This is a genomic window from methane-oxidizing endosymbiont of Gigantopelta aegis, from assembly GCF_016097405.1.
Classification (GTDB): Bacteria; Pseudomonadota; Gammaproteobacteria; order Methylococcales; family Methylomonadaceae; genus Methylomarinum.
Genome location: NZ_JAEHGD010000001.1, coordinates 745832 through 803502 on the forward strand (window position 1 = coordinate 745832; position 57671 = coordinate 803502).

Below are 57671 nucleotides of genomic sequence, written 5' to 3' on the forward strand. Positions count from 1 at the left end.
GTTCGTTTGCAATGAACGCAAGCTGGCTGGATGAGATTCGCTGGAACGACGATGGCCTGGTTCCTGTCATTGCACAATCGGCTAAAACTGGCCGCGTCGTGATGTTTGCCTGGATGAATCGGGAGGCATTAGAGCTGACAGCGCAACACGGCTACGCGGTATATTGGTCACGTTCACGGCAGAGACTCTGGCGCAAGGGGGAAGAGTCGGGGCATCGACAAAAAGTACTCGATATCCGTATCGATTGCGATAAAGATGTTATCCTGCTTGAAATTGAACAAGAAGGTGGTATCGCCTGTCATACCGGACGGGAAAGCTGTTTTTATCACCGCCTAAAGCAGAACCGCTGGGAAGCTGTTGATCCAGTATTAAAAGACCCAGGCGTGATTTATCAAAAATAAATACCCTCCATTATGAAAACTCCTGAATTAAACCGTCTGTTATCATTAAAAAAAGGCATTAAAATCACGCATATGGCCATTTTGGCTGTATCGATTCTAGTGGCATCCTTTCTATTTACTGGTAATAAAATTGCCCTATTTGAAGAATCTATCGACTATGAATTAACCCGCGCAATCTTACAGGCCATTGAAGAGCAAAACAAAGATAAACAACTTGAGTATGCAGAATCCAAACCCATTATTAAGTCACTCAAAAAACCGTTAAGGGATTTTGAATATAATCTATATAGAAACCGCACCCGCGCCTTAGGATACCTGACCATCATAAAACAGCGCTTTAAATATTTACGCTACAAAGACCTTGATACATCCGCCGCAGAAAACATATTACGCAATGCGGCCGACCAAGCCAATCTATCCTCAAAAAACGAGTGAGATTCCCTCTGATTCATGGCTAATAACGCCCATGTACCGGCGTCTATTGCGCGCATTGCCATCCCCGTCCCATTAAACCGGCTGTTTGACTACCGCTTGCCCTCCGAACTTAACCCGGTTGAGCTCAAACCTGGTATCCGAATACGCGTTCCTTTTGGCAAAACCCATAAAATTGGCATCCTGCTCAGTGTCGAAAAAGACACTAATATCCCCGCGCATCGCCTAAAAGACATTACCGAAATACTGGATACACAGCCTATTTTCTCTGATCAACACATCCTGTTACTCAAATGGGCCAGTCGCTACTACCATCATCCCATTGGCGATGTGTTTCAAACCGCATTGCCGTTAGCACTGCGCAAAGGAAAACCGGCTCAAATCACCACCGAAAAATATTATTGTTTAACCAAAAGCGGGATTAGCACTACACCAGAAACACTTAAACGAGCCAAGCGCCAACAAGCCCTGCTGTGTTGGTTTAAGCAAAGCAACGGCGTTGCCAGCGCCCAGCAATTACGCGACTGGCATAGCAACTGGCGCCCTGTACTCAAAGGCCTGATCGACAAACAACTGGTCGAAGAAAGTACCTATCGCCCGCCCGCCTCGGATAAAAATCTCCTCAATCAAACCGCTTTAGCAGCAAATTCTAAGCAACAATACGCCATCGACCATATCTGCCAACAATTAGATGATTTTCATGCCTATTTACTTGAAGGTGTGACTGGCAGCGGTAAAACCGAAGTCTATTTACAGGTAATTGAACAGGTTCTTAAAAAACAACGGCAAGTTCTGGTGTTATTGCCTGAAATAACCCTGACCCCGCAGTTAGAGCAACGCTTCTGTCAACGCTTCAATGTGCCTATTGTGTCCAGCCATTCGCGCATGAGCGATAACGAACGCCTGAACGCCTGGCTAAAAATGCGTAGCGGCGACGCTGCCATTCTGCTGGGCACACGTTCGGCACTGTTTACACCACTTAAAAACCCCGGTCTGATCATTCTGGATGAAGAGCATGACAGCTCCTTCAAACAACAAGAAGGCTTCCGCTTTTCCACCCGCGATGTCGCCTTGGTACAGGCACGTAATCTCGGCATCCCCATCATATTAGGCTCAGCCACCCCGTCGCTAGAGAGCTTGTATAATGTGCGCCAGGGACGATTGCAATTATTGACGTTACCGGCTCGCGCAGGAAAGGCCAGCAAACCGAGCTTTCAATTGCTTGATGTGCGCAACAAAAAAATGCAGGACGGTTTGTCCGCCATGTTAGTGAACGAAATCGAACAAACCCTGGCCAAACAGGAGCAAGTACTGCTGTTTTTGAATCGTCGTGGTTTTGCACCGGTACAAATGTGCCACAGTTGCGGCTATGTCTCCCGCTGCCCGCGTTGCGACGCCAATATGGTCATTCACTTTTCCGACAACAAACTGAGCTGCCACCACTGTGGCCGGGAACAGGCGTTGAGCATGACCTGCCCGGCCTGCAAATCGACTCAGTTACAGGCCGTCGGCCGTGGCACCGAGCGGGTTGAACAAACGCTGAATCAACTCTTCCCGGACAAGACCATCATTCGTCTAGATCGTGACAGCACCCAGCGTAAAGGCACACTGGAAAAGTATTTGACCCAAATCAATCAAGGCCAGGCCGATATTATTTTAGGGACGCAAATGCTGGCAAAAGGCCACCATTTCCCCAATGTCACGCTGGTGGCGATTCTCGATGTCGATAGCGGCCTGTTCAGCATCGATTTTCATAGTGCCGAAAAAATGGCCCAGATGATTATTCAAGTTGCTGGACGCGCAGGCCGCGCCGAAAAACCCGGCAAAGTCTTGCTGCAAACGCATCACCCCGACCATCCTTTACTGGTCACCATCTTGAAACAAGGTTATCCGGCTTTTGCAACAGCTGCCCTGGCTGAACGCCAGCAAGCAGGCCTTCCACCCTACAGTTTTCAGGCGCTATTGCGGATACAAGCCGGCAACACACAAGCCCCGCAGCAATTTCTACAAGAACTTATCGAACGTATCCGCCCCGATACGCCGGCTGATGTTATGATTTTAGGCCCGGTTCCTGCACCAATGGCTAAAAAGGCCGGCCAATTTCGCTATCAGCTGTTATTACAAAGCTCACATCGAAAAGCCTTGCATAAGCTATTGGATACTCTGATCCTGACCATTGAAACCTTAAAATCTGCCCACAAAATTCGCTGGTCCTTAGATGTCGACCCGGTCGGCCTTTATTAGTCCACCCGATTCATGGATAATACGCGGTTATTTGTATTTTTCAGTTCAGGTCAGATGGCATTCGCAAATCGTTGCCACACTGACTTGCCAAACTTTATATAAAAAACCATGAAACAAACCCTGGAAGCTCTGCTTGAACAGGCACTTGATGATTTGAAATCACAGGCCGCCGTACCTCAAGATTTAACCCTGAAGCCGAGTGTTGAACGGACACGTGATCCACAGCATGGCGATTTTGCCACCAACCTGGCCATGATGCTGGCAAAACCCTGTAAAAGCAATCCGCGCCAACTGGCTGAGCAACTGATTGCGGCGCTGCCTCAAGATGCTCGTATCGAAAAAGTTGAGATCGCAGGCCCTGGCTTCATCAATTTCTACCTGAACAGCACAGCTCAGTTTGAAGTGGTGCAACAAATTCATGATGCTGGCCAGCGCTACGGCTTGAGCCAAATCGGTGCGGGTAAAAAAGTGCAGGTTGAATTTGTCTCCGCCAACCCGACAGGCCCTTTACACGTCGGCCACGGCCGTGGCGCCGCGTATGGCTCTGCCGTAGCGGATTTACTGGAAGCTGTCGGTTTCGAGGTGGAACGTGAATATTATGTCAACGACGCCGGCCGGCAAATGGATATTCTGGCGACCAGCATCTGGCTACGCTATCTGGAAGAATGTGGCGAAGTGGTTCCCTTCCCCAGCAACGGTTATCGCGGCGAATATGTGCGGGAAATTGCTGTGCAGCTGCATAACAGCGTCGGCAATGAATATCGCCGTCCGGCTGAATTGATTCTCGAAGATATCCCGGCCGATGAACCTCAGGGCGGCGACAAGGAAAAACATATCGACGCCTTGATCGAGCGCACGCAAACCTTGCTCGGCTCACAATACGATGATGTTTTTCAAGCCGGCCTGAAACAGATTCTGGAGGATATTCGCCAAGACCTGGAAGAATTTGGCGTCAGCTATCAAAACTGGTTTTCAGAGCGCTCCCTGATGGATTCCGGTGCAGTTGAAAATGCCTTGCAAAAACTCGATGAGGCCGGTTTTCTGTACGAAAAAGAAGGCGCAAAATGGTTCGCCTCCAGCAAACTTGGCGACGAAAAAGACCGCGTCGTGGTCCGTGAAAACGGCCAGACCACCTATTTCGCCTCGGATATCGCCTACCACTTGAACAAGCTGGAACGCGGTTATGATGAAATCATCAATATCTGGGGGGCGGACCACCACGGCTACATTCCACGGGTACGCGCAGCATTGAAGGCCTTAGGCGGCGATAACAGCAAGCTTAAAATCCTGCTGGTGCAATTTGCTATTTTATGGCGTGGCGAGGAGAAAGTGCCCATGTCCACCCGTGCAGGTGAATTTGTGACCTTGCGTCAGCTCCGCAACGAAGTCGGCAAAGATGCCGCGCGCTTTTTCTATGTAATGCGCAAATCTGAACAACACATGGATTTTGACCTGAAACTGGCAACCTCGAAAAGTAACGAAAATCCGGTATATTATGTGCAATATGCGCATGCGCGGGTGTGCAGTGTCTTACGGCAACTGGATGAAAAAAACCTGCCGCGCGACATACCGCTAGGCATGGAAAACCTGAATCGCTTGACTGAAGAGCACGAATCGGCACTGTTGACGACGCTGTCAAAATATCCTGAAGTTTTGGAACGGGCAGCATTGCAACATGAACCGCATCAATTGATTCATTATTTGCGTGAACTGGCCAACAATTTCCACACTTATTACAACGCCCATCAATTTCTAGTGGACGATGCGGCCTTACGCGATGCCCGGCTGAATCTGATTTGTGCAGTCAAACAAGTCCTCGCGAATGGTTTGAATCTGTTGAAAATCAATACCCCTGAGGCGATGTAATGCCGAGAGACTACAAACACCGCGCACAACCGAAAAAAAACCGCAGCAAACAGGTGGCGCCTAAGGTGGCCTGGTGGAAATGGCTGCTGGTACTGGTATTAATCGCGGCGTTTGTAGGATTTCTCAATTTTTTAAGAACATCGACACCGGCATCGAAAACCGCAACGGAAACTCAGCTCACAGCGCCGCATAACACGGCAAAAAAGCCAAAGCCCAAACCCAAAAAACCGGCCAAGAAAACGGAAAAACCACATTTTGAATTTTATACCCGGCTGCCGAAAGAAACCGTGGTCACCGATTATGAAATCAAAACCCGTGTGCGTGAAGAACGTGTCGGCAAAGCCAAAAAAGCGCAATATCTGATCCAGGCGGGTTCTTTCCAAAAGTTTTCAGATGCCGACAAACGCCGGGCGCAACTGGCCTTGATGGGCTTTGAATCGCACATCGAGAAAGCCCGTGTCGGCAACACCGTCTGGCACAGGGTCAAACTCGGGCCATTTTCCCGCCCGTCCGCCGTCACTACGATTCAGACACGACTGAAAAAAGCCGGTATTGATGTCATTATTACTGAAAAATAAATTGCACTTATGAGTTGAATCTAAGATTGATGTTACGCAGACGTAACGTGTTTAATGAATTTACAGCCAAGTTAACCTTAAACCATGTAGGGGCAATTCATGAATTGCCCCTACGGAGTCTACTTTTATACATCTCAACAACTGATGTTACGCAGCGGCTCTTCAATCTCATTCCCATAATCTTCCATTCACCCACCGTGAAAGAAAAAGTCATCTCTGGCCTCTATCTTTTATCGACACTTCAGACCACTGAGATCACAGAGAATGAAACCGTGCAACAAGGATGAACAACAAATGTTTCTACAGGGTCGTTAATAACTGAATGAATCCAGATCAGTCAATGGAATTAAACGATACAAGTTACAATCCGAGTTCACTTACGTTTAGGCGGCACCGGATCATGACCATGCCCACCCCAGGGCTGGCAGCGTAGCAACCGTTTCAGGGTCAACCAACTGCCATAAAAAGGCCCATGCTGTTTCAAAGCGTCCAACGCATATTCTGAACAGGTGGGCTGATAACGGCAACTGGGCGGAAAAAACGGCGAAATGACGAGCTGATAAAAGCGCACGACTTTAATTAAAATAAATTGCAGAGCTTTCGTGATCATCTCAGGCAATACTCTGGTATAAGGCCTGACAAACCGTATCGAGCTGATCATCGGTCATAATATAAGGTGGCATAGTGTAAAGCAGGCGACCAAAAGGCCGCAACCATACGCCTTGCTCAACCAGCCGACTTTGAATCTTGCCAACATCCAGCGCCTGTTTCATTTCCACCACGCCAATTGCGCCTAAAACACGCACATCGGCTACATTTGACAAATCCCTACAAGGCGCAAGCCCCGTCGCTAATCTGTTTTCGATACGTTGAATGGTCTGTTGCCAGTCCGATTCGAGCAACACATCCAAACTAGAACAGGCCACCCGGCAGGCCAGTGGATTAGCCATAAATGTTGGCCCATGCATGAAGCAATGCGCCTCACTCTCGGCAATTTGCTGGCTGATGGCGCGCGTTGTCAAGGTTGCCGCCAATGTCATATAGCCGCCGGTCAAGGCCTTGCCCAAACACAATAAATCCGGAGTCACCCCGGCATGTTCACAGGCCAGCAAGCGGCCACTACGCCCAAATCCGGTAGCGATTTCATCGGCAATCAACAACACCTGATATTCATCGCACAATTGTCTGATTTCACGCAAATACTGTAGATGATAAAACCACATGCCGCCTGCACCCTGCACAATCGGCTCCAGAATCACAGCAGCAATATGTTGATGATTCTGCTGTAATAGCCGTGCAAATTCGTCTATCGCCTCGGGGCGCCAGTCCTGATGGAAACGAATCTCAGGACGCGGGGCAAAATAATGCTGTGGCAACACCCCCGTAAACAAATGGTGCATGCCATTTTCCGGGTCACAAACCGACATCGCGCCAAAGGTGTCACCATGATACCCCCCCTTGAAGGCCAAAAAACGGTGTTTTGCGGCCTTGCCTTGCGCCTGCCAGTATTGAATCGCCATTTTTAACGCGACCTCCACGCTAACAGAGCCTGAATCGGCCAGAAAAACCTGATCCAATGCAGGCGGGGTGATTTGCAACAAACGCTTGACCAATTCTGCAGCCGGTTCGTGAGTCAAGCCACCAAACATGACATGCGCCATTTGCTCGATTTGCGCATGCGCGACCTGGTTTAGACGCGGATGATTATAGCCGTGAATGACCGACCACCAGGATGACATACCATCAATCAAACGGCGACCATCTGTTAATGTTAAATAGACACCCTCGGCAGATGCGACTGGATATGGCTCAGGCTGGGCCGGAATTGCCGTGTAAGGATGCCAGATATGCTGTCTATCCAGCGCTAGCAGTGCTTCAGTCTTCATACACTAATCGCCGCGGTCGCTTTGCGCAGGCGATCATTGACCGCCAGCCAGCTTTCATCATCCGGTACCGCTTCCACCAAAATCTTATCCAATCCTTGCTGATCTAGCTGCCGCAATGCGGCATACAAGTCATGGCCATAAGCAACCGGGTCGTCTGACATTTTTTGCAGGCGGACCCGGCCTTCAAATTGAGGATAATCCCGCCAACTTAAAATTCCCACACTACGCTTTTTTGACAAATACTCTGCAACCTGTTGCAGCAATTCCGACTGTGTGCATAAAGCACTAGGCGTATCTGGCGCATAATGCAAGGCCAATGTCCCTGGCGCGCGCGTTTCAATACCGTTGGACAAAGTAACCGGCTGCCCGATAACATCGGCTATTTGTTCCGGCGAAATATGTCCTGGGCGCAAAATCCGCGGTTGACACCCGGTTAAATCGACAATGGTTGACTCCAAACCAACGCGGCAATCACCACCGTCCAGAATCAATTCAATCCGATCACCAAGTTCTGACAAAACATGCGCGGCCTGCGTAGGGCTGACATGATTGAAGCGATTGGCCGATGGCGCGGCGATGCCGCTGCCAAATTGCCGTAACAAAGCAAGCGCAAGCGGATTGTCTGGAATGCGTAAGGCGACAGTCTGTTGGCCGCCGGTCACCTCGAGCGGCACATCGGGATGCTTAGGCAAAATCATGGCCAACGGCCCCGGCCAAAACTGTTCTGCCAACCGCCAGGCCACATCAGGGATAGCTTGCGCCCATTGCGCTAATTGCGAGACGTCAGCCAAATGCACAATCAAGGGATGATTGGCCGGACGCTGTTTCACCGCAAAAATTCTACGCACAGCTACCGGATTACGGGCATCCGCCCCTAAGCCATACACAGTTTCGGTTGGAAAAGCGACTAACCCGCCCCGTTTGAGAATATCTATCGCATCGTTAAGCGCATCTTCGCCTGCAATTCGAGCGTGCTCTGGTATCATGAATGTACGACTTATTAAAATAAGTAATTATAGCATTTCCCTTTATCAAAGCATGATCGTCGTAAAATCAAATCAAAGATAGGTAACCGTACGTATTTTTTTCTACAGTAATTTATTTAAAATAAATTTCAACGGAAGTTTAAAGCTGAAGATGTGCCATCACCTCATATTATCACAGGCCCTAATGTCATGACTTTTACAGTCAGTGTGCAAATGAAAGGCCAGGTGGTAGAAATCAGCGGCGCTGGGACGATGACCATTGGCAGCTTAGTTACTAACCCGTTATAACTGTTTTATATTCGCGATCATTTTAGATTGCGGGGCTCGATTTTAGGGGGCGGATTTTAGATCAACCCGTCACCTAAAGGTACCTGAAGACGGTAAGCTGTAAACTTAAGTGTTCAGGTTTTTACGTATTATTATTTAGGGGGTATTACCTATGAAAACTTTAAAAATAATTGCAGCCAGCGCATTACTTGCTGGCATGAGTGTTGCCCATGCTAATGAGCCTGTTACTTTGTCTGATGCTCAAATGGACAATGTTACAGCCGCCGGCACAGGAACTGCTGATGCATTCGCAGGTGCTTTCGGCGTCATTGGCGCCACTACCTATACATCGGTTTTCACCAGTGTCGAAGTGTTAGAAATTATTCAAATTCAAGCAGGGCAAATCACTGTCGATCAGACGATGTCAGTATCTCATTCTGAAGGCGCTGCGCTTTAATAATTCCTGGAGGATTTTATCATGAAAAACGTAATCAAAATGTTAGTCGGTGCTTCTGTTCTAGCTGTTGCAGGTTCTGCTATCGCTCAAGAACCTGTTACCTTATCAGAAGCTCAAATGGATGGGGTCACTGCCGGTGCCGTCGTTCTCTTATCCGGTGCCGGTATTGCTGATGCAGGTTCATTGGCCATTGCCAATACGCTGGGTTTGACTAATTCTTACACCGATGTCCAGGTTGACCCAACTGGCGCAATCACCGGCATCATGAGTGTCGTCTCGCAAGGTGCATCGGCGTCATTGGCAAACTCTGTTACCAATGGCGGCTCTATTGGTGGCGCACTTGCCGTAAGCTCTTCCTCTGCAGGTGCTCAATTGCTGTAAAAGATAACAGGCGTGTGTATTCACACACCACCTGTTACCTAGAGCATGACCGCCAAGTAACGCTCTGAGTTTTATACTAACTCAGAGCGTTAATTTTATCTGTGAAAAATATCACAGTATGAAAAATAATAATTTTTAACTAGGGGCTGTTGCCGTTTTGAAAATCCCCCTTGAAATTCAATAACTCCGCCACATAGATTGTTTATTTTGACTCAAAAACAAGCAAACTATGCCCCGACAAATGCTTACGGATGAACTTTGGGAGAAACTGAAGATAATTATGTTGAAAATGGGAATTTATGACAAACCTTGTCTTCGAAAAACAGTCGAAGGTATTTTTTATCGCTTGCGAGTAGGTTGTCCCTGGAGAGATTTACCCACGGCTTTTGGTAATTGGAATGCGGTATATAAACGATTCAATGACTGGTCTCGTAAAGAAAAACTGATGGGTATTTTTAACGCCTTGGTTGTTGATCCAGACCTGGAATGGGAATTTATTGATGGGAGTATTGTGAAAGCACATCAGCATAGTAGTGGTGCGGCCTGTGAACAAGAAACAGCGATAGGGAAATCTGTCGCCGGGAACACCAGTAAAATTCATATGGCCGTTGATGCCTGTGGTCTTCCTATTCATTTCTCAGTGACAGGCGGCGAAGTTCATGACTGTAAAGAAGCACCGAAATTAGTTGCAGAGCTCCCAAAAGGTGACTATATAGTTGCTGACAGAGGCTATGACAGTGAAGCATTACGTCTTCAAATTAAAGACAAAGGGGCTGTTCCTGTTATCCCAAGAAAAAGAATTCAACTCGGGGAAATGATGAAATGGATTGGTGTCTCTACAAATATCGCCATCTCGTTGAAAATGTGTTTGCAAGACTTAAGCATTTCAGAGCGATCGCCACGCGATATGACAAACTCAAACGAAATTTTGAAGGCTCTATCGCTCTGGCTTGCGCCTTTTATGGTTACCTATGTGAAATGGCAACAGCCCCTAATCGTGCAAGCAGTTTATTATTTAATTACGCAAAAAACGATTTAAAAGCTTAAATATAACGGAAATTATTCACACTAAAGACCTGGCCTCATTCACTCTTTTTTTACAAAACATCTTAAGTCACAAAGAAAAACAAAGCGTTGAGCTTAAAATAAAGCTAAAGAATGGGGCATTGACAAGCGTACTCTGTCATGGCTGCACTCATAATATTGACGACGGCAGACATGAGATTTTTTTTGACACTGCAAGATATTAGCCAACAGAAATTAGCCGAAAAAGCAATTTTCTTACTTAACAATGAACTAGAAAAAAAAGTCTATGCTCAGACTTCCGAGTTAATACAAAAAAATAAAAACTCCGAGAAAAAAATAGCTGAGATTAAGAAGTCCAAGCAATTAATTAACAATCGAGAGACAAAACTAAAATCTGTTTTTAATGCTGCTGTCGAAGGAATTTTAATCATAAAGGATGATGGCAACATTGAATCAGCTAACAAAGCTGTCAGCAATATTTTTGGTTATCCCGCCGATGAACTCATTGGCCGTAATATTAATAAACTCATCCCTTCTAGACAGCACGTACTACAAAATAATTTTTTTCATGTTTATTTAGAAAAACACCAGAAAGAAATTATAGGTAAAGTCTGGGAGCTCGAAGCTCAAAAAAAAAAAAATGGCTCATTCATACCTATTGACGTATCTGTCGCTGGCTATACATTAAATCACACACAATATTTTACATGCATAATCAGAGATATCAGCGACAGGAAAGCTAAAGAATTACTGGATAAACAACATTTAGACGAACTTGCTCATGTAACCAGACTTGGGCTAATGGGAGAAATGGCTTCAGGAATTGCGCATGAAGTAAATCAACCCTTAACGGCAATAGCCACATATTGTCATGTTTGCTTAAGGCTGATAAAACAAGGCAGCCCTGATTTAGTATCCTTGTCTGAGACATTAGAGAAAACCGAGCAACAAGCACTTAGAGCGGGCAAGATTATTGCACGTATGCGCGAATTTGTCGTATCCAACACTGCAACCGATCATACTCTGACATTAATACCCTTGTTAATCATGCACTAGAGCTAGCGAGTGATGATTGCCGAAGATTCGATATTGAACAAAAAATCGAATTAGCCAAAAATTTACCTTGTGTAAATGTTGATTCGATACAAATAGAGCAAGTTCTATTAAATCTAATTAAAAATAGTATTGATGCACTAACCAAGCTACCTAAAACAGTATCTCGGCGATTATCCATACAAACTTACCTAATCGACAGCGAAACAATAGAAGTGAGAGTTAAAGATAATGGAGCAGGTATTAGCAAAGAAGCTCAGGCCAAAATATTTACCCCCTTTTATACAACAAAAAAGACCGGTATGGGCATGGGTTTATCTATCTGCCAATCATTAATTAATTCTCATAATGGTGAAATTCGATTCAACTGCAACAAAGACAAAGGTACAACATTTTATTTCACCCTGCCTATTAATGAAGTTGGAAAAAAAATGGATAGAGAAGATATTACTATTTTTATCGTTGAGGATGAACTTCCAATCCGTGACTCCTTAACTCAATTAATCGAATCGACTGGACTAAAGGTAAAAAGCTATGACTCAGCTATCGCCTTTTTAGAGCAATATGATTCGACAAAACCAGGTTGTTTGATATTAGACGTACTTATGCCTTATAAGAGCGGCTTGGAACTACAAGATGAACTGGTTCAAAGAAATATCGATATTGCCTATAGCTTTTTTTCTTAGTGGCCATGCAACGCTACAAAATATACCTTGATCAATAACATCTATGGTTCGAAAAAAAAGCCCTCAAGATTGGAATACAGTAGAACGTTTTGAAGCCATTGTTCATTGTCATCATCTCACCGATGATCAGGCTAGCGCCTATTGTCGTGAACAAGGCATCTACTTACATCATCTAAATACCTGGAAAGCGGAATTTTTGTCAGAATCTAAATCAACAGAATCCGTATATAAACAGGCGCAAACAAAACTCAAACAAGAAAACAAGCGTTTGCATAAGGAGCTAAACCGCAAAGAGAAAGCGTTATCAGAAACAGCGGCTTTACTGGTGTTATCAAAAAAAGTGCCAAGCGATCTGGGGGAAAAGGCGGCCGATTAATCGCCTACTCAGATCGCCAACACTACAGCGCACTCATTGATGAAGCCGTTGACAATGGAGCGCGGCAGAAATTAGCCTGTGAACTGGTGGGTATATCAGCTCGAACCTATCAGCGTTGGAACCGGGGGAGAAGGACTCTCAGAAGACCTACGACTGCACAATACAGCGCCTGTGCACAATCAATTATCCGAGGCCATCAAGCAAGAAATCATCACCGTGATTAATAAACCGGAATACAGCGCTTTAACGCCGCATCAAATCGTTCCGAGGTTATTGGATTTGGGCTGCTATCTCGCATCAGAATCAACCTTTTATCGTGTCATGAAAGCCCACAACCAGCTTAAGCACAGAGCTAAAGGAGCCGCAGGTCAGCATAATAAACCGCAGTCACTCAAAGCCACACAGGCCAATCAAATCTACTCGTGGGATATTACGTATTTATTAAGCCCCGTCAAAGGGCAGTATTTTTACCTCTACATGGTGATGGACATCTATAGTCGGAAAATCGTAGGCTGGCAAGTTCATGATGCCGAATCAAGCGCACACGCTGCTGATTTGATCGAAGATATCGCTCGCCGGGAAAACATCGACAAAAGCAATTGGTGATACATTCTGACAACGGCAGTCCGATGAAAGGCGCAACATTAAGGGCCAAATTGGTCGATTTAGACATTGCCACGTCGTTCAGCAGACCTCGTGTCAGTAATGATAATCCTTATTCAGAATCGTTATTTAAAACAGTCAAATATCATCATACCTTTCCAGAAAACCCTTTTAAAACATTAAGCGAAGCCAGGAACTGGGTTGAAGCTTTCGTTTGTTAGTTCAACAATGAACATCAACACAGTGCGCTCAAGTTTGTAACACCCAACCAACGCCATAACGGCTTAGACAGCGCCGTACTCGAAAAAAAAAACGAGTCATCGAGCAAGCAAAAAGAGACAATCCAGAGCGATGGAATGGACGACAAACACGAAATTTAACGCCCATTGGCCATGTTTATCTTAGGGGCTGTTGCCATTTCACATAGGTAACCATAAAAGGCGCAAGCCAGAGCGATAGAGCCTTCAAAATTTCGTTTGAGTTTGTCATATCGCGTGGCGATCGCTCTGAAATGCTTAAGTCTTGCAAACACATTTTCAACGAGATGGCGATATTTGTAGAGACACCAATCCATTTCATCATTTCCCCGAGTTGAATTCTTTTTCTTGGGATAACAGGAACAGCCCCTTTGTCTTTAATTTGAAGACGTAATGCTTCACTGTCATAGCCTCTGTCAGCAACTATATAGTCACCTTTTGGGAGCTCTGCAACTAATTTCGGTGCTTCTTTACAGTCATGAACTTCGCCGCCTGTCACTGAGAAATGAATAGGAAGACCACAGGCATCAACGGCCATATGAATTTTACTGGTGTTCCCGGCGACAGATTTCCCTATCGCTGTTTCTTGTTCACAGGCCGCACCACTACTATGCTGATGTGCTTTCACAATACTCCCATCAATAAATTCCCATTCCAGGTCTGGATCAACAACCAAGGCGTTAAAAATACCCATCAGTTTTTTTCTTTACGAGACCAGTCATTGAATCGTTTATATACCGCATTCCAATTACCAAAAGCCGTGGGTAAATCTCTCCAGGGACAACCTACTCGCAAGCGATAAAAAATACCTTCGACTGTTTTTCGAAGACAAGGTTTGTCATAAATTCCCATTTTCAACATAATTATCTTCAGTTTCTCCCAAAGTTCATCCGTAAGCATTTGTCGGGGCATAGTTTGCTTGTTTTTGAGTCAAAATAAACAATCTATGTGGCGGAGTTATTGAATTTCAAGGGGATTTTCAAAACGGCAACAGCCCCTAATCCGGATAAGGAAAATTTCAACACAACAGAATGTCAAGCAGCTTAATAAAATTCATTTCGTAAATTATTGCAAAAATGCGACAGGTTGGTTGACATTTAGCGACCCTGAGAGAACTCTTTAAGCTGCCGTTGAGAGCGACACAGGGATGTTTGTTGTCGTTAGTCCAGTTATTAAAGCTGTCTATCCAGATTCCTCATTACAGTACATTAAGTCGCCGCCAGCAAACTCTGGAGGTTCGGCTGCCTCGTTCAAGCAGTCGAACGCCAAGACACTTAGTCGTCGATTCGACCGGCTTAAAAGTCTACGGTGAAGGCGAGTGTAACCGTTCACACCCTTATAACCGCTTGCTGCTCAGGGATAGGTAAGCGGTAAGAGACTTGGCCATCTGTCAGACCCTGAGTGCAAATCGTTCTGAGGGTTTGATACAGATTAAGCCCTAACCGTCTACAGGTCTCGATCACGGACAAGATCATCGGCCGAAACTGATCGCCGCGGTGTGATTGACTGAAAAACTGATTTTCCGCCAGATAACATAAGGGCGCAACGACCTCTCCGCGGCATTGTTGGTCAGCGGCACACCGGGATGGTCCAGAAGGTCCAGAGCCTTGGAAAATCCTTTAGCAGTTTGCGGCAGCTGTTGCCGGTTTTGGTTTTTCCATGGATGAGTGCGCTCTGTTCCAGTTGGGTTTTGAGGCGTTGACGGAGCTTTTCCAGTCGCTGTCGATAATGCTGGCTTTGATAGTCGCTTTGTTGCCAGCGTTTGGCGCATCGTACCCCTAATCGAGCCAGCCTCAGCAATTTTTGACCGTCTTTGCCTGCTTGTCCCCGGCGTTGGGCTATTTTTTCCAAGTTACGGATGATATGCGCCCAGCAATATTGGTGTTTATTGGCTGCATAGTCGTTGTAAGCACCATGGCGGTCGGTGACTAAGACGCCATTGAAGTTGCCGAGTAAAGCGTTGGCCGCGCCTTTACCGCGCGAATAGTGGGTCAGAAAGTAGGCGGCCTGGTCGGTGGATAAGGACCAGAGCCAGTAGGTGCTGCGATTCCGGTAGTGTCGGGTTTCATCGGCATAGCCGAGATTCGCGGCACGAACCGCTTCACCGATTTGTTGATAGACGGGGCCAGCCAGTCATTGAGCTTTTTCTGGCTTTGGCTGATAGCTCCTAAACTGAAGGTCAGGCCCCATTGTTCCTGGAGCAGACTTTCAATCTGTCTTAAGGTCAGGTGGTAACGGCCATTTATCAGGTTGATCCAGGCAATCAGACCCGGCCCCATTTGGCCGGCAGGAACGGCGTCGGGCAGATGGGCTTTATGGTGCTGTCCACAGCGTTGACAACAACCTGCGTAGCACTGATGTTCGGTGACTTCATAGCGCACTTCAGGTAAATCAAAAACTTGATGGCGTTGGTAACGATCTATCTGGACTGTTCCACCACAACCACAGACTGCATGCGGATAGTAGCGCTTGATGTGGTCGACCTGGTCTTCGGGCAATAACGTCCGTTCGTGCTTTTTGTGGCCCGTCTGCGCCCCTTTTTACGCCCCGTCGGGGTTTTGCGGTGGCGTTCCGCGCGTTTTTTAGGGCTGTCTTGTGAGGGCGGTGCTGAGGAATTGTCGGAACCATTATTTAATTGTTCCTCCAGTTCCTCTTTCCAGATTTGGAGTTGCCTAATCGCTTCCCACAACGTCAAAATCACCTGGTGAGACTCTTCTAATGTCTCAGGCAAAGGTGGCGGTTGGGTGAAATCCAGTGGGAGTTTGCTCATACACGAATTTTCTGATTTTTTGGGTGGTTTGGCAAGTGTTGTGAACGGTTACAGGCGAGTGGAAAGTTCGCAAACATGGTGCCAGCAAGCGCAGAACCTGGCGTAAACTCCATATCATGGTTGATGCACAAACGCAGGAAGTCGTGGCAGTTGAGATGACGGCTAATTTTGTTGGTGATTCCGAAGTCTTGCCGGATTTATTAGAGCAGCTGGATGAACACGACCAAGTTGCCAGTGTGGCGGCGGATGGCGCTTATGATACGATCCAGTGTCATGGCGATTCGTAACAAAGGCGCCGATGCATTGATACCGCCGCGGGAAGGGGCGGTGGAATGGCCGAGTGATGAAGATGGGAGAACTCATCCAAGAACAGCGATTGTTCAACGTTGCGCTGAAATCGGGAGAAAGGCATGGAAACAAGAAAGTGGTTATCATCAACGCAGCCTGGCTGAAACGGCTATGTTTCGCATCAAAACGCTCTTTAGTGGCCAATTAAAAAACCGGACCTTTGCGGCTCAGATGGTTGAGGCGTATCTCCGCGTCGGCGCAATGAATAAAATGACAGGCCTGGGTATGCCTGAAAGTTATTCTGTTTCATGAATAAAGACTGGAATTTAAGAAAAGAGTACGCTGTGGATTATTTATGCAACAAAGCCCCAAGAAATCACAAATGGCCTGATAATCCAGGGGCGAAATATCCATCTTAAGTATGCTCTGCTATTAATGCCATCATGCTTTTTTATCCAGCACTAAAACGGTGCTAGCCGCTCTAGCTCTCATATTTTGCATGATACCGTTTCAACTGATTTTGGATGGTTTTTATCAATTCATCAGGCTCAAATTTAGCCAAAAACTCATCAGCTCCGACCTTTTCCACCATTGAGGAATTAAAGACACCGCTCAAAGAGGTATGCAAAACCAAATAAACATCTTTCATCAAAGGATCATTTTTTATTTTTGTCGCCAAGGTATAACCATCCATACGCGGCATTTCGACATCAGAAATAATCATGGTGTAATGCTCTGAAATATCGATGCCTTGCTCGACCAATTCCTGTAAGTGCTCCCAAGCGTCTAAGCCATCTTTGCGCAATTCACATTCCAGCCCAACCTGTTCACACACTTTTTTAACCTGATTCCGTGCCACCAGAGAATCATCGACAACCAGCACCCGGTCTTCCGCTTGACTTAACCCGGCCTCGACCAATTCTTCTTTAGCTTGCTCTCTTGAGCCGATAACCTCCTTCATTACTTTTTTCAACATCAATGACCTCTATCAGTTCATTTTCAAATTCTGTCACCGCCGTTAAATAGCTCTCCCGCCCCGCCCCGCCCGGCGGTGCCTTGACTGCATCCCAACCAATATTAATGATACGATCGACCGAGCCCACCATAAAGCCTTGTACGCCACGATTATATTCAGTCACAATCACATAAGATCCCTCGCCCCGACTAAGCGGCGGCATACCTATCGACATGGCTAAATCCAATACCGGAATGGTTTTGCCACGCAAATGGGCGACACCACAAATAACTGAATTCGACTTTGGAATCTGGGTGAGCTGCGGGCATTGGATAACCTCCTGCACCTTAAATACATTGATACCGAACCGCTGCCGCCCATTCAATTTAAATAATAACAATTCAAACCGATTGTGACCGGCCAATTTTGTCCGTTGGTCAACACCATCTAGTACTCCAGCCATACTAAAACCTCATTACGCTTCTTTATTTAAACTCAAAGGACACTCTAATTCCCAAATCTCTCTAAAGTATAGCGAGCTTCCAGCATTTTACTTTAATTTTTATGGCCCGATTTATGCTTGATATTTTTTAACTTTTTTTGACAAAAAACTGACGCACATGACCAGGACTTTCATATTCAGCATCAGTCTTATCTTTTTCAGCCCGTTGCTTTATGCCGGAAAATTTCAAGACTTACAGGCTGTTCAAAATTTATTTAAAATGTTTCTTGATACGCAACTGAGTAAAAATGCCAGCGTTACAGAGGATGTTGCGGTCAGTTATCAGCTGTCAAAACTAGACGGTCGGCTGAAACTCCCCGCATGTCCCCAAAAACCAGAGGTTTTTGTCCCAAAAGGGTCATTGAAAGCGGGAAGAAATACATTAGGAATACGCTGCCGCGCCAATAAGGGATGGACAATCTATAGCAGTGTCACCATCAAACTGGTCAAACCCGTTCTCGTTATGGCGCAATCACTTAACCGCGGTGAACGACTGACAAAACAGCATTTGCGTTATCAAAAAATGGATATTGGCTTGTTACACCAAGGCTATCTGAGCAATCCTGATCTGGTTTTAAATAAACAAGCCAAACGCTACTTGTCGGCAGGGGCGCTGGTCAACCCACGTTTTTTTGAAGCGCCTGACCTGGTCAAGCGTGGTGAAATCGTCAAAATTCAGGCCAAAAGTTCCTCTTTTCAAATCAGCATGACCGGCATTGCCTTGATGAATGGAAAATTAGGACAAAATATACGGGTTAAAAACATCGCCTCAAAACGCATCATTCAGGCACGCGTCGCAAAACCAGGTCTGGTGACAATTTTTTGACCCAATCCAATAATAAAAACATAACACAGGGTTTTACAAAAAATGACCTATTCATTAAAGTTATTGATTAAAATGCCGATAACCCCTACAGAAAAATAGTCACTGGAGATTCTCATGGCAATTAATCCCATAACCGGAAAAAACACACCGCTTGTAACCACAAGCTCGAATACAAAAAAAGACACTGTCGATCAGGCAACAAAAAAATCGCCTCCGGCACGGCCGGAATTTGATAGTTTTGATGCAACGGCTGTCAGCCAGAAAATAAAACAGGCACTGGCCAGCAATACCTCATCCGTACTGAACGAGGAAAAAATCAATGCGGTCAAAGAAGCGCTGCAGCAAGGTAATTACCAGATCGATGCCGATAGCATTGCTGAAAAAATGCTGCAATTTGACAACCCATTTAACAGTGCATGATTATGATCAAAAAAACCTATCCGATTACTGAAAATCTGCTGATGCAAGGGTATAAGCTGAATCAGGAATTATTGACCATTCTTGAACGCGAAGCGGAAAAGCTGAACAGTCGCCAAGATGCCGCGACTATTGCCCAACTTGCCGAGCAAAAAAAACGCGTTTCACAGCAACTTGAACAATTTAGTTTACAATTAACGCAAATTTTAGCCACCGAGTCACTCGAACTCAACGCTTCTGGCATACAGCATTATTTTATCAAGGCCAAGTTGGCAAATTTACCGATAAAAGAAGGCCTTGAAAACTGGCAGAAAATAACTCAGCTGATCAAACGATGCCAACAGCTAAATGAACAAAATGGCGCGAGTATTGCACTTTTAATGCGACATAACCAACGCATTCAACAGATTTTTCGCGGTAAAAACCAATTTGCAACAACCTATACCGCAAAAGGCTCGACCACGGCTGCGCATTTTTCTCGAGCGATCGCCTCGGCTTAAAAAGTGAACCTAAATGCAGCGGTAACAACATAAATATTTTAATTTTGTTCTACACTGCATTAAAAAATCACTAGAAATACACAGCGTATGTTAAAAACAATAAAAAAAATTTTTGCTCGTTCAGTCGACACTCCCTCGCAACATGACAAAGAGCTTGAACCTGCACCGAGGAAAACCGGGCCTAATTTTGTTACCGAGCCTTTCCGTATCAACACGATTCTACAAAAACTGGAAAACAACGCACAATTGTGCACCATTACATTCTCCGACCAAGGTGAAAAGTTCACATCTTCAATTCTGGCCGTCCACCCTGAAAGGCAAGAAATCTTATTGGATGAATTAGTCCCCGCCCATGGAAATACCTTACTTGAGCAAAAAAAGGGCTGCAAGCTGTCAGCCTATTTAGAAGGAATCCACCTTGCCTTCACACTAGAAAACCTGACCCCCGTCACACACCAAGGCGAAAAACATTACAAAACCGGTTTGCCACAGCGAATTTATTATCCGCAACGGCGAAAATCGCCGCGCGTTCCGATTCAGTCACTACGCATTGCATTTGCTGGCATCAGCAGCATAAATAATGCCACGGTTGGCGGACAACTCTATGACCTGAGCCGAACCGGCATTGGCGTCAACTTAAGCGACAATCATGCACGCATCAAACGTGGCGATCAGTTAATCCGTTGCCATATTCGGCTTGATGAGTACCGAATAGATTTCGATCTACATGTACGTTTTGTAAAAAAGGCTCCACAAAACAAAATCAATCTAGGTGGCTTTTTTGAAAATCTGTCCAGCCGGGATCAAAAGCGCTTGTCTGCATTTGTCGCACAACTGGAACGGCAATACATTCGGCAGACTAAAAACAATTGACCTGCATACCACCCGATAGAATACGCACACTCACAGCAGGCTCTTGCTGGCAACCTCATACACATCGCGCGAAATAGAATCGATCTGCATAATCCGCTGTAACTGTGCTTTCATCTGTTGCTGACGCAAGGTGTCGAAACGACGCCATTGCGTCAATGCCGCCAACAAACGCGCGGCAACTTGCGGATTGATGACATCCAACGCAATAATCTGATCGGCCAAAAATTGATAACCTGCACCATCACGCCGATGAAAATGCACGGGGTTAGCCTGACTGAATGCACCAATCAACGCCCGTACTCGATTGGGATTCTTCAGATCGAAAGCTGGATGCCGAGCCAGAGCCTGCACGCTGTCAAAAGCATTCGCAGCGGAACTACTCGCTTGCAGACTAAACCATTTATCAATCACCAGCGCTTCATCCTGCCACTGCTGGTAAAAATCGGTCAATGCTGACTCTTTTTCAGGATGTTGACTATTGACGATGGTGCTTAGCGCCGCCAGCTGATCGGTCATATTACCCGCGCTAGCATATTGTTCTGTCATCAAGCTATAAACGGAATCTTTTTCCAAATGACTTAAATAATGCAGGCATTGGTTTTTGATCCGCCGGCGACCGATGGCGTCACTGCTGAAATCACCCGATTCGTCGCGATGATATTCATGATAATAGCTTAAAAAGGTTTCTTCTAACGCTTCAGCCAAAGCCTTGCCCACAAACTCCCGGGCTTGATGAATGGCATCAACATCGACCACATTCATCTGCTCTGATAAATAACTTTCTTCCGGCAATGTTAGCAATAAGGCCAAATAAGACAAATCCTGCCAGGATTGCTTAAGAACGGTGGCAAAAGCATCCGTCAATAATGCGTTCATTTTCAAGGGCCTGGCGTTTTGAATATCGTAGATCAATCCTAAAATAACCTGGCTGGCCAGTTGTTGCCCAGCCTCCCAGCGATTGAAGCTGTCGCTGTCATATTGCAACTGAAACGCCAACTGCACCGGGGTACGATTCAGCCGTAATTTAAGCGGTGCTGAAAATCCCCGTAGCACAGACAGCAATGCGCCCTCCGGCACATGATTCAAGACAAACGATTGTTCGGCTTCAGTCAGCGACAATGTCACCTGTTCTGAAGAGCTCATGCCATCTATCTCGACAGCAAGCGGCTGACCATCACGACCTATCAGCCCAATCGTCACCGGAATATGCAGAGGTTGTTTATCGGGCTGACCCGGTGTCGGCGGGCAGGTTTGAGAAAAAACAACCCGAAGCTGACAGTTTTCGGCATCGTAATATTCTTCCACTGACAGTTCCGGCGTACCTGCCTGCGAATACCAGCGTCTGAACTGGCTTAAATCAGCCTGGTTGGCATCTTCCATGGCTTTGACAAAATCATCGCAGGTTACTGCCTGACCATCATGACGCTCGAAATAAAGATCGCTACCTCGCCGGAAACCATCCGCCCCCAGAAGGGTATGCAGCATTCTGACCACTTCCGCACCTTTCTCGTACACGGTCAGAGTATAAAAATTATTGATTTCGATATAGGAATCCGGCCGGATGGGGTGGGCTAATGGACCTGCATCTTCAGCAAATTGTCGGGTTCTGAGCATTTTGACATCTTCGATCCGCTTGACGGCACGCGACGTTTGATCAGCCGTAAATTCCTGGTCCCGAAAAACGGTGAAGCCTTCTTTTAAACTGAGCTGAAACCAGTCCCGACAGGTGACGCGGTTGCCGCTCCAGTTATGAAAATATTCATGTCCGATGACGCCTTCTATATGCTCATAATCGGCATCGGTCGCTGTATCCGGGCGTGCCAACACAAACTTGGTATTAAAAATATTCAAGCCCTTGTTTTCCATCGCGCCCATGTTGAAATGACCGACGGCAACAATCATGTACAGATCCAAATCATATTCGCGGCCATATACCTGCTCATCCCAGTGCATAGCTTTTTTAAGTGACTGCATGGCATGATCACATTTATCCAGATCATGTGCCTCGACATAAATTTCAAGTGTGATCTCGCGCCCGGATTGCGTGACAAACCGATCATGGATTTTTTCCAACTGCCCCGCGACCAACGCAAACAGATAACAAGGTTTGGCAAACGGATCTTCCCAGGCGACCCAGTGTCGATTATCCGGCAAGTCGCCCTGATCGATTTTATTACCATTAGATAACAGCACGGGATAACGCGCTTTATCAGCCTCCAGCCGCACCTTGAAACGACTCATTACATCCGGCCGGTCGATAAAATAGGTAATCTTGCGGAACCCTTCGGCCTCACATTGCGTGCAGAGCATCGTATTGGACAGATACAAGCCTTCGTAAGCGGTGTTGGCGGCCGGATTGATCCGGTTGACGATTTCCAGTGTAAACACGCTGTCTTGCGGCACCTGAAAAATAACCAGGCTTTCGGCAGTCTGCCGATATTGTTCTGCATTCAATGCCTGACCATCTAATTTTACGCTGTCCAGTTGTAATCCTTCTCCCATTAACAGCAGTTCAGTACCTTGTCGTTCACTGGCAGGATTACGCCGAATCGTCATCTTCGAGGCGACCTGAGTGTTATCGGCATCCAGTTTGAAATCCAACTCGACGTGGTCAATTAAATAATCAGGAACGGTATAATCTTTCAAATAAATCGTTTTTGGGTTTGCATCTTTCATGTCATCTTCCATCAATCCTGTTTTTTAGCGGCATAGACCAATAATAAACACCACGCAATTAACCATGATACGCCACCTACCGGTGTAATCATGCCTAACCTAGGCCAATCCAATAACACCAGCAAATATAAACTCCCCGAAAACAATATAATGCCGGTAAACATCAAGCGTCCGGCCCACTGTAACAAAACATTGTTTTCACCTTGCTGTTGAACCAGTGCCACCAGCCCCAAACCTAAGGCGTGCCACATTTGATAGTTCACCGCTGTTTTATAAACGGCCAGCATCTCAGCTGTCAGTACGGTTTTTAATACATGTGCACCAAAAGCGCCCATCGCCACCGCTAATGCGGCGCTCAATGCCGCTAATGTCAGTAAAGGTGAACGCATCAGACCTCCTTCAGTCGAGGCATCAACTGCACCAAATTACACGGTTTGGTGCGACTGTCGAGCTGATGCACGATGATTTCATCCCACGCCGTACGGCAGGCATTAGATGACCCAGGCAAACAAAAAACATAGGTTCGGTTGGCGACACCGGCAACGGCTCGAGATTGAATGGTCGAGGTTTTAATCGTATCCCAGGACAGCATCCGAAAGACTTCGCCAAACCCATCTAGCACCTTATCCAGCAATGGCGAAATCGCCTCCGGTGTCCCATCACGGCCTGTCACCCCGGTACCGCCTGTGGTTAAAATCACATCGACCTCGGGGTTGGCAATCCAGGCCGAAACCTGCGCGCGTATTTGATAAATATCATCGGCCACAATGCTTTTCTCATAAACCTTATGTCCGGCAGCGAGAACTCTCTCGCATAATGTATTTCCAGACACATCATCCGCCTCAGTACGGCTGTCAGATACCGTCAACACGCAGATATTCAACACTTTTGCTTTTATTTCTGTCATTTCAATACCAAAAAGAATGCATCACCACCGCGCTGAATATTGATCAGCAACGGACTTGTTGGCCTGACAACTTGTGCCAGCTCCTCCAGATTATGCACACGATAACGATTGGCCGACACGATAATATCACCCGGCCGCAAACCGACATGCCAGGCATACGAACCGGTATGAATTTTTTCAAACATGACCCCTTCGACCCGGCCTTTTGGGCTATTCATCAGTACCGTTCCGGCCAACCGTTGATGTAATGTGTCGCCGGCTATGGTCTGTTTTTTCGGTTTCCCGATCACAGCTTGAATGCGTTTTTCTTCATTGCCCCGAATCACTTCAAGCTCAACGACATCCCCTACTTCCATCAAACCGATTATGTTCCGAATTTGCGCACTGTTTTTAATCGAACGACCATTGACAGCGGTAATAATATCACCCGGCTCCAATCCGGCCTTGGCAGCGGCAGAATCAGACTCGACCCGACTGACGACGGCTCCGTGCGAGCTTTTCAGGCCAAATGCCGCAACCAACTCTGATGTGAGATCCTGGGTCGTAACCCCCAAACGTCCGCGCCGAACTTTTCCATGTTCAACCAAGGCATCGACCAGCGTCATCACCATATTGGCAGGAATTGCAAAGCCAATCCCAACATTGCCACCATTCGGCGCCAGAATCGCGGTATTCATACCAATAAACTCACCGCGCAAATTGACCAATGCGCCACCGGAGTTGCCAGGATTAATCGAAGCATCGGTCTGAATAAAGTCCTCATAGCCTTCAATCCCAAGGCCTGAACGCCCTAAGGCACTGACGATCCCGGATGTCACTGTTTGTCCTAAGCCAAAAGGATTACCAATAGCCACCACGAAATCGCCGACTTTTAATCGACTAGGGGCTGTTGCCATTTCACATAGGTAACCATAAAAAGGCGCAAGCCAGAGCGATAGAGCCTTCAAAATTTCGTTTGAGTTTGTCATATCGCGTGGCGATCGCTCTGAAATGCTTAAGTCTTGCAAACACATTTTCAACGAGATGGCGATATTTGTAGAGACACCAATCCATTTCATCATTTCCCCGAGTTGAATTCTTTTTTCTTGGGATAACAGGAACAGCCCCTTTGTCTTTAATTTGAAGACGTAATGCTTCACTGTCATAGCCTCTGTCAGCAACTATATAGTCACCTTTTGGGAGCTCTGCAACTAATTTCGGTGCTTCTTTACAGTCATGAACTTCGCCGCCTGTCACTGAGAAATGAATAGGAAGACCACAGGCATCAACGGCCATATGAATTTTACTGGTGTTCCCGGCGACAGATTTCCCTATCGCTGTTTCTTGTTCACAGGCCGCACCACTAATTACCAAAAGCCGTGGGTAAATCTCTCCAGGGACAACCTACTCGCAAGCGATAAAAATACCTTCGACTGTTTTTCGAAGACAAGGTTTGTCATAAATTCCCATTTTCAACATAATTATCTTCAGTTTCTCCCAAAGTTCATCCGTAAGCATTTGTCGGGGCATAGTTTGCTTGTTTTTGAGTCAAAATAAACAATCTATGTGGCGGAGTTATTGAATTTCAAGGGGATTTTCAAAACGGCAACAGCCCCTAGAATCGGCCACTTTTAATGCTTTCAAGCCATCAGCTGGAATTTTTATCACCGCGACATCGGCTTCTGCATCCGCCCCGAGCAATTTAGCATCAAACTGCCGACCATCTCGTAAAGTAACCTGGATCTTATCAGCTTGATCAATAACATGATTATTGGTGACGACATAGCCTTTTTTGGCATTGATGATAACACCGGATCCCAAACTGTTCCGTTGCTGTCGAGGCCGATTGGGAATCTGGAAAAAATAACGAAAAAACGGATCGTTCATCATCGGGTTATTTCGTACCGCTTTAGTGGTCGAAATATTAACCACCGCCGGCATGGTTTTTTCCAGCATGGGCGCTAATGAGGGTAATGTCTGACCCTCAATAAAAGCGGGAAGAATATTTCGGGCCAATGCCGGACTGAAAACACCGGCTACCCACAATGCTATCACTGCAAGCCAAAGGGCTTTTATTTTCATATAACCTCATCCATTGATTATTCGGAAATTACCAGCGGATTAACTTAACCCAGCCATTGTCATGCTATAAAACTATTTATATCTTTTATCGTATCTACTCACCCCCTCTAAAAAGCAGGTGTAGGTTGTTGATTTATCAGGCTTGCATAACAGGGATGTTATGCAGAACTACATGGATGTATTCACGTGTCCTGATAAATCAATGACCTACTCCGGCTAAAACACAACCGGGTGAGCAGTTACCTTTTATCAATAGCTCATGTTATTGACGACAAAGCTTAGGTTAAGTTAATCCCATAAATGCATATTTTGATCTATCATTATATCAGCGTTCTAATATAGTCAGGATTTTTCCAAACATACGCGCATCATGAAACTATGACAATTGAAATTCCGTCAGCGGATGCCAGTCTTATTCGAACCTTCTTTCCCCTCTGTCATCTACCGCAAAAAAATTTCAAAAAACTTTGCAGCCATCTTGATATCAAAACGGCACAAGCGGGCGAGTTCATTTTTCAACTGGGGCAAGAACAAAATCAACTAATTTATTTGCTTGACGGTAAAATAAGTTTACAGTTAAAGGAGTTTGAACTGGAATCTGTCCAAGCAGGAACGGAAGCGGCGCGTTTTGCCTTGGCTCATCAAATTCCACGCAAAGTTAACGCTTGCGCAGAAACAGCGCTACGTTATATCTGTCTGGATGCCGCAATTTTAAATACACTACAACAGCAAAATACCACAACCGAGGATTCAAGTGAGATGATTGTTGAAGAACCTGAAGAAAGCGGTGATGACTGGATGACAACACTGCTAAAATCGCCGATTTTTCGGGCGCTTCCTCCTGCAAATTTGCAGCGCATCCTGATAAACCTGGAATCAATGGAATTCAAACAAGGTGAAATCATCATCAAACAGGGCGAACCTGGCGATTTTTATTACCTCATCAAACAAGGTGAGTGCTTACTTTTGCGCCAACCCTCTCCAAAACTCAAACCTATCAAATTAGGAGAACTGAAAGCACAGGATACGTTTGGCGAAGATGCGATTATTTCCGGCAATCCCCGCAGCGTTTCCGTCATTGCAAAAACCGATGTGTCATTACTGCGCTTGGATAAAGAAAATTTTATTGAACTGATTAAAAAACCGTCATTAAAATTTATTACTCTGGAACAGACTCAGCAAAAACTCGCACAAGGTGGTATTTTGATCGACCTTCGTACAGCCGAAGACTTCAAGCAACAGCATCTTCCAAACAGCATCAACATCCCTTTCTTTTTCTTTACGTATGCATTTAAAAACACTGGATCGAAAACAACCGATCATCGTCGTTTGTGAAGATGGAAAAACAAGCCAGGCCGCGGCTTTTTTGTTACTGCGTAACAAATTTGATGCCTCAATCCTCGAGGGAGGAATGACGGCTGTAGACACATCGACTCAAAGCGCACCGGCTTTTTTGATTGATGATGGCGTAGAAATCGATGTAAAAACAGTACCCGAAAACAGCACCGATATCGAACAAGAAACGCGTCCGACAAAGGATGACGACGAACCCAGCATTGATGTATTACAAAAACGGATTATAGAATTGGAAAACCAATGTGCTGCACTCAAAGCGGAGAAACAAGCTATTCTGCAGAAATATCAGCAACTCCAACAAAAATTACACAACTTCGTCAAAAATAATTTCGAGCGCGCATTAAAAAGGCCGCCACCGGGGACTCGGTAAAGCGGCCTTTAAAAATACCTCAGAAGATATTTTTACTCTTCGTCTTTAGGTTCTGCGAAAACCCATTTTACGAAAAAATAACCTGCAGCGATAATTACAACCGCTCCAATCATGCCTGCCGGCTCTTTTAACAGTTCTGTTAAGTCTAAGATCGCTCCCATGAGTGTCCTACCTTTTTGTAATGTTGTTGATAAATGTACCAATTAATTGGCATCTGAGGGTTCTATGTTACTTTGGATTCCCTTAAAGTCAAGTAATTCATCTATCAACACTAAAAAAAATAAGGTATCTACCACATAAATATCTTTCCTCTAAACTAGGGGCGCTCTGAAATGCTTAAGTCTTGCAAACACATTTTCAACGAGATGGCGATATTTGTAGAGACACCAATCCATTTCATCATTTCCCCGAGTTGAATTCTTTTTTCTTGGGATAACAGGAACAGCCCCTTTGTCTTTAATTTGAAGACGTAATGCTTCACTGTCATAGCCTCTGTCAGCAACTATATAGTCACCTTTTGGGAGCTCTGCAACTAATTTCGGTGCTTCTTTACAGTCATGAACTTCGCCGCCTGTCACTGAGAAATGAATAGGAAGACCACAGGCATCAACGGCCATATGAATTTTACTGGTGTTCCCGGCGACAGATTTCCCTATCGCTGTTTCTTGTTCACAGGCCGCACCACTACTATGCTGATGTGCTTTCACAATACTCCCATCAATAAATTCCCATTCCAGGTCTGGATCAACAACCAAGGCGTTAAAAATACCCATCAGTTTTTCTTTACGAGACCAGTCATTGAATCGTTTATATACCGCATTCCACTGTTTTTCGAAGACAAGGTTTGTCATAAATTCCCATTTTCAACATAATTATCTTCAGTTTCTCCCAAAGTTCATCCGTAAGCATTTGTCGGGGCATAGTTTGCTTGTTTTTGAGTCAAAATAAACAATCTATGTGGCGGAGTTATTGAATTTCAAGGGGGATTTTCAAAACGGCAACAGCCCCTAGAGCACAAACTCGTTGCCCGCTAAAAAACACACCACTGAAATAACTATTATCTCTCCACACTTCAAAATTTCAGACGCGTCCAGATTGCCATCTGCGCCTATAATGAGTAATATGGACAAGAATAATAAAAACGTGTGTGCGTGTCATTCACGCCCATGATAATAACAACCTTAGAACACAAAGAGGAAGAAAAATGATTGGTGGCATATTAATGATTCTTATTGCAGTCTGGATTTACCAATCCGTCAGCAAAGTAAAAAAACCGAATGGCTTGTTTTGGGTTGCCGGCTGTGCCGCACTCTTTTTTGCCGTTCAATGGTTACTGGTTCAACTCAATATCATCATCATCGACACCTATCAAGGCGATGATATTGGTGGCAACTATGATCGTGATTTAACCAGTATTGGCGATCGCATGACGAACGAACAAGGCACTGGCGGCACTTTCATGAATGTGGTGTTTGAATTGCTACCACCTTTCGGCGCTTTTTTAGTCGTTGCACTGATTCGAACCAAATTCATCATGCAGGAAGCCATTACTGTGGCTAACTTATTCAGCGGCATTAAAGAAATGTTTATCAGCATCAAAAATAGCTTTAAATCAACTGCTGAAGACAAAGAATAACTCCCCATCTACACATCGACTAAAACCCGGCCAAGCTCCGGGTTTTAGTACCACCTCTAGCCCCATCACTCTGTTCTTCGCTGTTGTTTTGTTATCAATAGCTTACCCTTGATACAATACCCTGACGCACTTTCTGGCCCATACGATAACATTTGATGAAATCAGCCTGAACCTGACACATTCTCCAATACAAAACCTACTGACTCTATGACCCGTTCCGATATTTTAAAACAACAGTTATCTCAACGTATTTTGTTTCTTGATGGTGCCATGGGTACCATGATTCAAAATTATAAACTGGAAGAAAGTGATTATCGGGGCAGCCGCTTTGCCCATTGGCCGTCCGATTTAAAAGGCAACAATGACTTGTTATCTCTGACCCAGCCTCACATCATCAAGTCCATACATCGCGCCTATCTTGATGTCGGCTCCGATATTGTTGAAACCAATTCTTTCAATGCGACCTCTATCGCCATGGCCGATTACGGCATGGAAGATTTAGCTTATGAAATCAACTATGAATCAGCGCGTTTGGCACGCGAAGCCTGTGATGATGTTACTCAACTGACACCCGATAAGCCACGTTTTGTCGCAGGCGTACTCGGCCCGACCAACCGCACCGCCTCGATGTCACCTGATGTCAATGACCCAGGCTTCAGAAATATCAGCTTTGATGAGCTGGTCACAGCGTATACCGAAGCGGTACACGGCTTGATTGATGGTGGCGCCGATATTATTTTAATCGAAACGGTATTTGATACCTTAAATGCCAAAGCTGCTATCTTTGCTGTCGAACAATACTTTGAAACAATCGGTTTCAAATTACCCATTATGATTTCCGGCACCATCACCGATGCCTCAGGCCGAACCTTGTCGGGACAAACCGCTGCGGCATTTTTTAATTCCTTGCGCCATGCCGACCCCATTTCTATCGGCTTTAACTGCGCGCTGGGCGCTAAAGAACTGCGCCAATATATCGAAGAGCTGGCCAATATTGCCGATACCTTTGTCTCCGCTCACCCAAATGCCGGCCTTCCGAATGAATTTGGCGAATATGATGAATCGCCGGATGATATGGCAAAAGAACTGGAAGATTGGGCTAAAAGCGGTTATCTGAATATCATTGGCGGCTGCTGCGGCACCTCACCTGATCATATTAAAGCCATTATTGAAGCAGTCGAAAAACATCCGCCACGGCAAATCCCTGATATTCAGAAACAGTGCCGTCTGGCGGGTCTGGAGCCATTAAACATCGGCCCCGACAGCTTGTTTGTCAATGTTGGTGAACGCACCAATGTCACAGGTTCTGCCCGTTTCAAACGCCTGATTGTCGAAGAAGATTATGACACCGCGCTCGATGTCGCCAGGGAACAGGTTGAAAACGGCGCACAAATTATCGATATCAATATGGATGAAGGCATGCTGGATTCCAAGCAAGCAATGGTGCGCTTTTTGAACCTGGTTGCCGCCGAACCGGATATCGCCAAGGTTCCGGTGATGCTAGATTCCTCAAAATGGGACATTCTCGAAGCCGGCTTGAAATGTATTCAAGGCAAAGGCGTGGTGAACTCAATTTCGATTAAAGAAGGTGAGGAAAACTTTATCCAACAGGCCAAACTGGTTCGGCGTTATGGAGCGGCCGTCATTGTTATGGCCTTCGATGAGCAAGGCCAGGCGGACACTTACCAACGTAAAGTCGAAATTTGTACTCGCGCCTATAAAATATTGACTGAAAAAGTCGGCTTTCCAGCGGAAGATATTATTTTTGATCCAAATATCTTTGCCATTGCCACCGGTATTGAAGAACATAACAATTATGGCGTAGACTTTATTGAAGCCACTCGCACCATCAAACAAACCCTGCCCTACGCGCTGGTTTCCGGTGGTGTATCCAATGTTTCGTTCTCATTCCGCGGCAATACACCGGTTCGGGAAGCCATCCATGCCGTCTTCCTTTATCACGCCATTCAGGCCGGCATGGATATGGGTATTGTTAACGCCAGTCAGCTGGCAATTTACGAAGATATTCCAGAAGAATTACGCAATGCAGTTGAAGATGTCGTCTTGAACCGCTCACCAGAAGCCACCGAACGCCTGCTAGACATTGCCGAGAAATATCGCGGCGATGGCAGTGTTGCCAGTAAACCTGAAGATTTGGAATGGCGTAGCTGGCCGGTGGAAAAACGCCTGGAACACGCATTGGTTAAAGGTATTGCTGATTTTATTGAAGAAGACGCCGAAGAAGCACGCCAAACCTTCGACAAAGCCTTGCATGTTATCGAAGGCCCTTTGATGGACGGCATGAATGTCGTCGGCGACTTATTTGGCGCCGGCAAAATGTTTTTACCTCAGGTCGTCAAATCGGCACGGGTCATGAAAAAAGCCGTTGCGCATTTAATGCCTTACATGGAAGCGGAAAAAGAGGACAAGAGCGAGCCTAACGGAAAAGTGCTAATGGCCACCGTCAAAGGCGATGTCCACGACATCGGTAAAAACATCGTTGGCGTCGTGCTGCAATGTAATAATTATGATGTTGTCGACCTTGGCGTCATGGTACCCGCCGAAACCATTCTGAAAACAGCACGCGAAGAGAAGGTCGATATTATCGGTCTCAGTGGTCTTATTACCCCCTCTTTAGATGAAATGGTGCATGTCGCCAAAGAAATGGAACGACAAGGCTTCGAGCTTCCCTTACTGATAGGTGGGGCGACCACTTCGCGCGCCCATACGGCGGTCAAAATAGAACCCCATTACCACGCGCCTACGGTTTATGTCGTCGATGCCTCCCGCTGTGTCAATGTTGTCAATTCCTTGCTGAGTGATGAGCTTAGCTCAGATTATGTGGCTAAAATCAGACAAGAATACGCTCAAGTTCGAGAACGTCACAAAGGACGCAAGGCGAAAAACCAGCAATTCTCGCTGGAACAAGCACGAAAAAACCGCTTTCGCTACCGCGATGAACATCAACCCATAAAGCCGACTTTCTTGGGCACTAAAGTCATCGATAATTTTGACCTTAAACAACTTATCCCCTATATCGACTGGACACCATTTTTCCAAACCTGGGAATTATCGGGGAAATATCCTGCGATTCTGGATGACAAGCTGGTGGGTGAAGAAGCGAAAAAACTTTTTAAAGACGCCAAACAGATGTTGGATAAAATTGTCAACGAGGGCTGGCTGAAAGGACGTGCCGTGATTGGCTTTTTCCCGGCTAACAGTCAGGGCGACGACATTATCCTGTATACAGATGATGATCGCCATGAAAAACGGGCAATACTGCACCATTTACGCCAACAAAATATGAAAGCGCCAGGCAAGCCAAATTATTGCTTATCTGACTTTATCGCACCCGTTGAAAGTGGTAAAAAAGATTACCTAGGTGCCTTTGCAGTCACTACCGGCATCGGCATTGAAGACAAATTAGCTGAATTTGAACGTGACCATGATGATTATAATAGCATCATGCTAAAAGCACTGGCCGATCGTCTAGCGGAAGCCTTTGCCGAATACCTGCATCAGCAGGTACGCAAAACACATTGGGGTTATGCTAAAGACGAACAGCTGGAAAATTCAGATTTAATTGCTGAAAACTACCAGGGTATTCGGCCAGCACCAGGTTATCCTGCCTGCCCCGATCACACCGAGAAAGAAAAGCTGTTTGAACTTCTTAACGTTACCGAAAACACCAGCATTGAATTGACCGAAAGTTTCGCCATGATGCCTGCTTCCGCCGTGAGCGGCTGGTATTTTGCCCATCCGGAATCACAGTATTTTAATGTTGGCAAAATTGGTCGCGATCAATTGAAAGATTATGCACATCGTAAAGATATGATTGAAGAGGTTGCCGAACGTTGGTTATCCGCCCATTTATTTCACTGATCATGAATAAACTGGAACAGACACTCGAAAAATTTATGTACGCCAGCCGCTGGCTGTTAGGTCCAGTTTATCTTGGACTCAGCCTAATTTTATTGATGCTGACAATTAAATTTTTTCAGGAAATCATTCATTTTATTCCGTATTTATTGACCATGTCAGAATCGGAACTGATTTTGAAAATCCTGACTCTAGTTGACCTGACTCTAGTCGGCAGTCTAACCGTTATTGTCATGTTTAGCGGTTATGAAAACTTTGTCTCTCAACTCGACATCGGCAAAAAAACCGAGAAACTGGATTGGCTTGGCACCCACGATTACGGCTCACTCAAACTGAAAGTCGCCTCATCCATTGTTGCCATTTCATCGATTCATTTATTAAAGATATTCATGAATGTGCAGGATACCGATAGCGACAAAATAAAATGGTATGTCATTACCCACATGACCTTAGTCGTTTCCGCTTTGTTAATGGCTGTTATGGACAAAATCAGTCGCCACCCAAGCCAAAAATGAACACATATTATTTATTTTCCACCACCGGCTGCCATCTGTGTGAACAGGCCGAACAGTTGCTGCAAACATTGCCTGAACCTGTGGACTATTCGATTAAAGACATCACCGATAATGAAGAATGGATGTCACGTTACGGCATCCGTATTCCAGTTTTGCATCATAAAACTAGCGCGGATGAATTGAACTGGCCTTTTGACGCGGACTCTCTGCGACACTTTATTCAACACCATGCCTGATTCTCGTTTAGCATTCATTTTGCCTATCCCCTTGCATAACACTAAAAGTTATTGAGTAACTACTTGCCCGTTAATCATTTAGTGGACGTAGGGTATTGATTGTTCAGGCTTGTGCAACATGGATGTTGCACAGAGCTACATGGATGTATCTACGCGTCCTGAAAAATCAATACCCTACGCCCAGTATTTCTGAAGGCGTGAGGAGTTACGTTATTGAAATATCAAATAGATATTGCAATACTACCCGCTATACACATAAAAATGATACCGTCCTAGCCCTTTAAATATTATGACAATAATTCGCGAACACGATTTTATCCAAAGCATTGCCGATGCCCTGCAATTTATTTCCTACTATCATCCCAAAGATTTTATTCAGGCCATGCACCAAGCCTACCTGGCCGAACAAAACCCAGCCGCTAAAGACGCCATTGCCCAAATTCTGATTAACTCTCGCCTGTGCGCTGAAGGCCATCGACCTATTTGCCAAGACACCGGCATCGTCAATGTATTTTTAAGCATCGGCATGTCTGTACAATGGGATACACAACGTAGTATTGAGGATATGGTCAATGAGGCTGTACACAGAGCTTACACCCATCCCGACAATATTCTCAGGGCTTCGGTTCTGGCTGATCCTGCCGGTAAACGACAAAATACCGGCGATAACACGCCTGCTATTACGCATATGACGCTAGTGCCGGGCAATACCATTAGTGTAAATATTGCCGCTAAAGGGGGCGGCTCCGAAGCGAAAAGTAAATTTATCATGCTCAACCCGTCCGACAGCATTGTTGACTGGGTGCTGAAAACAGTCCCTAGCATGGGCGCAGGTTGGTGTCCGCCAGGTATTTTAGGCATCGGTATCGGTGGCACTGCCGAAAAAGCCATGCTGATGGCGAAACAAGCCTGCATGGAAAATATCGATATCCAAGACCTGATTGCACGTGGCCCCAGCAACACCATTGAAGCGTTACGTCTGGAATTGTATGAAAAAGTCAATGCGCTTGGCATCGGCGCACAGGGGCTGGGTGGTTTGACAACTGTGCTGGATGTCAAAATTCACGATTACCCTTGTCACGCCGCCAATAAACCGGTTGCGATGATCCCTAATTGTGCGGCGACCCGACACGCCCATTTTACATTGGATGGCTCAGGCCCTGCCGAATTAAGCCCACCTGAACTTGCTGACTGGCCTGAAATCAGTCAGCACGGTTCAAATAGCGCAAGACGTGTCAACCTGGATACGCTGACCAAACAAGACGTGCAAGACTGGAAACCTGGCGAATCCCTACTGTTAAGCGGCACCTTACTCACTGCCCGGGATGCCGCACATAAACGACTGGTTGACATGCTTGAGCGCGGTGAACCTTTACCTGTCGATTTCAACAACAAGTTTATTTATTACGTAGGTCCAGTTGATCCGGTCGGCGATGAAGTGGTCGGCCCTGCTGGCCCAACCACTGCGACGCGAATGGATAAATTTACCCCCATCATGCTGGAAAAAACCGGCTTAATCGGCATGATTGGGAAAGCCGAACGTAGTCCTGAAGCCATTGCCGCCATCAAACAGCACCATGCCGTATCCTTGATTGCCATCGGTGGTGCTGCTTATCTGGTATCAAAAGCAATCCGCAAAGCAAAAATTGTCGCCTTTGCCGATTTAGGCATGGAAGCCATACACGAATTTACCGTCGAAAATATGCCGGTTACTGTCGCCGTTGATAGCCATGGCGTCTCTATCCATGCTCAAGCCCCTAAACTGTGGCAAGCAAAAATCGGAAAAATACCTGTTACTCTGGAGTCTCGTTAATGGAAAAACTCAGCTGTTTCAAAGCCTACGATATACGCGGTCAATTAGGCTCTGAGCTTAATGAAGACATTGCCTATCGCATTGGCCGGGCAACTGGTCAATACCTTAATGCCCAACAAATAGCTATTGGTGGTGATATACGCCTTAGCTCTGAAGCCTTAAAACAAGCTGTCGCCAACGGCTTGATGGATGCCGGCACCGATGTCATCGATATAGGCATGACCGGCACCGAAGAAATTTATTTTGCCGCTCAACATCTGCCTGTCGATGGCGCAATCGAAATTACCGCCAGCCACAATCCAATGGATTATAACGGCATGAAACTGGTTCGAAAAAATGCCCGCCCGATCAGTGGCGATACCGGACTTCATGACATCCGGCGGCTCGCCGAGTCGCAAAATTTCAAGGCACCAAGCTCGCCGGGCACATTATCCAGACAATCGATTCTGGAGCCTTATATCGATCATTTGATGGGCTATATCAATTCTGACAATATCAGCCCTTTAAAATTAGTCGTTAATGCCGGTAATGGCGCGGCGGGCCATGTTATTGATGCCTTGGAAGAAAAATTTCAACAACAACGGATCCCGATTAAATTTATAAAAGTGCATCATCAACCCGATGGCACCTTCCCTCATGGTATCCCTAATCCACTACTGCCCGAATGTAGACAGGATACCACCGATGCCGTCATCAAACATCGGGCCGATATGGGAATCGCTTGGGACGGCGATTTTGATCGTTGCTTTTTATTTGATGAAAAAGGCCAATTTATCGAAGGCTACTATATTGTAGGGCTATTAGCCGAAGCCTTTCTGAAAAAATATCCGGGTAGTAAAATCATCCATGACCCTCGGCTCACCTGGAACACTATCGAATGCGTAAAGAAAAGTGGCGGCATTTCGGTTCAATCAAAAACAGGTCACGCCTTTATCAAAGAACGAATGCGCAAAGAAGATGCCATTTATGGTGGCGAGATGAGCGCACATCATTATTTTCGTGATTTTGCCTACTGCGACAGCGGCATGATTCCATGGTTATTGGTTGCTGAATTATTATCGATAAAAAAGCAAACATTATCCGAACTTGTCGAACAACGCATACAAGCGTTTCCATCTTCTGGCGAAATTAACTCCCGACTGAAAAACCCCAACGCATCTATCGCCAGAGTCAGACAGGCTTACGAAAAAGATGCACTTAACACGGATGAAACAGATGGCATCAGCCTGGAATTTGAGCAATGGCGCTTTAATCTACGTGCATCGAATACTGAACCTGTGGTCAGGTTAAATGTTGAATCTCGGGGCAACCCCGCTTTAATGCAACAAAAAACTCAGGAAATTCTAGGGGCTGTTGCCATTTCACATAGGTAACCATAAAAAGGCGCAAGCCAGAGCGATAGAGCCTTCAAAATTTCGTTTGAGTTTGTCATATCGCGTGGCGATCGCTCTGAAATGCTTAAGTCTTGCAAACACATTTTCAACGAGATGGCGATATTTGTAGAGACACCAATCCATTTCATCATTTCCCCGAGTTGAATTCTTTTTCTTGGGATAACAGGAACAGCCCCTTTGTCTTTAATTTGAAGACGTAATGCTTCACTGTCATAGCCTCTGTCAGCAACTATATAGTCACCTTTTGGGAGCTCTGCAACTAATTTCGGTGCTTCTTTACAGTCATGAACTTCGCCGCCTGTCACTGAGAAATGAATAGGAAGACCACAGGCATCAACGGCCATATGAATTTTACTGGTGTTCCCGGCGACAGATTTCCCTATCGCTGTTTCTTGTTCACAGGCCGCACCACTACTATGCTGATGTGCTTTCACAATACTCCCATCAATAAATTCCCATTCCAGGTCTGGATCAACAACCAAGGCGTTAAAAATACCCATCAGTTTTTTCTTTACGAGACCAGTCATTGAATCGTTTATATACCGCATTCCAATTACCAAAAGCCGTGGGTAAATCTCTCCAGGGACAACCTACTCGCAAGCGATAAAAAATACCTTCGACTGTTTTTCGAAGACAAGGTTTGTCATAAATTCCCATTTTCAACATAATTATCTTCAGTTTCTCCCAAAGTTCATCCGTAAGCATTTGTCGGGGCATAGTTTGCTTGTTTTTGAGTCAAAATAAACAATCTATGTGGCGGAGTTATTGAATTTCAAGGGGGATTTTCAAAACGGCAACAGCCCCTAGATTTATTGCGTCAAGAATATTAACCCAGCCCTGCCATTATAGTGTCATACAACTACAAGTTATTGACGGCAAAACTGGGTAAAAAAGAGCCTGGATGGCACTTTTTCAAATTTTATCCAGGCTTCTATGTAATACCAATCCCAATATATTTATATCTAAAGTAAATCGGATTCCTCTCGTTCCCACGCTCCGGCGTGGGAACGCTTGTAGTGACGTTGTACGTCACGAGACGCTGGAGCATCCCGATATGCATTCCCACGTATAACGTAGGAACGAGGAAAAATGGGCTTTATTAGAATGAGTATTTATTGGGATTGGTATAACTGATTATTTTTCTTTTTCCATAATGATCGCAGCATAGCAATTCATTATACTTTCCGTATAATTTGCATGTGCATCCGACAAAGCTTTAGGTGAACCGAAGTCCTGCCGTAATTCTTCGAGTGTTTTCTTAGGATCTTCGCTCTTATGCAAATTCAGCATTTTTGTATAATTTTGATAAGCTGCCATCCTATCAGGGTCAAAAGGAAACATACCCGGCATGTTTTTCGCTGTTAAATCTACGACACAATCAGTCATATGCTGCGGATCAATTTTATAATCTGCGACATCTTTTTCTGACTTCATCTGCTCCAAAACAGCTTCCTCATAATGCTGTTTATCCGAACATCCCGCTAAAAAACTGGCAACACCTAGCACTAATAAAAATTTTTTCATATTTTCTTCATTTAAACATCTACAACCAGGCATTAAAAACAATGCCCATCACTTTACTTAAAATAAATCACTGCGCCTGACTAATTTCCTCCATGGCTTTCTTTATCCAGGCCGCCGCCTCTTCATTGATTTCCTTAGCTTTTTTACCCTTAACCGAAATTATAGGTCCGATTTTAACTTTAATGACTCCAGGGTATTTTAAGAAACTGTTTCTAGGCCAAAACTCTCCAGCATTATGTGCAATCGGCAAAACAGGGTAGCCCGATTTTTGCGCCAGCATAGCGCCACCGGCGTTGAATTTTTTATTCTCGCCTGGTGCCGCCCGTGTTCCTTCCGGAAACACAATAACAAACAAACCCTCTTGTAAACGCTGTGTACCCTGCTCTATCAACATTTTCAAAGCTTCGCGTTGATTCTTCCTGTCTATGGCAATCGGCTTTAATGTCGCTAATGCCCACCCCCCTATTGGAATCCAGGTTAACGATTTTTTTAATACAGCCGTCTGGCGAGGTAAAAAAAGTCTGAGCGCGACGGTTTCCCAAGCAGATTGATGCTTACATAACACCACACAAGGTTGGTCTTGGAGGATATTCTCTATGCCCTCAATACTATAACTCAACCCACAGGTGACTTTCAAAACCGCTAATAACCATTTGACCCAAAGCTTAGATAATTTATACCGAACCTCAAAAGGCAGGATAACACACAGTAAAATTATCGGACCAAATATCACAGTCGAAACAATGATATACAAAAAGAACAGGGTTGAACCAATATATACGCGTAAATTATTCTTTTTTGATTCCTGAGTCTGTCGTTTCATGCTCTCTACCAAAGTAAAATGCTAGCCATTTTTTATCGCAGCTAACACGCCTAAGCCTGCAATTTTGAAATATCGGCTATTTTCAGAAAATAGCGGGATAATTGTTTTAATAACGCTAAACGACTTTTACGTAACACCACATCATCAGTATTGACCATAACATGATCAAAAAATTGATCAACCGGCTCTTTTAATTGTGCTAAACGCGTTAACGCTGCCGTATAGTCTTTATTATTCAACATCGGCTCTACGGCATCCCATGTCTGCTCCGAAACCTCGAGCAAGTGTTTTTCTTCGGACTGTTGCAGACCTACAACGATATCAGGAATATTGTCCTTGGCTTTTTTCAAAATATTATTGATACGTTTATTCGCTGCCGCCAGGCTTTCAGCTTCAGGCATCTTACGAAAAACCTGAACCGCCTTAAGTCGCTGCATGAAATCACCAGGGTAAGCCGGTCTGACAGCCATCACCGATTCAAATTCGTCAATACTAAAGCCATGATCCAGACAATAGCCTTTAAGACGGTCATAGATAAAATCAATAACACGTTGTCGGGTTTCTGACTTGTCAAAATCATGTTTAAATTGCGCTAACGCTACATCGACCAAATCAATGACATCCAGAGTCAAGTCACCTTCAATGATTATTCTTAAAATACCCAGCGCAGCCCGCCTCAACGCATAAGGATCTTTATCCCCCGTTGGAATCAAGCCTGCGCTGAAAATACCGCATAAGGTATCTATTTTTTCGGCCAAGGCTAGAATTTTGCTCGTTTGCCGTGTCGGAATCGGTGCCCCGGCTTGTTTCGGATAATACTGCTCTTCCAAAGCCCAAGCAACATCTTCATGTTCGCCGTCAACCAACGCATAATAGCGCCCCATGATGCCTTGCAAGCTCGCAAACTCGCCCACCATTTCAGTCAGCAAGTCGGTTTTAGCGAGTTGTGCCGCACGTTTTGCCAACCCAATATCCGCTTGTAACTGCGTCGCAATATGCTCTACAAGATAACTGACGCGGTCGGTTTTATCCGCCAGTGTCCCCAATTTTTGCTGAAACACGATATTTTGCAAGCGTGGCAACCTATCTGCCAGTTTTTGTCGCGTATCCTGTTTCCAGAAAAATTCTGCATCGGCCAAACGCGGCAAAATAACCCGCTCATTCCCTCGCTTAATGGATTCAGGGTATCGACTTTCAATATTACTGAAGGTAATAAAATACGGTAATAAAGCATCCTGCTCATTTTTAACCGGAAAATATTTCTGATTACTCTGCATAGTTGTAATCAAAACTTCCTTAGGCAATTTTAAAAAATCCGGGTTAAACTCACCTAGTACGGGTACAGGCCACTCGTTGATTGCCGCAATCTCATCCAACAGAGCTTCTTCCACTAAAGCTTCCCCTTTTACGCTTTTCGCGGCATCATTGGCTTTTGAACGAATAATTTCCTTACGCTCTTCCATATTGACCAGAACTTTTCCTTGTTCTTCCAATAATGTTTTATACATATCGGGCTCATCAATTTTTATCCGCTTCAAAGCATGAAATCGATGTCCAACCGTTTCATTTCCAGTCTTAATCCCCAGTATTTCAGTCTCTATGATGGTATTGCCATAAATCAATACAATCCAGTGAACGGGCCGAACAAATTCAACTGTCCCACTACCCCAGCGCATTTTCTTCGCTATCGGCAACATATTGATAGTTTGCTTAATTATTTCCGGCATAATCTCTGGTGTTTTCCGTCCTTGAATATGCTGGGTATAAACCAGCCATTCACCTTTTTCACTCTTTAAGCGACCTAATTCATCTATTCCAACGCCGCAACTTGCCGCAAACCCCAATGCGGCTTTTGTCGGCTTGCCATCGTTATCGAAGGCGGCCTTAACAGCTGGCCCACGCCGATCAACCGTTTTATCCGGTTGTGCAGATTCCAGCGCTCTGATGATGATGGCTAACCGTCTTGGCGTTGAAAATTTTTCAATCCCCTCAAATTTGAGCTGATTTTTATTTAACCCCTGTTCAATATTTTCCGCCAATGCGTCCTGAAGGCGTCTTAGGTTTTTTGGCGGTAGTTCTTCGCAACCTATTTCAAATAATAAATCCTGTGTATTCATTTTGCCTCCTGTCCCTGATTTTGCAGAATGGGAAACCCGAGTGCTTCTCGGCTCTGATAATAGGTTTGGGCTACCGATTTAGCCATATTTCTAACGCGCAATATATAACGCTGCCGCTCTGTTACCGAGATAGCATGACGCGCATCAAGCAGATTGAATGTGTGTGAAGCCTTCAGCACCATTTCATAAGCGGGTAAAGCCAGATTTTTTTCAATTAATTTTTGACACTCTTGTTCATATGTATCAAAACATTCAAATAAAAAAGGCACGTTCGCATATTCAAAATTAAAACCCGACATTTCCACTTCATTCTGATGATAAACATCGCCATATGTCACACGCCCTTGCGGCCCTTTTGCCCAAGTCAAATCAAAAACACTTTCTACACCCTGGATATACATTGCGATGCGTTCCAATCCATAGGTTAGTTCTCCCGTTACCGGTCGGCATTCCAAACCTCCAACTTGTTGAAAATAGGTGAATTGTGATACTTCCATGCCGTTTAACCAAACCTCCCAACCCAGCCCCCAGGCACCAAGCGTTGGCGACTCCCAATTGTCCTCCACAAACCTTACATCATGTTCCAGCAAATCCAGCCCCAGATAACGGAGTGACCCTAAATATAATTCCTGAATATCCAAAGGCGATGGTTTCAGAATGACCTGAAACTGATAATAATGTTGCAAGCGCATCGGGTTCTCGCCATAGCGACCATCGGTTGGTCGCCTCGATGGTTGCACATACGCTGTATTCCACGGCTCAGGACCAATAGCTCTTAAAAATGTTGCCGGGTGAAAGGTACCGGCCCCCACTTCCTGATCTAATGGTTGCAACAATACACAACCTTTTTCTGCCCAATATTCCTGTAATGCAAGAATCAGCCCTTGAAATGTAGACAAATCGTGTTTTGTTTTTTCCACGGCTATTTATCCGTATTTATTTAAAGCGCTTATTTTAAAGCATATTTCTTTAAACTTCCGCTATTTTGCTATTGTTCTTTTTTTAACCCATAAAAAAACCCCCACTACCGAAGTAGTGAGGGCTTTTATTCCCAGTCTTAAAAACTTACGTTTTCAGACCTTTTTTCATTAGATGAAAGTTGGGATTAATGGTGCATCTACCATAACCATTTGACGGTTGCCTTCATCATCAAAGAAGAATAACAAACCAGCAAAACGGCTGTCTGGATCGTAGATCAAGTCAGCTAAACGGTAAACTTCCCATGCTGCATCAGAAGCTGTAACGTTAACAGTTCTTGTTTCACCTGGTTGCAGAGGGCTGTTGTCAGAAACAGTCAGACCTTCTTCAGCTAACAGGTCATCAGGATAACCTGATTCGTCTTCCAGAACATCTGGATCCAAGAAACGAACAGATGCAGTGTTGAACTCACCCAAACGAACCGGACGATCACCATTGTTAGTGATAGTCAGAGTCATTTGCATTGCACGACCTGGTACACGGTAAGTTGCATCTTCAACTTTAACAGTAACAGTTGGCTCTGGCATTTCAATTGGTTTAATACCACGTAACAAACCTGCTTGCAAAGGTGTTGTTACAGGATATTTTTCATTTGTTGAAGCCATAGATGCTGCAACGATAACCAGAACACCAACACCAAATGCAACAGCAACTTTTCTGTCAGTTGCAGAGATTAAAGTATCTGCTTTACCACTGCTAACTGCGATATGACGAGGAATGAACATTGGGCGCTTGATCCAGAAGATCAACCATGCCAAACCTAATGCATACCAGAACGCATGCCAGAAGTAAACGTTATCCAAAGCGTAGTCTTCAAGGTCAATTGTTTCACCAGTCAATGTAGTTACTGGGTTAACGAACTCACCCATTGAACCAGTAATGGTAACCCATTTACCTGGACCAATGATTGGACCACCGCCTTGAACGTTCATCATAGTATGAACGTGCCAGTCACCTGGACGACGTGCTTTCAACAATACTTTAAATTCATAAGTATTGCCCAGCTCCAGAGAAACTGAACGTGGAACTAATTGACCACCGATCCAAGAACCTGCACGAATAAATACAGGACCTGGAATACCGATGTTCAGGAATGATACTTCGGGCTTGTCAACAGTTTCAGGCCATCCAGCAAATACGTGGAATTTACCTGAGATAGTCATTGTATCGTTAACTGCGACTTCATCTTTTGACCAGTTCAGATCAAACCAGTGAATAGTACGCATCCGCATGAAAGCAGCCTGTGACTTTTCACCGTGAGCAGATGCAGCAGGTGTGTAAAAAATCGCTGCTGTCATAGTGATCAGCAGTGCGACAAAGGACAATTTAGCAACCTTGTCTTTTATTATTTTCATATACCCTCCTCTATTACTAGAGAATTATGTGTAAAGACTTTCTGATTTTACTCAGATTCGTTTTATTTTTTTATTGACTACTAGGTAGCATCATCAGAGATAAAGTCAGTTTTCGCAAACCACTTACCGAAGAAATGCCACAAGAAGTAGATAATAATTGATACGAAAGCTGAGAAGAATGCTGATACTGGAGCAACGTCTTTACCGAAAGTTCTCAAAGTACCTTTCTCAACCATTCTGATGTACTCAGGAGTACCAGTACGAACATAGTGATAACCTTGCAAATCAGCCAGAGTCATCATCATACCGTTATACTCTACAGGTACGTGATATGGTGCGATTACTGGCCAGTTTCCTGGGTAGAACAACAGACCATAAGCCATACCACCGACGACAGCAGTCAAAGTCATTGAACCACCTAACATCAGAACAACATCCAGCACAATTGCACCTGGCAATAATTGTGAAGGGAATACGAAGTTGACTGGGAAATAAGTCCATCCCCAGAAGTTCAAATAACGGTTGATCCACTCACCTAACAATAGAGCCAATACAGAAACTGTTGCACCGATTGGCAGACGATATCTCCACCACAAACATGCTTGAACAGCAGCAGGGAAAGTGATCGAAACGATAGGTGCTACGGTTACCCATAAACGTCTATCTTTCCAGTCTGTCCAGAAATCCCAGTCACCACCAGTTAACATGTAGTGAATGTGATAACCACCCAGAACGGCAGTAAATAATGTAAAAAGAATCATCCAGTCTATCGTACGTGAAACTTGAACCGCTTCAGCACGAGAGCGTACAGCTGATTGAGATGCGCTCATTAGCTTACCTCCTAAAAATTAAAATTATATTTTTTTATTACCATCTTTTAATCACCCTCTCCCGTAAATTGGGAGAGGGATGACTGGAGATAGTATTTATTACCGTACCCAGCTTACGCTAAGTCTTTTTTCAGTAATTTAGTCAAAGCCATTACTTCAGTATTTACAACACCCATAATAGCCAGAGCTGCCCATCCAAAGAATACGAAACCGTAATGCAATGGAGCAACAAACAACTCTTCCATAAACCAGAAAGTATGACCCCATTCGTTCAAACCAACATTTGGCAGAATCATGAAAGGACCAATAACTGCAACCATATACATCAGGTGCAAACCTTCGTGATAAGTAGGCAGTCTGGTTTTAGCATACAAGAACGCTGCAACACCAGTGATGATGTAGATTGGGTAAGACAGATAGAACTCGATGATGTGACTTGGAGTAAAGTCAGTATCACGAACGATTGTTTGATGCCAAGTACCGTCTTGCTCTGTGAAGTAAGAAGCGCCCCAGTAGATAGCCCAACCGTACATAACTAACCATGTCCAGTGAGTAAAGTGTCTTCTTAACTCTTCACGAGGAGTGATAGACATAACTTTACGATCACGAGTTTTCCATAACCAACCCCAAAGAGCTGAAGCAGTAACCACTTCTAATACCAGCTCAATGTACAGCATGTTCATCCAGTATGTTTCGAACTCAGGTGCGAATGAGTCTAAACCTGCAGACCAACCATAAACACCTTCGTACCAACGAATGAATGAATAAAATACCAAATATAATAAGAGACCTAAAACAAGGTTTCTTTTATTTAATAGCGGTGCTTCCGCAGCATCAGCTTTAACTGACTCAGTTGTAGCAGCCATTTCTACCTCCAAAAAAATTATAAAAATCCCCGAACATTCGGGAGTTCTTGGTTTTTCTCCATATTGAACTTTCATAAAAACATTTAAGAAAGTTACCCGCTATCCATAATGGGTATTTGAGAGTCTACCAGTTTGATATTTGATGTCAATATTTTGATTTCAAATTTTTCACAATTTCTGTTTATGCTGTATAAACACATCTTGTGCTGACTCGACGACTCTCTTATATTGTTATGATACTTCTTTTCTGTCTATAACTGCATGTTTTTTCTTCACAGCGCAAACAATACCGAAAGCTTACTCGCCCATTTATCCACTGTTTTTCGCGCCCAGCCTCTAGATTCTTTTTTCGATCGCGAATGCTTTTTAATCCAGAGTCTCGGCATGGAGCGCATGTTATCGCAATATCTGGCGCAAGAATTTTCCACCTGGAGTCATTTTGAATTTCTGTTTCCGGCAAACTTTTTTGCCACATTGACTCGACTTTTGGCGCCATCTCCGAGCACAGATTATTTTGACCGCACCATCCTGACATGGCGTATTGAATCCCTTTTGCGGACTGTCGATGACCCCGTTTACACCCCGTTACAAATTTATTTGCAACCCCCGAACCTACATCTCAAACGCTTCCAGTTAGCGCGCTCATTGGCCGCATTATTCGATCAATATCAAATTATGCGCCCCGACATGCTGGAAGCCTGGCAAAACGGTGAGACTTTCTACCACAGCGCTCATGAACCCTGGCAACGTGCACTTTGGCAAGAAATTTGCGCTATACAAGGTAGTCACCATCGCGGTGCACTCTGGCTACAACTTATTGAAATGCTAAACAGTACGCCTATCGATCAATTGCATGGCAAATTACCCAAACGCATTTCCATCTTTGGCATTCACAGCCTGCCACCATTATTTTTGGAATGCTTGCAAGCGCTGTCTCGTCATTGCGATATTCATCTCTATCTATTATCGCCCACGCAAAGCTACTGGGCTGATTTACCGGGAAAATCTCAACGCGCCGAACAAGAATCCTTGCAAGATGCACACCCGCTTCTGGCGACACTCGGTCAGCAAGGGCGTGAATTTCAACAACTTATCCTGGAACAGTTACAGTTTGATTCCGACTTTGAAAGTTTTGCCGAACACAATGCTGAAACACTCTTACAACAATTACAAAACGATATCCTCAATAACACGCCCTCTATTGCACCTGAACGGCAAGATGACTCAATTAGCATACATTCCTGCCATTCCCGTTTACGTGAAACTGAAGTCATTAAGGATCAAATCCTGGCCGAACTGGAAAACGACAACAGTTTGAATTTACGCGATATTGTCGTGATGGCGCCGGATATTCAACTGTATGAGCCTTTTATCAATGCTGTTTTCAACGATATTCAACACAGTATCGCCGATCGCAACCTGCGACTGAGTAACCCAATCCTCGACACATTGCTGCAATTTCTGCATCTTTGTCAAAGCCGCTTCGGCTGGCAGGAAGTTCTGGATTTACTCGAGCAACCTGGCGTTTACCCCCGCTTTGGCCTGAATGAAGCCGACCTCGACCGTATTCGCCACTGGATAGCCGATACCCGAACGCGCTGGGGTCAATCTGGACAACACAAATCAACGCTAGGCCTACCCCCACTTGAGCAAAACACCTGGCAACATACCCTGGACAGGCTACTAATGGGTTACGCCAGTTCAGATTCCGACCAATTTATTGATGATACACTGCCATATCCGCATATCGAAGGACTTTCGGCAGAAACACTGGGCGGTCTCAATGATTTTTTGCAATTTTTATTTCATGCCAGCACAGATCTGCAAACCGACATGCCACTGGCAGACTGGCAACAGCGGCTACTTGAATATACCGCGCTATTGACCGATGAAAACCTCACTCAGGAAAGACTTCAATTACACGAACTTCTGCTACAACTCGCTCACTTTGCAGAAATTCATTCGCATCCTGTCAGCCTGAATGTCATTATTCACTGGCTCGAAACCACTTTGTCTGAACAAAAAACAGCACAAGGCTTCCTTCGCGGCCATTTAACCTTTTGCTCCATGCTGCCCATGCGCGCCATTCCGTTCAAGATCATCGTTTTACTTGGCATGAATGATGGCGAATTTCCGGCGCAAGACCGGACGCCGGCATTTGATTTACTGGCAAATAATTATCGTATCGGCGACCGCTCAAGACGTCACGACGACCGCTACCAGTTTTTGGAAACCCTGCTGTCGGCACGAAAAAAACTCATCATCAGCTATATCGGGCAATCCTTACAACATAACGACGATATTCCGCCTTCTGTTATTATCAGCGAACTGATCGATGTCTTGCAAAAAGACTACCAAATCGCCGAACCTGTGACAAAACATCCTCTCCAGGCCTTCAGTCCGAGCTATTTCGACAACAGTCACCCACAACTCTTCAGCTTTGACTCACGTCATTGCAATACGGCCATACAGCTACTGCACGCTAATAATGACCACCAGCCGTGGTGGCAAGGAGAAGTCGACACGTTATCCTCCCACACAATTGAAATCAGCGATTTAATGGCCTTTTTCCGCCATCCACAAAAATACTTTCTGCAACGCCAGTTGGACCTGCACATCGCCGAAATAGAAAAAGCCACCGAAGAACGCGAACCGTTTGCGCTTGAGCCACTTGACCGCTACAGCATCAAACAGGAATGGCTGGACTGCCTGCTCAACCAAAAGCCTTTCTCCATCAAAAAATTGCAGGCCGAAGGCCGATGGCCACAAGGCAGTCCCGGTGAAATACAATTTCAGCATATGCAACCTGCGATTCAAACATTTGCGGAACAGATTTTGCAACTCAAGCTCGGCGAGGCTATACCCGCACAAATGCTGGATTTTCAATATGATGACTATCGTATCGTCGGCAAACTCGACAACCTTTATACTCACGGCAGCCTAATCTATCGCCTAAGCTCATTAAAAGGAAAGGATTTTATGCAAGCCTGGTTACATCATCTACTCATCAATCAGGTCTCACCACAAGCTACTTATTTGCTCAGCGAAGACCATACGCTCTGCTTTAAACCGGAAACCGATAACTCAGCGCTCGCACAACTGCTAAAATTGTACAATCAAGGCCAGAGCCGGCCCGATGTTTTTTTTACCGAAGCGGCCTTCTGTTATCTGCAACAAAGCATAAAATCAAAGGCAAAAATCTCGCCGCTTGCATACAGCATAAAAACCTTATCCGATAATCTGCAATACGAGCCGGAACTACGTCAGCTTTATCCTGACCAACAGGCGCTGGAAACTGTACTCAACCAGGATTTTGCGAACCTGTGTGAATCATTATTATTGCCTACCTGGAAACACAGTCATGACATTTAAAGCGTTTAACGCAACCGAAACCCCGCTTACAACGGGCATCAATCTGATCGAAGCCAGCGCGGGTACAGGTAAGACCTATACCATCGCCACGCTAGTTATGCGTTTTATCGTCGAACAAGGGTTGTTAATCGAACAACTTTTGATTGTTACTTTCACAAAAGCCGCGACTGAAGAACTCAAAGACCGTATCCGCGCCCGTCTAGTCGAGGCTAAACAGGCATTAGACAACATTCCTGACCCAGCGCATGACAGCGGCCTCCATGACTGGCTGTTCAGCTTGGGTATTGATTCACAAACCCTCCGTACCCGGCTTAATCTGGCATTGATGAATATCGACCAGGCCGATATTTTTACCATTCACGGTTTTTGTCAGCGCATCTTGACCGAACATGCGCTGGAAAGTGGCCAACTATTTAACTCTGAACTCACAGAAGACATCAAACCGATACAGCAACAATGCTGCGACGATTTCTGGCGGCAACAACTGTATCTTCGCGACGTGTGGGAAAGCGCAGTCTTGACCCGAAACTACCCCACGCCGGATGATTTATTCGCAGCAATTTCACCGATCAGCCCCGAATACCAACTGCTACCGAAAGTCGAGACACTCGATACGCTATTCCAGCGTTTGCGCAAACAGGCAAAATCACTGCCAAAGGCACTGGACAACGTCTTCTCCGCATTGAGCACTGCCCTAGACGACAATAAATTTAAAAAAAATATTCTGGAAAACATCCTGGAGAATAAAGCCAGCTTTTATCAATGGGCGCAAGGTGAGAGCATCGTCATACCTGATTTCTCGGCCCTGACTCGGGAAACCTTATTCAAAGGATTAAATGGCAACAAATTACGCGGCGATGAAAAAAAAGACCAGTATCTCGATGAACTCGGTTTGGAAACGACGCCATTCTCACAACTTCAACGCACGCTACAACACATCGACATCAGCTTTCGCCAAAATCTGTATTACAGCCTTGTAAATACGCTGCCCGCACGATTGGCGCAACATAACCTGATGTCCTTTGACGATCTTATCACCCGGCTGGCGCATGCCTTACAAGGCGACCAGAAACAGCATTTACAACAAGCGCTACAACAACGTTACAAAGCGGCGTTTATTGATGAATTTCAAGATACCGACAGCAATCAATGGACAATTTTTTCCACCCTGTTTCAAGCCAGCGATCAATTTCTGTTTTTGATTGGCGACCCTAAACAAGCAATCTATAAATTCCGCGGTGCCGATATTTATTCCTATTTCACCGCACAAACCCAGGCACAACATTTATTTACTCTGCATAAAAACTGGCGCTCCCACCCCAAGCTGGTCGCAGCCGTCAATGCCTTGTTTGAGTACCGAGAACATCCATTTTTATTCAAAGAACTCGCTTTCAACCCGGTTGCCGCCGCCAAATCTGCCGATGATGGCGAAATCAGAAGTGGGTCGAAAAAAGTCGCACCCTTACTTCTTGCACAACTAGGCAAAAACGACGGCAAACAACCACACTGGACAAAAACTGCAGCCTCCGCACTGATTCAGCGACATGTCGTCGCCGAAATCTTATCGCTGTTAAACGGCCAATACACGATTACCACAAAAAACCAATCTCAAGCTGTCAAACCCAGCGACATCGCCATTCTGGTCAGAACCCATACCCAGGCCCAGGACTATCAACGCTGCTTGAACGATTACCGCATCCCTGCCATCGTCAACAGCAATGACTCGGTCTTTTCCAGCCAGGAAGCGCACGACCTTTATACCTTATTATTAGCACTGGAACAGCCGGGTAACAGTGTTCTGCTAAAACAAGCCCTGGCATTGCACTGGTTCGGCCTCGATGGCCAGACATTTTACCAACTCAGCCAGGATGACATGTTACTGGAGCAATGGATTATTCGCTTCCACGACTATCATCAACTATGGCAAAAAAGCGGCCTTCTAAGCATGATGACTGCCGTATTCAGCCGCGAAAATATCATTGCCAATCTTGCCCGGCAACCACAGGCGGAAAGAATACTCACCAATATCAATCATTTGCTGGAGCTGGCCCAGCAGACCGCTAGCGAACATCATCTGGGGCCCAACAAAATTTTGGATTGGCTGCACCATGCTATCACCCAGAAAAGTCAACATGAAGCGGCGCAATTACGCCTGGAAAGCGATGAAAATGCAGTAAAAATCATCACCCTGCACAGCTCCAAAGGGCTCGAATTCCCCATTGTATTCTGCCCGGTCTTATGGGATAGCGGCCGACCGCAAAATGACAAAAAGCCGCTACAATTTCATAAAAATGGCCAAATTTATGTCGATTTTGGTTCGGACCAGATTGAACAGTATAAAGAACTTGCCGCAAACGAACAACAGGCCGAAGATATTCGGCTGTTTTATGTTGCCTTAACCCGTGCAAAATTTCGTTGCTACCTGTACTGGGCCGATGTCAGAACCAAAGATAAGCCCAATCAATCGGCTATGGGCTGGCTACTGCAACTGACTGAACAGGATTTTTCAGGCCAGCAACGCATATTACAATCTTTTGCTGAAAACAGCCCTGACAGCTTTGCCTATCAACTGTTGGATACGAATATTGAAATTGACAGCCATTATCAGACCCAAACACCTGAACAAACACTCACCGCCCGCCGCCATCACCGGGATTTGTCCAGCCACTGGCAAATGAGCAGTTACACAGCCTTGTCGGCCTTGAGTATGTCCGACTCCCCCGATTTCCCCCAGGATAAAGCTGATGAAAGCGATGATTTAATCGACGAAAAAGGCAGTGCGTTACTGCCGAAAGGCGCACATACCGGCAATGTTTTGCACGATATTCTGGAAAAAACCAGTTTTCAAACCTTGGCCAATGGCGACGACATCAGTCAGCAGCGCCAGCAAAGTTGCTTACGTTACGGCCTGTCGATGGAACAACCAGAAATCATTGACCGATTACTGCAAACCACCGTTAATACACCGCTCAACCGCGATGACCCTGACTTCAAGCTGGCCAATATTCCAGATCATCACTGTATCAAGGAAATGCCATTCTATCTGGCCTTAAAAACCACTCAGATAGAAAACATCAATGCTATTTTAGCCGACTGCCCAGCCGTTCAGCCGCTATCGAGGCGAAAAATAAGCGGATTTCTAACCGGCTTTATTGATTTGGTTTGCTGTTATAAGGGTCGCTATTACGTCATGGATTACAAATCCAATGCCTTAGACCAGTACACCTCAGATCATCTGACACAGGCCATGCGAGAACACAATTATGGACTGCAATACTGGATCTATGCCTTGGTGCTGCATTTTGCCCTGAAAAACCGCTTGCCCGGCTATCACTTTGAACAGCATTTTGGCGGCATTAAATATCTGTTTTTACGCGGTATGCAACCAGAGCATCCTGAATCGGGTGTTTACAGCGACACCCCTGACCTGGAAACGCTGGAAATGTTAGCCAAGCTGTTTTCCCCAAACTATGAGGCCATCACGGTTGATTGAGCGCCTGCCAAAATGCCTGTTGCTGTTGAAAACCCAAAATCCCCTGCGCCGCCTTGACTCCGGAAACACTGACCCCATAAACACCACCGCCGGGCGTCGTCCAGTGCCCGGCAAAATACAGCCCGGCCAAAGATGACTGGTTTTGCACCCGCATCGGCCCAATTTGATCCGGCGCGACATCCCACCCATAGGCCGCGCCTTGCTCGTTTGCGGTATAACGCTGCAAAGTCTGCGGCGAACCCCCTTCGATAAAGCAAATATGTTGTTTCAGCCCCGGCACATACTGATCAGCCAATTCCAACATATCATCAATAACTTGCGACTTGCGCACTTGCCAATCAACCGCTGACACAAACGGCATCAGTGTAGTTAATAGCAAAAGATGTCGCCCATCTGCCGCCAAGCCTGGATCCAGCAAGGTCGGCGTCGTAATACTCAGCCAGCTGACCTCACCCTGACAGGTCCGCTGATAATTTTTGTCATGATCAAAATCTGCATAACAAAAACACTCATGTCCGAGCTGCATCCGCCGCATATCCAGGTCAGTCACGATATACACCACAAAAACCGATAGTGACGGCCGCATTTTCCGTATGCGCTGCAAAAAACGCCGCGAGAAATGTGCCTCGCCGACCATTTTAAAGATAGTTTGCTTCATATCCGCATTGGACACAACACAGCTCGCCGCAATGGTTTCGCCGTTTGTTTGCACGCCAGTCACCCGCTGGTTTTCGACTACAATCGTATCCACTCTTGCTTTAAAGCGAACTTCGCCGCCGTACTGCTCAATCGCCTTCACCAGTATATTTGCCAGCGACTGAAAGCCGCCCTTGCAATAATAGGAGCCATCAATCATATAGCCGATGAGCATGGTAGCCCAATAAACAAATGAAACTTTCCCCGGCGGCAGTCCCAAATAAGGCCAATGACTGGCAAATACACCCAACACCTTGGGCTCGGAAATAAATTCGGCGGCGACATCCTTCAAAGTCGCTTTACGATAACGAAACAAGGCCGGCAGTTTTTTTTGCGCCGTGTCATAATCCATACCGACCATCATTTCATCCGCGACCGTAATTTCTTCAGCAATTTTCCAGCATAACGCGACCAGTTGCTTTAAACCTGTTTTTTGCTCGGGAAAATCACGCCCTAAGCGTTCGACAAAAGCATCGGCCGTTTGCGGTAACGCCATTTCCAAACCAGGATAATACACATGACTGAACGGATTGACCGGGATGAATTCGATTTGATCATCGACGCCCAGTGTTTTCAGAATCTTATAAATGACCTGCCCGCCCGCATAGCCTTCCGGACCACAACCGCTGATCAAATGGACGCCGGCATCGAACCAGTATTGTTTTCGCTTGAAACCATGCGCATAGCCGCCGGCACGATCGTGCGCCTCCAACAGCAAGACCGACTTACCCGCCTTGGCCAACAGGGCTGCCGCCGTCAAGCCACCGATGCCACTGCCGATGACGACAACATCGTAATGCTTCACAACTGTGCTAACCCTAGTTTTTGCCAAAAAACAGGCGGCGTTTGATAACACATTTCACCACTATCCATAGAGACGGCCACCTGACAGGTAAAGCCGCGGCACAAGCGTCGTCCGCTGCCTTTATCCCGAATGGTGTAGTGTATTTTCATCCGGTTTTCCCATTCCAGCAAACGGCAATGTACCCGGATTTTTTGTCCGAAGCGGGCCGCATGAGCATAACGAATATGCACTTCGATAATCGGCCAAACGTAACCTGTTTGCCGCATGACCTGGTAACCGTAGTCGATTTTATCTAACAAGGCACAACGCGCGATTTCAAAATATTTCAAATAATGTCCATGCCAGACAATTTCCATCGAATCGACATCAAAAAATGGCACCTCTAGTTCGACATCGGCTTCCAGTTTGATTTCAGTCATAAAGGCTCCAATGTTGCGCGCGAATCAAGGCAACACCCTGGCGTAATGCAGCATCTAACGCCCTATCCTGTTCCAGAAAAGGGAAAAATGCTGCCACCTGCCGGCAGGTTTGTTGCAATGACTTGCTTAGAATCACCTGCTCCCCGCGCAAGTTCACCGCCTGCACCGAGGCCATCAACATTGCGGCAGTGACCTGTTCGGTGAGCTCCAGCACCCGAATGCAATCGCGCGCGGCAATCGTGCCCATGCTGACTTTATCCTGATTATGACATTCGGTGGATCTGGAAAAGACGCTGGCCGGCATAGTCAATTTTAACGCCTCCGCAGTCCACGCCGATACCGCGATGTGCAGAGCCTTAAAACCATGATTCAGCACCTTCTGATCGCCCATTGCACCAGACAGATTAGCTGGCAAACCATGATTGAATTTTGGATCAGTCAATTGCGCCATTTGCCGATCCAATAAATCTGCCATATTGGCCACCGCCGTTTTCATACTGTCCATCGCAAAGGCAATATGGCCACCATAAAAATGACCACCGTGCAGCACATGCTCGCCTTCTGCATCAATAATCGGATTGTCGTTAGCGCTGTTCAACTCATTTTCGATAAATTGCCGCCACCACGGCAACGCATCCTCCACCACACCAATGACATGCGGTGCACAGCGGATAGAATAGCGATCCTGCAAGCGGGTGTCATTCCGTGGTGTTTCTGTCGTAATATGCAGATCACCTCGAATCCGCGCCGCCACCTTAATTTGACCCTGATGCGGTTTGACCGAAAACAATTTTTCATCAAAATGATACGCATTGCCTAACACCGCAACTGAGACCAGGCTGGTAATTCGTGTGCATAATTGCGCCAGATAATGCGTGCGCTGCCAGGCCAGACAGGCGACTGCCGTCATCACCGCCGTACCGTTCATCAGCGCCAAACCCTCCTTAGGCTTCAACGTCAACGGTGTTATCCCGACCTGTTGCAAAGCAAGCTCGGCAGAGCGCTTTTCACCTTGATACATGACCTCGCGCTCGCCTGCCAGTACGGCGGCTAGATAAGACAGCGGGGTTAAATCACCACTGGCACCGACCGAACCTTCCTGCGGTATCAAGGGTAAAATATCATGCTGCAACAATTGTACAATCTGTTGCAACAAACAATAGCGCACACCGGAAAAACCCTGCGCCAAACTCTGCAACCGCACCGCCAAAATGGCTCGCGTTTGCTCTGGAGAAAAATAATCCCCCAAACCACAACCGTGAAAAGTGTACAGATGCTTAGGCAATTCGTGAACCTGATCTAACGGCACCGCAACCGTGCAGGAATCACCATAGCCTGTCGTGACACCATAAACGACGCCTTCTTCCCGCAATAACTGGTCGATAAATTCAGCACCACGATCGATTCTACGCACAAAACCGACATCATCGCTTAATTGCACAGCTTGTTTTTGTGTCGCAATCTGCCAAATGTCTTCGATCGTCAGCGCCTGCCCATCAATCCTCATTGCTCGCTCGGTGTCCTTAGCTTTGCCAAAAATCATAAAAATTAAACCATTGTAATGGCGCTTTTTTCACATAACGCTGCAAAACAGCGCTATATTTTTGCACACAGGACGTAATCGCCTGCTGCCGCTGTTTTCGTGGAAATGACAATTTGTTACTAAATAGATCGAAGTAAATATGATGCACACCCTCTTGTTTAATACAAAACAGCGTGAAAACCGGACATTTTAACAACGAGGCCAAAATAAAAGGCCCTTGAGGAAACAAGGCTGTCTTACCTAAAAACTCTGCCTCAGCCACACGTCCCTGGCCTGTCACTGGCACCCTGTCTGCGGCAATAATGACTAATTCGCCCGCATTGATTCTATCCTCCAGTAGCATCGCCGTCGCCGCATTGATTTCAGTCACTTGAATCAGATTCATGCGGCTGCCTGCCGAGACTTCATTTAATACGCTATTGAATTTTTCCGCATGCCGGGTATGCACCAACACATTCACCGTCACCCGCTTGCCAATCCAGGCGATCACTCGGCAAACTTCCAGGTTTCCCAAATGAGACCCCAACATCAGTACACCTTGTCCTTGCGACAAATATTTCTGCACCGCTTCGCGCCCATGATAACGTACATCATCCATCGATAACGCGCCACTCCAGGCAGCCAGTTTATCGACCATACTATTGGCGAAACAGATAAAATGCCGGTAACTGCCCCAAACACCGCTTTCAATCGGCATATCGGGAAAAACAGTTTTAACCCGTTGAAGATATTGTTGACTGGCTTCCCGCCCGCTACGATTGATTAACCAATAATAACTGACGACAGGATACAAAAAAAACTGCAACACCTTGCGGCCAGCCAATAAATAAACTTTTAACAAAAAGCGCATTCCCCAGACCACGCCACGCTCTTGAATCGTTGACCAATGCGCCATGATTGTTTGCTCGATTGCTCAAATCAAACCAATCATAATATGGTTTCTGGGTCTGTTTGACAACATCCGCTTAGAGAGGAAACACATCCTTGTGTTTATAGAACGGGAAACAAGCCCGTGTTGATAGCATCAAGATTTGATGAAAAATGAGAGTGGTTCCATTGATCGTTTTGCAAATTTCTGGTGTGCCAAAAATAATTTGCTAGTGTACATCTTAATCGTTATCTTCCTTGTCATCCTTATGTTTCTTTTCATGACGATCTCTGCCACCAAAGATATCAATATCAGCATCAGTCGGCCTGATTGTTTGGCTCTCTGCAATGACATTACCTTGATCATCCACCGCGCAATTTGCCGGATAAGGGTTTTTGGTAACATCTCTGACGACTTTGAAATAAGGCACATAAGTTTCTTCCAGGCGCAATTTAGGTCCATCTTGCGGGAATCTCGCCGATCCAGTCGTGCCAATCCAAGCGGTCACA

General features: G+C 45.6%; 52 protein-coding genes and 7 pseudogenes (2 of these 59 running past the window's edge). 31 read left to right on the top strand and 28 right to left on the bottom strand.

Going from position 1 to position 57671, the window contains the following annotated elements; translation table 11 throughout:
* From hisF to JEU20_RS03795, 6 genes are all read left to right on the top strand, one after another.
* A protein-coding gene (gene hisF / locus JEU20_RS03770) for an imidazole glycerol phosphate synthase subunit HisF (protein WP_198243729.1) crosses the window boundary here: on the top strand, window positions 1-15 show its 3' end. Its footprint begins 762 nt before the window's first position; 15 of the gene's 777 nt are visible here — the last part of the coding sequence; its start codon lies off the left edge, out of view; the stop codon is at window positions 13-15.
* Window positions 12-401: a phosphoribosyl-AMP cyclohydrolase gene (gene hisI, locus JEU20_RS03775; protein ID WP_198243730.1), complete on the top strand. Its 390-nt coding sequence runs from the start codon at window positions 12-14 to the stop codon at window positions 399-401. The genes hisF and hisI overlap by 4 nt, the downstream gene beginning before the upstream one ends.
* A 12-nt stretch (window positions 402-413) precedes the next feature.
* Window positions 414-836, top strand: coding sequence for a hypothetical protein (locus JEU20_RS03780; RefSeq protein ID WP_198243731.1), 423 nt, complete (start codon window positions 414-416; stop codon window positions 834-836).
* Between the two features lie 15 nt (window positions 837-851).
* Window positions 852-3077 (top strand): primosomal protein N', encoded by a 2226-nt coding sequence (locus tag JEU20_RS03785; protein ID WP_198243732.1) that lies wholly within the window; start codon window positions 852-854, stop codon window positions 3075-3077.
* Between the two features lie 108 nt (window positions 3078-3185).
* The gene (gene argS / locus JEU20_RS03790; RefSeq protein WP_198243733.1) at window positions 3186-4943 is read left to right on the top strand and encodes an arginine--tRNA ligase; all 1758 of its coding nucleotides are present in this window, start codon (window positions 3186-3188) and stop codon (window positions 4941-4943) included.
* Complete coding sequence (locus tag JEU20_RS03795) at window positions 4943-5521, top strand: SPOR domain-containing protein (protein ID WP_198243734.1); 579 nt, start codon at window positions 4943-4945, stop codon at window positions 5519-5521. The genes argS and JEU20_RS03795 overlap by 1 nt, the downstream gene beginning before the upstream one ends.
* A 373-nt stretch (window positions 5522-5894) precedes the next feature.
* On the opposite strand, the gene yidD is transcribed toward JEU20_RS03795, so the two are convergent.
* The 3 genes from yidD to JEU20_RS03810 are packed head-to-tail and all read right to left on the bottom strand — an operon-like array spanning window position 5895 to window position 8393.
* On the bottom strand, window positions 5895-6131 hold the full coding sequence (gene yidD, locus JEU20_RS03800) for a membrane protein insertion efficiency factor YidD (protein ID WP_198243735.1): 237 nt from the start codon (window positions 6129-6131) through the stop codon (window positions 5895-5897).
* A 1-nt stretch (window position 6132) separates the two neighbouring features.
* The gene (gene bioA, locus JEU20_RS03805) at window positions 6133-7407 is read right to left on the bottom strand and encodes an adenosylmethionine--8-amino-7-oxononanoate transaminase (protein ID WP_198243736.1); all 1275 of its coding nucleotides are present in this window, start codon (window positions 7405-7407) and stop codon (window positions 6133-6135) included.
* Entirely contained in the window at window positions 7404-8393 is a 990-nt protein-coding gene (locus tag JEU20_RS03810; protein ID WP_198243737.1) for an L-threonylcarbamoyladenylate synthase, read from the bottom strand. Before JEU20_RS03810 ends, bioA begins: the two co-directional genes overlap by 4 nt.
* 439 nt (window positions 8394-8832) lie before the next feature.
* Here JEU20_RS03810 and JEU20_RS03815 point away from each other — a divergent pair, with 439 nt between their 5' ends.
* The 8 genes and pseudogenes from JEU20_RS03815 (at window position 8833) to JEU20_RS03850 (ending at window position 13463) form a co-directional block, all read left to right on the top strand.
* Window positions 8833-9117: a hypothetical protein gene (locus JEU20_RS03815; protein ID WP_198243738.1), complete on the top strand. Its 285-nt coding sequence runs from the start codon at window positions 8833-8835 to the stop codon at window positions 9115-9117.
* Between the two features lie 21 nt (window positions 9118-9138).
* Window positions 9139-9498 (top strand): hypothetical protein, encoded by a 360-nt coding sequence (locus JEU20_RS03820; protein ID WP_198243739.1) that lies wholly within the window; start codon window positions 9139-9141, stop codon window positions 9496-9498.
* Between the two features lie 229 nt (window positions 9499-9727).
* Window positions 9728-10475: pseudogene (locus tag JEU20_RS03825) on the top strand (IS5 family transposase).
* Between the two features lie 253 nt (window positions 10476-10728).
* The gene (locus JEU20_RS03830; RefSeq protein ID WP_198243740.1) at window positions 10729-11580 is read left to right on the top strand and encodes a PAS domain S-box protein; all 852 of its coding nucleotides are present in this window, start codon (window positions 10729-10731) and stop codon (window positions 11578-11580) included.
* Window positions 11581-11672: 92 nt separating this feature from the next.
* Window positions 11673-12263 (top strand): ATP-binding protein, encoded by a 591-nt coding sequence (locus tag JEU20_RS15000; protein WP_281066822.1) that lies wholly within the window; start codon window positions 11673-11675, stop codon window positions 12261-12263.
* 43 nt (window positions 12264-12306) lie between these two features.
* Window positions 12307-12639 carry a transposase gene (locus tag JEU20_RS03840; protein WP_198243741.1) on the top strand — a complete coding sequence of 111 codons (333 nt, stop codon included), beginning with the start codon at window positions 12307-12309 and terminating at the stop codon, window positions 12637-12639.
* A gap of 78 nt (window positions 12640-12717) precedes the next feature.
* On the top strand, window positions 12718-13245 hold the full coding sequence (locus tag JEU20_RS03845) for a DDE-type integrase/transposase/recombinase (protein WP_198243742.1): 528 nt from the start codon (window positions 12718-12720) through the stop codon (window positions 13243-13245).
* On the top strand, window positions 13242-13463 hold the full coding sequence (locus JEU20_RS03850; RefSeq protein WP_198243743.1) for an integrase core domain-containing protein: 222 nt from the start codon (window positions 13242-13244) through the stop codon (window positions 13461-13463). Before JEU20_RS03845 ends, JEU20_RS03850 begins: the two co-directional genes overlap by 4 nt.
* Window positions 13464-13661: 198 nt before the next feature.
* On the opposite strand, the pseudogene JEU20_RS03855 reads toward JEU20_RS03850, so the two are convergent.
* Window positions 13662-14411, bottom strand: a pseudogene (locus JEU20_RS03855) (IS5 family transposase).
* 194 nt (window positions 14412-14605) lie between these two features.
* Here JEU20_RS03855 and JEU20_RS03860 point away from each other — a divergent pair.
* Window positions 14606-14866 carry a transposase gene (locus JEU20_RS03860; protein ID WP_281066823.1) on the top strand — a complete coding sequence of 87 codons (261 nt, stop codon included), beginning with the start codon at window positions 14606-14608 and terminating at the stop codon, window positions 14864-14866.
* Window positions 14867-14970: 104 nt separating this feature from the next.
* Here JEU20_RS03860 and JEU20_RS15005 read toward each other — a convergent pair.
* The 3 genes and pseudogenes from JEU20_RS15005 to JEU20_RS15795 all read right to left on the bottom strand — a co-directional run bounded on the left by JEU20_RS15005 (window position 14971) and on the right by JEU20_RS15795 (window position 16269).
* Window positions 14971-15608, bottom strand: a pseudogene (locus JEU20_RS15005) (IS66 family transposase).
* Window positions 15491-15997: a hypothetical protein gene (locus tag JEU20_RS03870; protein ID WP_198243746.1), complete on the bottom strand. Its 507-nt coding sequence runs from the start codon at window positions 15995-15997 to the stop codon at window positions 15491-15493. The pseudogene JEU20_RS15005 and the gene JEU20_RS03870 overlap by 118 nt, the downstream one beginning before the upstream one ends.
* The gene (locus JEU20_RS15795; protein WP_425356673.1) at window positions 15919-16269 is read right to left on the bottom strand and encodes a DUF6444 domain-containing protein; all 351 of its coding nucleotides are present in this window, start codon (window positions 16267-16269) and stop codon (window positions 15919-15921) included. Before JEU20_RS15795 ends, JEU20_RS03870 begins: the two co-directional genes overlap by 79 nt.
* Window positions 16270-16382: 113 nt before the next feature.
* Here JEU20_RS15795 and JEU20_RS03875 point away from each other — a divergent pair, with 113 nt between their 5' ends.
* The gene (locus JEU20_RS03875; protein WP_342590499.1) at window positions 16383-16556 is read left to right on the top strand and encodes a transposase; all 174 of its coding nucleotides are present in this window, start codon (window positions 16383-16385) and stop codon (window positions 16554-16556) included.
* Window positions 16525-16869 carry a hypothetical protein gene (locus tag JEU20_RS03880; protein ID WP_198243747.1) on the top strand — a complete coding sequence of 115 codons (345 nt, stop codon included), beginning with the start codon at window positions 16525-16527 and terminating at the stop codon, window positions 16867-16869. Before JEU20_RS03875 ends, JEU20_RS03880 begins: the two co-directional genes overlap by 32 nt.
* 169 nt (window positions 16870-17038) lie before the next feature.
* On the opposite strand, the pseudogene JEU20_RS03885 reads toward JEU20_RS03880, so the two are convergent.
* Window positions 17039-17975 (bottom strand): annotated as a pseudogene (locus JEU20_RS03885) (chemotaxis protein CheV).
* A gap of 259 nt (window positions 17976-18234) precedes the next feature.
* On the opposite strand from JEU20_RS03885, the gene flgA reads away from it, so the two are divergent.
* From flgA to JEU20_RS03905, 4 genes are all read left to right on the top strand, one after another.
* Window positions 18235-18840: a flagellar basal body P-ring formation chaperone FlgA gene (gene flgA / locus JEU20_RS03890; protein ID WP_281066790.1), complete on the top strand. Its 606-nt coding sequence runs from the start codon at window positions 18235-18237 to the stop codon at window positions 18838-18840.
* 114 nt (window positions 18841-18954) lie between these two features.
* On the top strand, window positions 18955-19260 hold the full coding sequence (gene flgM / locus JEU20_RS03895; RefSeq protein WP_198243749.1) for a flagellar biosynthesis anti-sigma factor FlgM: 306 nt from the start codon (window positions 18955-18957) through the stop codon (window positions 19258-19260).
* Window positions 19257-19757 carry a flagella synthesis protein FlgN gene (locus JEU20_RS03900; RefSeq protein ID WP_245395094.1) on the top strand — a complete coding sequence of 167 codons (501 nt, stop codon included), beginning with the start codon at window positions 19257-19259 and terminating at the stop codon, window positions 19755-19757. The genes flgM and JEU20_RS03900 overlap by 4 nt, the downstream gene beginning before the upstream one ends.
* A gap of 87 nt (window positions 19758-19844) precedes the next feature.
* Complete coding sequence (locus JEU20_RS03905; protein WP_198243750.1) at window positions 19845-20630, top strand: flagellar brake protein; 786 nt, start codon at window positions 19845-19847, stop codon at window positions 20628-20630.
* 30 nt (window positions 20631-20660) lie between these two features.
* Here the strand turns inward: JEU20_RS03905 and pepN are convergent, their stop codons facing one another.
* From pepN to JEU20_RS03935, 6 genes and pseudogenes are all read right to left on the bottom strand, one after another.
* Complete coding sequence (gene pepN / locus JEU20_RS03910) at window positions 20661-23306, bottom strand: aminopeptidase N (protein WP_198243751.1); 2646 nt, start codon at window positions 23304-23306, stop codon at window positions 20661-20663.
* An 11-nt stretch (window positions 23307-23317) separates the two neighbouring features.
* Entirely contained in the window at window positions 23318-23695 is a 378-nt protein-coding gene (locus JEU20_RS03915) for a DUF423 domain-containing protein (RefSeq protein WP_198243752.1), read from the bottom strand.
* Complete coding sequence (gene moaB, locus JEU20_RS03920) at window positions 23695-24213, bottom strand: molybdenum cofactor biosynthesis protein B (protein ID WP_198243753.1); 519 nt, start codon at window positions 24211-24213, stop codon at window positions 23695-23697. Before moaB ends, JEU20_RS03915 begins: the two co-directional genes overlap by 1 nt.
* Entirely contained in the window at window positions 24210-25226 is a 1017-nt protein-coding gene (locus JEU20_RS03925) for a PDZ domain-containing protein (RefSeq protein WP_198245850.1), read from the bottom strand. The genes moaB and JEU20_RS03925 overlap by 4 nt, the downstream gene beginning before the upstream one ends.
* Window positions 25111-25722, bottom strand: a pseudogene (locus JEU20_RS03930) (IS5 family transposase). Before JEU20_RS03930 ends, JEU20_RS03925 begins: the two are co-directional and overlap by 116 nt.
* Before the next feature lie 45 nt (window positions 25723-25767).
* Window positions 25768-26274: a trypsin-like peptidase domain-containing protein gene (locus JEU20_RS03935; protein WP_198243754.1), complete on the bottom strand. Its 507-nt coding sequence runs from the start codon at window positions 26272-26274 to the stop codon at window positions 25768-25770.
* 378 nt (window positions 26275-26652) lie between these two features.
* On the opposite strand from JEU20_RS03935, the gene JEU20_RS03940 reads away from it, so the two are divergent.
* Entirely contained in the window at window positions 26653-27609 is a 957-nt protein-coding gene (locus JEU20_RS03940) for a cyclic nucleotide-binding domain-containing protein (RefSeq protein WP_198243755.1), read from the top strand.
* Window positions 27560-28000: a rhodanese-like domain-containing protein gene (locus tag JEU20_RS03945; protein ID WP_198243756.1), complete on the top strand. Its 441-nt coding sequence runs from the start codon at window positions 27560-27562 to the stop codon at window positions 27998-28000. Before JEU20_RS03940 ends, JEU20_RS03945 begins: the two co-directional genes overlap by 50 nt.
* A gap of 323 nt (window positions 28001-28323) precedes the next feature.
* On the opposite strand, the pseudogene JEU20_RS03950 reads toward JEU20_RS03945, so the two are convergent.
* Window positions 28324-28921: pseudogene (locus JEU20_RS03950) on the bottom strand (IS5 family transposase); the annotation flags it as partial.
* 283 nt (window positions 28922-29204) lie between these two features.
* On the opposite strand from JEU20_RS03950, the gene JEU20_RS03955 reads away from it, so the two are divergent.
* The 6 genes from JEU20_RS03955 (at window position 29205) to JEU20_RS03980 (ending at window position 37452) form a co-directional block, all read left to right on the top strand.
* The gene (locus JEU20_RS03955; RefSeq protein ID WP_198243757.1) at window positions 29205-29636 is read left to right on the top strand and encodes a hypothetical protein; all 432 of its coding nucleotides are present in this window, start codon (window positions 29205-29207) and stop codon (window positions 29634-29636) included.
* Between the two features lie 207 nt (window positions 29637-29843).
* Window positions 29844-33518 (top strand): methionine synthase, encoded by a 3675-nt coding sequence (gene metH, locus JEU20_RS03960; protein WP_198243758.1) that lies wholly within the window; start codon window positions 29844-29846, stop codon window positions 33516-33518.
* Between the two features lie 11 nt (window positions 33519-33529).
* Window positions 33530-34030 (top strand): TIGR00645 family protein, encoded by a 501-nt coding sequence (locus JEU20_RS03965; protein WP_198245852.1) that lies wholly within the window; start codon window positions 33530-33532, stop codon window positions 34028-34030.
* Complete coding sequence (locus JEU20_RS03970; RefSeq protein WP_198243759.1) at window positions 34027-34266, top strand: glutaredoxin family protein; 240 nt, start codon at window positions 34027-34029, stop codon at window positions 34264-34266. The genes JEU20_RS03965 and JEU20_RS03970 overlap by 4 nt, the downstream gene beginning before the upstream one ends.
* 289 nt (window positions 34267-34555) lie before the next feature.
* Window positions 34556-36079, top strand: coding sequence for a fumarate hydratase (locus JEU20_RS03975; RefSeq protein ID WP_198243760.1), 1524 nt, complete (start codon window positions 34556-34558; stop codon window positions 36077-36079).
* A complete protein-coding gene (locus JEU20_RS03980; protein WP_198243761.1) occupies window positions 36079-37452 on the top strand; it encodes a phosphohexomutase domain-containing protein in 1374 nt (457 codons plus the stop codon). Before JEU20_RS03975 ends, JEU20_RS03980 begins: the two co-directional genes overlap by 1 nt.
* On the opposite strand, the pseudogene JEU20_RS03985 reads toward JEU20_RS03980, so the two are convergent.
* From JEU20_RS03985 to amoC, 8 genes and pseudogenes are all read right to left on the bottom strand, one after another.
* Window positions 37441-38190, bottom strand: a pseudogene (locus JEU20_RS03985) (IS5 family transposase). The gene JEU20_RS03980 and the pseudogene JEU20_RS03985 sit on opposite strands and share 12 nt — an antisense overlap.
* Before the next feature lie 417 nt (window positions 38191-38607).
* Window positions 38608-38997 carry a hypothetical protein gene (locus JEU20_RS03990; RefSeq protein ID WP_198243762.1) on the bottom strand — a complete coding sequence of 130 codons (390 nt, stop codon included), beginning with the start codon at window positions 38995-38997 and terminating at the stop codon, window positions 38608-38610.
* A gap of 67 nt (window positions 38998-39064) precedes the next feature.
* On the bottom strand, window positions 39065-39820 hold the full coding sequence (locus tag JEU20_RS03995) for a lysophospholipid acyltransferase family protein (RefSeq protein ID WP_198243763.1): 756 nt from the start codon (window positions 39818-39820) through the stop codon (window positions 39065-39067).
* A gap of 50 nt (window positions 39821-39870) precedes the next feature.
* Window positions 39871-41937 carry a glycine--tRNA ligase subunit beta gene (glyS, locus tag JEU20_RS04000; RefSeq protein ID WP_198243764.1) on the bottom strand — a complete coding sequence of 689 codons (2067 nt, stop codon included), beginning with the start codon at window positions 41935-41937 and terminating at the stop codon, window positions 39871-39873.
* Complete coding sequence (gene glyQ / locus JEU20_RS04005) at window positions 41934-42857, bottom strand: glycine--tRNA ligase subunit alpha (protein WP_198243765.1); 924 nt, start codon at window positions 42855-42857, stop codon at window positions 41934-41936. The genes glyS and glyQ overlap by 4 nt, the downstream gene beginning before the upstream one ends.
* A 168-nt stretch (window positions 42858-43025) precedes the next feature.
* Window positions 43026-44270: a bacterial ammonia monooxygenase, subunit AmoB gene (amoB, locus tag JEU20_RS04010; RefSeq protein WP_198243766.1), complete on the bottom strand. Its 1245-nt coding sequence runs from the start codon at window positions 44268-44270 to the stop codon at window positions 43026-43028.
* An 80-nt stretch (window positions 44271-44350) separates the two neighbouring features.
* On the bottom strand, window positions 44351-45100 hold the full coding sequence (gene amoA / locus JEU20_RS04015; protein ID WP_198243767.1) for a bacterial ammonia monooxygenase, subunit AmoA: 750 nt from the start codon (window positions 45098-45100) through the stop codon (window positions 44351-44353).
* A gap of 113 nt (window positions 45101-45213) precedes the next feature.
* Window positions 45214-45966, bottom strand: coding sequence for a bacterial ammonia monooxygenase, subunit AmoC (gene amoC / locus JEU20_RS04020; RefSeq protein ID WP_198245854.1), 753 nt, complete (start codon window positions 45964-45966; stop codon window positions 45214-45216).
* A 261-nt stretch (window positions 45967-46227) separates the two neighbouring features.
* Between amoC and recC the strand changes: the two genes are divergently transcribed.
* The gene (recC, locus tag JEU20_RS04025) at window positions 46228-49338 is read left to right on the top strand and encodes an exodeoxyribonuclease V subunit gamma (RefSeq protein WP_198243768.1); all 3111 of its coding nucleotides are present in this window, start codon (window positions 46228-46230) and stop codon (window positions 49336-49338) included.
* The gene (gene recB / locus JEU20_RS04030; RefSeq protein ID WP_198243769.1) at window positions 49328-52831 is read left to right on the top strand and encodes an exodeoxyribonuclease V subunit beta; all 3504 of its coding nucleotides are present in this window, start codon (window positions 49328-49330) and stop codon (window positions 52829-52831) included. The genes recC and recB overlap by 11 nt, the downstream gene beginning before the upstream one ends.
* Here recB and JEU20_RS04035 read toward each other — a convergent pair.
* The 5 genes from JEU20_RS04035 to JEU20_RS04055 form a co-directional block, all read right to left on the bottom strand.
* A complete protein-coding gene (locus tag JEU20_RS04035; protein WP_198243770.1) occupies window positions 52818-54332 on the bottom strand; it encodes a phytoene desaturase family protein in 1515 nt (504 codons plus the stop codon). The two genes, recB and JEU20_RS04035, sit on opposite strands and share 14 nt — an antisense overlap.
* A complete protein-coding gene (locus tag JEU20_RS04040; RefSeq protein WP_198245856.1) occupies window positions 54329-54736 on the bottom strand; it encodes an acyl-CoA thioesterase in 408 nt (135 codons plus the stop codon). Before JEU20_RS04040 ends, JEU20_RS04035 begins: the two co-directional genes overlap by 4 nt.
* A gap of 7 nt (window positions 54737-54743) precedes the next feature.
* Window positions 54744-56294 carry an HAL/PAL/TAL family ammonia-lyase gene (locus JEU20_RS04045; RefSeq protein ID WP_198243771.1) on the bottom strand — a complete coding sequence of 517 codons (1551 nt, stop codon included), beginning with the start codon at window positions 56292-56294 and terminating at the stop codon, window positions 54744-54746.
* The gene (locus tag JEU20_RS04050; protein ID WP_198243772.1) at window positions 56275-57189 is read right to left on the bottom strand and encodes a lysophospholipid acyltransferase family protein; all 915 of its coding nucleotides are present in this window, start codon (window positions 57187-57189) and stop codon (window positions 56275-56277) included. Before JEU20_RS04050 ends, JEU20_RS04045 begins: the two co-directional genes overlap by 20 nt.
* A 214-nt stretch (window positions 57190-57403) precedes the next feature.
* On the bottom strand, window positions 57404-57671 hold the 3' end of the coding sequence (locus tag JEU20_RS04055; RefSeq protein WP_198243773.1) for a DUF1775 domain-containing protein. 557 nt of this gene lie beyond the right edge of the window; the window shows 268 of its 825 coding nt (coding positions 558-825); the start codon falls outside the window, past its right edge — the gene reads right to left on this strand; its stop codon occupies window positions 57404-57406.

What these genes read in the sequence shown, in the direction of transcription:
- JEU20_RS03925 (WP_198245850.1), bottom strand. Translation starts at nt 25,226, where the DNA reads ATGTGTTTGCAAGACTTAAGCATTTCAGAGCGATCGCCACGCGATATG.
- JEU20_RS03905 (WP_198243750.1), top strand. Translation starts at nt 19,845, where the DNA reads ATGTTAAAAACAATAAAAAAAATTTTTGCTCGTTCAGTCGACACTCCC.
- JEU20_RS03815 (WP_198243738.1), top strand. Translation starts at nt 8,833, where the DNA reads ATGAAAACTTTAAAAATAATTGCAGCCAGCGCATTACTTGCTGGCATG.
- JEU20_RS03820 (WP_198243739.1), top strand. Translation starts at nt 9,139, where the DNA reads ATGAAAAACGTAATCAAAATGTTAGTCGGTGCTTCTGTTCTAGCTGTT.
- recB (WP_198243769.1), top strand. Translation starts at nt 49,328, where the DNA reads ATGACATTTAAAGCGTTTAACGCAACCGAAACCCCGCTTACAACGGGC.
- JEU20_RS04050 (WP_198243772.1), bottom strand. Translation starts at nt 57,189, where the DNA reads ATGGCGCATTGGTCAACGATTCAAGAGCGTGGCGTGGTCTGGGGAATG.
- JEU20_RS03990 (WP_198243762.1), bottom strand. Translation starts at nt 38,997, where the DNA reads ATGAAAAAATTTTTATTAGTGCTAGGTGTTGCCAGTTTTTTAGCGGGA.
- JEU20_RS03785 (WP_198243732.1), top strand. Translation starts at nt 852, where the DNA reads ATGGCTAATAACGCCCATGTACCGGCGTCTATTGCGCGCATTGCCATC.
- JEU20_RS03935 (WP_198243754.1), bottom strand. Translation starts at nt 26,274, where the DNA reads ATGAAAATAAAAGCCCTTTGGCTTGCAGTGATAGCATTGTGGGTAGCC.
- JEU20_RS03900 (WP_245395094.1), top strand. Translation starts at nt 19,257, where the DNA reads ATGATTATGATCAAAAAAACCTATCCGATTACTGAAAATCTGCTGATG.
- JEU20_RS03915 (WP_198243752.1), bottom strand. Translation starts at nt 23,695, where the DNA reads ATGCGTTCACCTTTACTGACATTAGCGGCATTGAGCGCCGCATTAGCG.
- JEU20_RS03880 (WP_198243747.1), top strand. Translation starts at nt 16,525, where the DNA reads ATGATACGATCCAGTGTCATGGCGATTCGTAACAAAGGCGCCGATGCA.
- JEU20_RS03810 (WP_198243737.1), bottom strand. Translation starts at nt 8,393, where the DNA reads ATGATACCAGAGCACGCTCGAATTGCAGGCGAAGATGCGCTTAACGAT.
- JEU20_RS03945 (WP_198243756.1), top strand. Translation starts at nt 27,560, where the DNA reads ATGCATTTAAAAACACTGGATCGAAAACAACCGATCATCGTCGTTTGT.
- argS (WP_198243733.1), top strand. Translation starts at nt 3,186, where the DNA reads ATGAAACAAACCCTGGAAGCTCTGCTTGAACAGGCACTTGATGATTTG.
- pepN (WP_198243751.1), bottom strand. Translation starts at nt 23,306, where the DNA reads ATGAAAGATGCAAACCCAAAAACGATTTATTTGAAAGATTATACCGTT.
- amoA (WP_198243767.1), bottom strand. Translation starts at nt 45,100, where the DNA reads ATGAGCGCATCTCAATCAGCTGTACGCTCTCGTGCTGAAGCGGTTCAA.
- moaB (WP_198243753.1), bottom strand. Translation starts at nt 24,213, where the DNA reads ATGACAGAAATAAAAGCAAAAGTGTTGAATATCTGCGTGTTGACGGTA.
- bioA (WP_198243736.1), bottom strand. Translation starts at nt 7,407, where the DNA reads ATGAAGACTGAAGCACTGCTAGCGCTGGATAGACAGCATATCTGGCAT.
- amoC (WP_198245854.1), bottom strand. Translation starts at nt 45,966, where the DNA reads ATGGCTGCTACAACTGAGTCAGTTAAAGCTGATGCTGCGGAAGCACCG.
- hisI (WP_198243730.1), top strand. Translation starts at nt 12, where the DNA reads ATGAACGCAAGCTGGCTGGATGAGATTCGCTGGAACGACGATGGCCTG.
- JEU20_RS03780 (WP_198243731.1), top strand. Translation starts at nt 414, where the DNA reads ATGAAAACTCCTGAATTAAACCGTCTGTTATCATTAAAAAAAGGCATT.
- yidD (WP_198243735.1), bottom strand. Translation starts at nt 6,131, where the DNA reads ATGATCACGAAAGCTCTGCAATTTATTTTAATTAAAGTCGTGCGCTTT.
- JEU20_RS03980 (WP_198243761.1), top strand. Translation starts at nt 36,079, where the DNA reads ATGGAAAAACTCAGCTGTTTCAAAGCCTACGATATACGCGGTCAATTA.
- flgM (WP_198243749.1), top strand. Translation starts at nt 18,955, where the DNA reads ATGGCAATTAATCCCATAACCGGAAAAAACACACCGCTTGTAACCACA.
- JEU20_RS03975 (WP_198243760.1), top strand. Translation starts at nt 34,556, where the DNA reads ATGACAATAATTCGCGAACACGATTTTATCCAAAGCATTGCCGATGCC.
- JEU20_RS15795 (WP_425356673.1), bottom strand. Translation starts at nt 16,269, where the DNA reads ATGAGCAAACTCCCACTGGATTTCACCCAACCGCCACCTTTGCCTGAG.
- JEU20_RS03970 (WP_198243759.1), top strand. Translation starts at nt 34,027, where the DNA reads ATGAACACATATTATTTATTTTCCACCACCGGCTGCCATCTGTGTGAA.
- metH (WP_198243758.1), top strand. Translation starts at nt 29,844, where the DNA reads ATGACCCGTTCCGATATTTTAAAACAACAGTTATCTCAACGTATTTTG.
- JEU20_RS03940 (WP_198243755.1), top strand. Translation starts at nt 26,653, where the DNA reads ATGACAATTGAAATTCCGTCAGCGGATGCCAGTCTTATTCGAACCTTC.
- JEU20_RS03795 (WP_198243734.1), top strand. Translation starts at nt 4,943, where the DNA reads ATGCCGAGAGACTACAAACACCGCGCACAACCGAAAAAAAACCGCAGC.
- JEU20_RS04045 (WP_198243771.1), bottom strand. Translation starts at nt 56,294, where the DNA reads ATGATTTTTGGCAAAGCTAAGGACACCGAGCGAGCAATGAGGATTGAT.
- JEU20_RS03995 (WP_198243763.1), bottom strand. Translation starts at nt 39,820, where the DNA reads ATGAAACGACAGACTCAGGAATCAAAAAAGAATAATTTACGCGTATAT.
- flgA (WP_281066790.1), top strand. Translation starts at nt 18,235, where the DNA reads ATGTTTCTTGATACGCAACTGAGTAAAAATGCCAGCGTTACAGAGGAT.
- recC (WP_198243768.1), top strand. Translation starts at nt 46,228, where the DNA reads ATGTTTTTTCTTCACAGCGCAAACAATACCGAAAGCTTACTCGCCCAT.
- JEU20_RS03840 (WP_198243741.1), top strand. Translation starts at nt 12,307, where the DNA reads ATGGTTCGAAAAAAAAGCCCTCAAGATTGGAATACAGTAGAACGTTTT.
- amoB (WP_198243766.1), bottom strand. Translation starts at nt 44,270, where the DNA reads ATGAAAATAATAAAAGACAAGGTTGCTAAATTGTCCTTTGTCGCACTG.
- glyS (WP_198243764.1), bottom strand. Translation starts at nt 41,937, where the DNA reads ATGAATACACAGGATTTATTATTTGAAATAGGTTGCGAAGAACTACCG.
- JEU20_RS03955 (WP_198243757.1), top strand. Translation starts at nt 29,205, where the DNA reads ATGATTGGTGGCATATTAATGATTCTTATTGCAGTCTGGATTTACCAA.